This is a genomic window from Streptomyces sp. NPDC005492 (assembly GCF_040605995.1).
In the GTDB taxonomy this organism is placed as follows: Bacteria; Actinomycetota; Actinomycetes; order Streptomycetales; family Streptomycetaceae; genus Streptomyces.
This window is the reverse complement of record NZ_JBEXDX010000056.1, coordinates 1-51,600: the sequence shown is the minus strand read 5'-3', so window position 1 is coordinate 51,600 and position 51,600 is coordinate 1. Positions and strand designations below refer to the sequence as shown.

Here is a 51,600-nt window from a genome sequence, read left to right as displayed (position 1 = left end):
GACGCCTGGTGGAACGGCACCCCGCTCGCTCAGACCAGAACTTCCCGGCTCGCGGCCCTCGAACTCACTGCATGAACCAATTGGACAACAGGGTCCTGGAGATCTTCCACAACCGACCGCGCAGGCACTCCGCACCGGGCATGCTCAGCCCGGTGGAGTACGAACTCCGCACCCCACCAGTAGCTTGAAACCAAGTAACTCGACTCCACCCAACCCGGGACAGTCCGGAGCCTCCATCAGACCCGGAGCGGTTCATTGCCCTGGCGTACCCAGTTGTTCGGCGAGCGAGCCCCTGTTTCACGTCGGCGGTATGCCGCTCACCGGCCCTCGTCACTTCGTTGAGAACGGGATCAAGTGGGACGAAGAACGTGCCTGGTCGTTTTCGGCGCCCGTATCGCGGCCGATGCGCGCGTTGCGGGCGGGTGCTGCTCATCCGCGACGGCGACCCGGCCGTGCCCGGGCGTGGATGGTGTGGCCGGCTAGGTGGGCGAGGACTGCGTGGTTGGCCTCCGGGGCGGCAGCGCGACCGTCAGGTGCCGGAGGGGGTCCTCGTCCGTCGTCCCGATCGGCGCGGTGTAGCCGATTCGGGCGCGGGTGTCGATGACGATGCCGCCGGTGGTCGCCGCCTTATGCCGCGCCTTGGCCCGGATCTGCGGCTGCCAGCGCTTCTTCACCTTGTTCTCCAGGCGGGCGGCGAGGTCCGGGCGCGGCTTTTTGATCTGGCCTTTGACGTACCGTTCGACGGTGCGCTGGGAGATGCGCGGCATCTGGGCGACCGCCTTGGTGTTCTTGAGCTGCTTGACCAGGTAGCGCATCTGCGCAGGCGCACTCTGGGGCGCCGGGCGGGTGAACGCCTTCTGCACCGCGGCGTCCAGGCCGTCCCCGAACGTACTCATCGCCTGCTACTCCCCGGTGTCCTGGTCGGTGACGGTGCCGTCCTTGATGTACCGGGCGAGGTTGAGGTCCGGGGCGTTGAACTGCTCGCGGACACCCTCGCCCGACAGCACGCTCTGGGTACCCTCCCACTTCACCAGGCCCGGGTTCACTCCGAGCTTGAAGCCGCCCGGCAGCGGCTTGCCGTCCCGGTAGGGCAGGAAGTCCAGCGGGGAGGGCCCGTCGGAGGCGTAGACGGCGCAGTCCGAGAGAACCGCGACCGGGTACTGGCCGGTTCGCCACCCTCCAAGGTGCCCGGCCCAACGGGCTCGGCGACGTGACCGGTTCGCTCACCGTCGGCAAGAAGGCCGACCTGTTGGTCGTGCGGGCCGAGGACATCAACAACATGCCGCTCAACGACCCGATCGGGACACTGGTGTTGGGCTCGGACGCCCGCACCATCACCGCCGTGTTCGTCGACGGGCAGCCGCGCAAGTGGGACGGCGAGGTCCTCGACGTGAACCTTCCCGAGCTGCGTGCCGAGGTCAGCGCGTCCTTTGATCACGTGCTCAACACGCCCTCGAGGTAAGGGCAGTCGACGCGGCGGGCGCCCGGGGTTCCGGGGGCGCCCGCCGCATCAGTGCGACTGGCGTAGCCGATCGGTCAGTTGGAGAACCAGGGGTTCCCGCCGCCCAGCGACCACACCGAGACCTTGGTGACGCCGAGGCCCTTGAGGACGGCGAGCTTGCGGTCCATCGCCACGCTGTCGACGTAGTCGTAGAGGACGCCGCCGGAGACCCAGCGGATCTCGCCGGAGGAGGCGTCGCGGCGGCTCTCTGTGGTGGTCGGGTTGCTGGAGAAGCCGGGGCTCTTCTTCATGGCGCTGAACTGGATGTTGCCCGTCACGGAGTTGAGGTCGCACGGATCGGGCGCGCTGTAGCCGTAGGACGGCAGGCCGATGATCAGGCGATTCGGGTCGGTGACCTTGCTCTGCGCGTACTGGGTGACCTTCTTCAGCCAGTCGTAGGGGCTGATGGGCAGGCAGCGGGCGCCGGAGGCGGTGTCGAACTCCTCGTCGTACGCCATGATCACCACGTCGTCGGCGCCGGTGGCGGCCACCGCCGCGTAGTCGTAGAACGAGGCGTCCTCGGTCATCGCGGGGGCGTCGACCTGGAGGCGCTTGCCCTTGGCGTGCAGGGCGGTGGCCAACTGCTTCAGGAACGTCTTGTAGTTGGTGAAGTCGGCGGCGCTCCAGGACCAGTAGTCCTCCAGGTCGACATCGACGCCGCTGAGTCCGGCGTCGCTGACGAGGGAGGTGACCTTGGTGACGGCCGCCGTACGGGTGCTGTTTCTGCTGACCAGGGCGTGGACGTCGGCCGTGGTCATACCTGAGAGGGTCGGGTACTGGTACGCGGAGTGCGCCTTGAGGTCGGCGACGTTGGCCGCGCTGTAGGTGTTGCAGCTGCCGTCGGCGGTGGTCTCCAGGGTCACCGCGCCGTTGCCGCCGACCGACCAGTACTCGGGGTTGAGGGCGCCGTTCTTGACCCTGTTGTCGGCGTACTCGGTCTTGGCGGTGCAGGTGGAGTCGCCGGTCGACCCGGGGTAGAGCCAGGTCTGCAGCTGGACACCCGAGGTGGCGGAGGGGGTGGCGCCGACCGGGACCGAGGCCGTACAGGCGAGCAGGGTGGTGACCGTGGCGGCCACGACGCCGGTCACGGTGAGTGCGTGACGGAACATGAGCGGTCCTTTCTGGTGGGGAGGGGCGTGTCTTCCGGGTGGGGAAGGGCGTGCGGGATCGCCGCGTCGGCCGGCCGACCGGCGCGGTGAACTGGTGGGTGGGGGTGCCTAGTTGGTCCAGTAGGGGTCGAAGACCAGGGTGTCGGCGCCGGGGACGGTGGTGGCCGCCGACCAGGAGCCGTCGACGACGCGTCCGCCGTCGGGCCGGGCGGCCAGGGACAGCTTGGTGAAGATGCGGTAGCGGTCGCCTCGGTAGACGGAGCGGGTGAACTCGACGACCCGGCCGTCCGCGTCCCTGGCCGCCCGTTCGAAGAGCAGGGCGGGGGTGTGGACGGAGACGCCGAGGACCTCGGCCTCCCACTCGTCGACGACCGTCGGTTCGATGCTCTGCGCGGCGTCGGTCAGCAGGATCTCGTAGCGCCGGCCGAGCAGTCGGTAGAAGGAGTCGGTCTCCAGGTCGCGGGCGGTCAGCCCGGGGACCAGTACGTGCGGGACATGGAGGGTCTCCACACACATCGGGTCGCCGTCGACCGTACGCAGCCGGGTGATCCGCAGGATCTGCTCGCTGGGCGCGATGCCCAGCCGGCGGCCGATCCGGGGTCCCGCGGCGACGGTCTTGAAGTCCAGGATGCGGCTCGCCCACGTGCCGTCGACACCGCCGACGCCCAGCCCCTGGGCCTGCCCGGGGGCGGCGCCGCTGAGGTGCTGGGCGACCTTGGCGCGGGCGACGAAGACACCGCGCCCGTGCTCCCGCAGCAGCAGACCGTCGCGGACGAAGTCGTCGACCACCGCGCGCAGAGTGGGGCGGGAGACCCCGAGTTCCTCGCACAGCTGCCGCTCGCCCGGGAGGGGACGCCCGGGGCCGGTCTCCTCGACCAGGTCGAGGAGGTGGGTGCGGATGCGTTCCCGCTTCTCCCAACGGCTCTCACCGCTGACCATTCCTACCAACTTTCTTTACCAGTGGTTCAACTTCGGCCGGTGCAATGTAACGCTTTGATGGCCTATCTCCAGCGACTTCGCCCGATGGACTTGCTTGACACTGACCAAATGGTGCCCCAGCATGTGCCCACTGGTCAATAAGTGGTAAGCGAATTCGCCGGAGGTTCCATGTCCCAGTCCCGTGGCGGGCCCGTCACCCGCACCGCCCGTACCGCCCGCCGCACCCTGGCCGGGTCGCTGATCGCGGTCACGGCGCTACTGGCCGCAGCATGCACCACCGGCGGCGCCACGTCGAAGGCGGACACCGGCGCCGACGACACCACCCCGGTCACCATCACCTTCTGGCACGGTCTCAGCTCCCCGCACGAGATCGCCTCGGTCAACGCGGTGCTGGCCAAGTTCCACAAGAAATACCCGTACATCGCCGTCAAGGCCGTCGCCGCACAGACCGACGACAAGGTCAACCAGGCCATCCGCGGCGGCACCGCCCCGGACGTGGCGTCCTCGTTCAACGCCGCGAACGTCGGCGGCTGGTGTTCCAGCGGGGCCTTCCAGGACCTCACCCCGGACATCAAGGCCGACCACGTCGACATGAGCCAGATCCCGAAGGCCGTCCAGTCGTACACCGCGTTCGACGGCAAGCGCTGCACGATGCCGTGGCTCGCCGACACCTTCGGCCTGTACTACAACAAGAAGCTCTTCGCGAAGGCCGGGATAACCTCCCCGCCCAAGACGATGTCCGAACTGGCGGCGGACGCCAAGAAGTTGACCGCCTTCAACGCCGACGGCTCGATCAAGACCGCAGGGTTCATGCCCTACCTGGGCGCCTACGAGATGCTCACCGAGCACCTGGTCCCCAGCTGGGGCGGCAAGTGGCTCACCGCCGACGGCCAGTCCAACGTCGGCGCCGACCCCGCCTTCGCACAGGCGCTGACCTGGCAGAAGAGCCTCGTCGACTGGTTCGGCGCGAAGAAGCTCGTCACGTTCAAGGCGGGCATGGGCGACGAGTTCTCCGCCCAGAACGCCTTCGAGACCGGCAAGTTGGCCATGATGATCGACGGCGAGTGGCGCAACGCCTTCATCAAGAACGACAAGGCGAAGATCGAGTACGGCACCGCCGCGATACCGGCCGCCGACGGCAAGTCCGAGCTGTACGGCGCCGGTTACGTCGGCGGCAACGTGATCGGCATGCCGCGCGGGGCCAAACACCCGGGTGCCGCCTGGAAGCTGATCAAGTTCCTCACCACTGACACCGACGCGCTGACCACGCTCGCCGACGCGATCGGCAACGTCCCCACCACCACGGCGGCGCTCGACTCGCCCGCGCTCGGCCTCTCCAAGGACCCCGTATTCGCGCCGTTCCTCGAGGTCTACAAGAACCCGCTCACCACGACCACGCCGGCCAGCGGTGACGGCGGCGCCTACCTCACCAACTTCGGCCACTTCGTGGAGAAGTGGCAGAGCGGCGGCGTATCCGACCTGAAGGCCGGACTGGCCGCCGTCGACAAGCAGAACAACGCCGCGCTCAAGCTGGGGCAGTGACGGCATGGCCACCCACCAGCTCACCGAACTCCCGCTCACCACAGCCCCGTTGAAGGCCCGACTGCGCCGCAACCGGCTGCGCGTCCTGCTCTTCCTGGCCCCCGGCCTGGTCGGCTTCGCCGTCTTCCTGATCTACCCGCTGGTGATGACGGTCTGGCTGTCCTTCACCAACTCGAACATGATCTCCCAGGCCCAGTTCGTCGGGCTGCGCAACTACCGCTATCTGCTGGACGGCGACCCGCTGATCTGGCACGCGGTCCGCAACACCGCCTGGCTGGTGGTCATCATGGTCCCGGCGCAGGTGCTGTTCGCCCTCGGCGTGGCCATGGTCACCGCCCGGCTCAAGGCCGGGGCGAGCCTGTTCCGCACCCTGTTCTATCTGCCCGCGCTGGCCCCGCCGGTCGCCGCGACCGTCGCCTTCGTCTGCATGTTCAACCCCAACTCCGGCCCGGTGAACCGGATCCTGGGCCTGCTCGGCATCCACGGACCGCTCTGGTTCAACTCGCCGGACTGGTCCAAACCGGCCCTGACCCTGCTCGCCCTGTGGGGCAGCGGCACGATGATGGTCATCTTCCTCGCGGCCCTGCTGGAAGTCCCCGCCGAGCTGTACGAGGCCGCCGAACTGGACGGCGCCGGCCCCTGGCACCGCTTCCGCTTCGTCACGCTGCCGACGATCTCCCCGGTCGTGCTGTTCGCGACCGTCACCGGCGTCATCGCCGGACTCCAGTACTTCACCCAGGCGATGGTCGCCTCGCAGGTCGCCAACGGCAACATCCAGGCCGCGCCCGGCTATCCCGACGGCTCCACCCTCACCTTCCCCCAGCAGCTCTACATCGCCGGCTTCAACCAGTTCCACGCGGGCTACGCCTGCGCGCTGGCCGTGGTGCTCTTCGTGGTCGCGATGGCCTTCACCGTCGTCCTCCTCCGTCGCGCCTCCGGCTTCGACATCGAGGAGGCACCGCGATGACCCACCGCCTCACCCGTCCGGAAGTCGCCACGCCCGCACGGTACTTGGCCACCGAGGAGCCGCCGCGATGACCACGACCTACGCACCCGCACCCGCCCGGCAGACCCGCGCCGCCTCCCCCCACCGTGCCGCGCGCGGCCGGGCCGGCCGCCGCAGGACGCTGATCTGGATCGCCGAACACGCCATCGCCGTCGGTCTGGCCTGCGCCTTCATCGGCCCGATCGTGTTCATTTTCCTGACCTCGCTGATGACCGACGGCCAGTCCCTCACCACCAGCCTGTGGCCCCACCACTGGCAGTGGTCCAACTACCGCACGGTCTTCAGCACCGCGCCGATCGGCACCTGGCTCGCCAACACCGTGCTCTACGCCGTCGCCGCGACCGCCGCCACTCTGCTGTCCAGCGTCCCCATCGCCTACGCGCTGGCCCGACTCCGCTTCAAGGGCCGCAACGTGGCCTTCCTCTGCGTCATCACCATGATGATGCTGCCGCCCCAAGTCCTCGTCATCCCCATGTACTTGATGTGGGCCAGGTTCCATCTCACCGGCACCATCTGGCCGTTGGTTCTCCCGTCGCTCTTCGGCGACGCCTTCTCGGTGTTCCTGCTCCGCCAGTTCCTGCTCACCGTCCCCGAGGACTACCTCAACGCGGCCCGCATCGACGGCTGTGGCGAACTCCGCGTCCTCACCCGGGTGGTGCTGCCGATGATGCGCCCCGCGCTCGTCGCCGTCGGCCTCTTCTCCTTCTTCAACGCCTGGAACGACTACTACGGCCCGCTCATCTACACCGGCGAGACGCCCGCCCACTGGACCCTTGCCCTGGGCCTGGCGACCTTCAAGACCTCCCACGCGGTGCAGTGGAACCTCACCATGGCGGCGACCCTCATCGCGATGGCGCCGGTGATCATCGTCTTCTTCTTCGCGCAAAAGGCCTTCATCGAAGGTGTCACCCTGACAGGAGTCAAAGGTTGAAGATCACCGTTGTCGGTGGCGGATCCACGTACACCCCCGAACTCATCGACGGATTCGCCCGGTTGGGCCTGCCCGTCACCGAGATCGCCCTGGTCGACCCCGATCCGGACCGGCTCGACGTCATCGCCCCGTTCGCCCGCCGCATCCTGGCCCGCCAGGGCAGTTCCGCGAAGATCACCACCACCGCCGACCCGGACGCCGGCATCGACGGCACCGACGCGGTCCTCTTCCAGCTCCGCATCGGCGGCCAGGCCGCCCGGCACGTCGACGAGACCTTCCCGCACGCGTGCGGCTGCATCGGTCAAGAGACCACCGGCGCAGGCGGGTTGGCCAAGGCCCTGCGCACCGTGCCCGTCGTCCTCGACCTCGCCGAACGGGTCGCCAAGCGCGCCCCGAACGCCTGGATCGTCGACTTCACCAACCCCGTCGGCATCGTCACCCGCGCCCTCCTGGACGCCGGCCACAGGGCAGTCGGCCTCTGCAACGTCGCCATCGGCTTCCAGCGCACCTTCGCCGACTGGCTCGGCGTCGACCACGAACGCGTCACCCTGGACCACGTCGGCCTCAACCACCTCACCTGGGAACGGGCGGTGCGGCTCGACGGCGTCGACGTCCTGCCGCGCATCTTCGACGAACACGGCCAGGCCCTCGCCGGCCGGCTGCGCATGCCCCTGGACGTGGTCCGCCGCCTGGGCGTGGTCCCGTCGTACTACCTGCGCTACTACTACGCCCACGACGAGGTCCTCCGCGAACAGCTCGCCGAACCCTCCCGCGCCCAGCAAGTCGCCGAGATGGAAAGCGACTTGCTCACGATGTACGCCGACCCGGCCCTGACGGAGAAGCCCGCACTCCTCGACAGGCGCGGCGGCGCCTACTACTCCGAAGCCGCCGTGCAGCTGGTGCACGCCCTCACCGCCGACACCGGCGACGTCCGCGTCGCCAATGTCCGCAACAACGGCACGCTGCCCTTCCTCCCCGACGACGCCGTCATCGAGGTCCCGTCCCGCATCGACGCGCAGGGAGCAACTCCCTTGCCCGTCAAGGCCGTAGAGCCGCTCTTCGCCGGACTCGTCGCCCATGTCACGGCCTACGAGGAACTCGCCCTGGAAGCCGCCCTGCACGGCGGTGTCGACCGGGTCGCCACAGCCTTGCTGGCGCATCCGCTCGTCGGGCAGGTCAAGGTGGCCGAGGAGTTGGCGGCGAAGCTCGTCGCCGCCAACCGCGAACACCTGTGGTGGGCCTGATGAAGACGGGCCTGCTGCTCGCCGTCGACGGTGGCAACTCGAAGACCGACTTGGCCGTGCTGCGGACCGACGGCACCATCCTGGGCCGCGCGCGGGGCGGCGGATTCCGTCCGCAGGCGGTCGGCGTCGACGCGGCGATGGACGTGCTCGCCGCGTTGCGCACGGAGGCGATGGCGTCGGCGGGGGTGGAGACCGGCGTCGTGGTGGACGGGATCACGGCGTTCCTCGCCGGGGCCGACCTGCCGTACGAGATCAAGGCGTTGCGCGAAGCGGTCGGTGCCCGGCGGTGGGCGGTCACGCAGCGCGTCGACAACGACTCCTACGCCGTCCTGCGCGCCGGGGCCAGCCGCCCATGGGGTGTCGGCGTGGTCTGCGGCACCGGCATCAACTGCGTCGGCGTCGCCCCCGACGGCCGCACCACCGGCTTCGCCGCGCTGGGCCGGATCTCAGGGGACTGGGGCGGCGGCATCGACGTAGGGACGTCGGCGCTCTGGCACGCGGCGCGCGCGGAGGACGGCCGCGGCCCGCGAACAGCCTTGCGTGCGGCGGTGATTGACCACTTCGGCCTCGCCTCGGTCGCCGACGTCACCGCCGCCATCCACAACGGCGACCTTGCCGCACTCAGCCTCAGCGAACTCTGTCCGGCCGTCTTCGCGGCCCGCGACGAGGGCGACGAGATCGCGGCCCAACTGGTGGAACGGCTCGCGTCGGAGATCGCGAGGATGGCGCTGACCGTCCTGTGCCGCCTTCAACTCGCCACCGCCCCGGACCCCGAAGTCGTCCTGGGTGGAAGCGTGTTGGCTGCCGGCCACAAGGCCCTCCTCGACGGCGTCGAACACCGCCTCCGGACGGCCGTGCCGAACGTCCGCCCGGTGGTGTGCGCCGAACCGCCCTTGCTCGGCGCGGCGTTGGCGGCCCTGGACCTGCGTCCGGGCCGGGACGTCGATGCCGAGGCACGGTTGCGCGCGGGGTTCCGGAGGAGCGGCACCCCGTGATCCGTCACGACCGGGAGCGCGCGCCGAGCCGCATCGTGTACCCCGCGTGGTGCAGCTCCTCGCCCCGGAACTCGCCGAACGCCCAGAAGCCGAGGTCGACCAGGTAGTCGATGCGGTCGCCGTCGATCCAGTAGCGGCCCTCGTAGGCGTGCGGACGGCCGCCGCGGGTCTCGTCGTAGCGGCCGTCCGCGGTCAACTCCTGGTGCAGGACGTCGTTTTCGTCGATCCAGACGCCGACGCGCGGGCCGCCGGTCAGGTCCTGGGCGGCCGGGATGCCCGCCTCGGGGCGATGGCGCGGCCGGGGGCGTCCATTCCATGCCCGACCAGAGCACCGGCCGGCCGCGATCAGGGCGCGGACCTCCTCCGGCCGGGTCAGCAGCGTGGCCTGCGCGGCCGCCACGTCCGGGGCGAGTGCGTCCGGTACGACGAGCACGTCGCCCGTGTTCCCCGGCGTCAACGTCCCTACGTAATCTGGGCGTTGACCGCGTCCGCCGACGAGCGCGATGGTGTCCACCACCGCCGGAACCGCCGTCATGCCGGTGCAGTCGACGACGATGGCGTTGTCGTCCCCGGCCGCCGTGATGATGCCCAGGCCGACGCCCACCATGACCGGCGCCGACGAGCAGGACGTCGGCGCCGGTCATGGTGCCGATCAGCGGGTCCATCGTCAGGACCCGCGCGTTGGTGAACAGGACGGGACGGTCCGCGTCGTTCGCGACGATCTCGTCGAGGGCCGTGTTGTTCCAGGTCACGGTGTCCGTGTGGGTGACGCTCATCGTCTGCTCCTCGGGTGTGGGTGTTGCTGTGCGGCAAGCCTGGCCCGAGCAGCGCGACCAGGCCGCCGTTCACCCAGGTGTCCCGCACCCACACTGCGGCTCAGCCCGCGGCGGCGGTGAGCGCCTCCAGTGCGCCGCGGCCTGCGTCCGCCAGTCGGTCTGGTTCGGGCTGGTGCCCGCCCAGCGTTCACCGAGGGCGTTGAGAGTGGACCGGTCCGAAGCCCACAGGGTGTCGGCCTGTTTCTCAAAGTAGGCCCGGTAGGTGCTGGAACCGGTCGCCTTCGCGAGGTCGGCGAAGTTCCGCATGAAGATGCCCTTGAACTGCTTCTGGTTGTCGTCGCAGGACGCCGGACGGACATCGCAGGACTCGGTGAGCACCCCGCCGGACGTCAGCGTCGGACTGCTGATCGCCGCGTCCGCCAGCGTCCGCGCCGTGGTGAGCAGCGAGCTGTCATCAGTCGTCCTCCACAGTTCGGTGAAGCACCGATGGCCAGGCCCTGGTTGTAACTCCACACGGTGGAACCGTTGTTGGCGCACGACGAGGACAGTCCGTCGTTCACCAGCCCCGAGGAGTTGTTTATCCCGCTGGCCTTGAACCAGGCTCCACCAACGTCCCCGCCATGCACACCAAGTCCGTACTCGACTCCACCTAACCCGGACAGTCCGCAGCCTCCATCGATCCCGAAGCGGTTCAGATCGCTGCTGGTGCGATTGGACAAGCGGGAACGGCAGACCGCCGCGCTGGCCGAAACGACCCGGGAGGCAATAGCGGAGCTGACGGTGCCGGCAGTATTCGCCGCGGCCGACGCCCCGTTGCGGGCACGGGCGGTGTGCGAGGCGATGGACGTGGAGATCGCGCCCAGCAACATCAAGTCGCAGATAACCGACCCGCCAGCCTCACTCAAACCCCATTCGCGAACCAGACATCAGCTCACGCGCCGCCCTCTGAGCAGGTCCTGGTCCGACTTGAACTGGAATTGCAGGGGCGGAGCCAAGTCACCGAAGGACTTGCCGAACGCTTGCGGCGACCGCGCCAGTTCCATGAGCACCTCGTCCGCCGTGTCGTCGTCGGCAAGGCCGGGCGCCAGTGCCGCGCAGGCCCGAACGCCTGCATGCGGGTCAGTCAGCCACGGACGCGTGTCACCGCCGAGGTGGCCAACGGCAATCAAAATCGTCGCCAGGTCGTACGAGGAATCGGCGGCCCGGGCCATATACGTCAACTGTTCCAGCAGCTCCGGACGCTGCGCCGAGGCTGCAGGATGCCGTGCCAGGGACCCAACGGCTGCGGCGGCGCATGTCCTGCGCCTGACACGTTCCGACTCGAGGTACAGCAGTGTTCGCCGCAAGAGCGCGGGAGCCAGGTCGAAGCAGGCGAGCGCCGCCTGATCGAGGACGAGTTCACCCAGTCCCGTGCCGTCCTGCCACATCCGGGCCCGGCCATCCGCATCGGCCGACAGGTACTCGACAGTCCAGGCGCCTAGTTCGGGTGCGCGGTCTATAACCCGAGTACGGATCTCCGTAGCCCGGTCGCCGAGGTCGGCGGCGACGCCGACTCCGTACAGATAGGCGAGCATCGCGTCGGGCAGCGAGGGATCGTCGGAGCCCAGCAGCGGATTGTCCAGGAGCTCGGCGACAAGCAGCGCGGTAGGCGCCGTCGCAGGCCAGGCCTTGCCCTCGCGGCGAAGGGTCGCCGACCACAGGTGCGCGTACCCGTCGACGAAAGCCCCCGCATCGTCGCTGAGGAGAGCTGCCAGATGTCGCGGCGTGTCGCAGGCGCGGCCTGACGCATGGAACAAGCCGGACCAGTCCACGTCCTCCATACGGTCATCCACAACGGCGATGGTGCCACAAGAGTTCGACGGGTCACCTTGAACCGCACCCCGGATCGCGGGACATGGTCACCCAGCCCCCCTGCCCTCTGTCGCGGATACCCGACCCGCCAACCTCACTCGACCCCACTCGCGGACCGGACATCCACTGCGCATCCCCCTCTCAAAGCTGCGGAGCGGACGGCCGCGTCCCCGCGCAGTACCCCGAACCGCCGCTCCCCCGGCATCGCCCGCCTGTGGCTGCCGCCGGACGACGCGGGCGACCGGGGGGTGTTCCCGCTGGTCCGCCGAGGCATCCACGGCCGTGCGCTGGAGGTCCCGTGCGTCACCCTCGACGGACCCGGCCTGCGGGACGTCGGCTTCATCAAGATCGACGTGGACGGCAGCGAACCGGCCGTGCCGCGCGGCGCGGTGCGACGGGCATCCCGTCCCGCGACCGCCCCGCCCTTTCATCGAACCGGAGTCCCGTATCCAGCCGATCGCACCGGTCGTCACCTATCTGGCGATGCTCCGTTACGACGGCGGGGTGCTGCCCGGCGACACCTCGCTGCCGCTCGAGATGTTCCCTGGAGGAACATCGGCGAGCGCCGAACACGTGGTGTCCCAGGGCCTGCTGGGCCGTCTCCTCCCCTTCCGCAACCACCCCCGCTGCATCAACTCCGTCCTCTTCCTCCCGGACGCCCGCCGTCACCGCCGTCACGCCCACGCAAGCACTGCTGTTCCGCTGAGCGGACCGGGGCGTGACCCGCCGTCCGGCCGTGGCCCATGCTCGTCGGAAGAAGGCCCGGGCCGGCGCGGAAGGCGGCTGAGGGCGAGGCCGACGGGGGGAAGCGGCTCCGGACGTGCCCGGCGGAGGCCGGCGCCCGTCGCACCGACCGCGACCGGAGCCGCGGACGGTTCCGGTTCATCGACCGCGTCGCACCACGTAGCACGTGACCACGGGGGAATGCTCAGTGAGCGGGACGCGAGCACCTGAACACACGCTTACCGAACGCGAGTTGGCCGCGCTGCACGCGCGGCATCTCAGCACGGGCCGCGGCAGGCTGGCGGCGATGTTCGGGAACATCGTGGAGGAGTCCGCACAAGGCGCGGAGATCACCTCCACCGACGGCAGGACCTACCTCAACTGCGGTGGCTACGGCGTGTTCTTCGCCGGTGCCGGCCACCCACGGATCGTCTCCGCCGTACAGCGGCAGGCGGGGCGGCTGCCGCTGTCCACCCGGCTCTTCCTGGACCCCGTCTCCGGACTCGCCGCCGAGGCCCTCACCGGTGTCGCGCCGGCCGGCCTGGACCGTGTGCACTTCTCCGGCTCGGGTACCGAGGCCGTGGAGGCCGCCCTCAAGCTGGCCCGCGCGCACGGCAGACGACGGCTGATCTCGATGCGGAACGGCTATCACGGCAAGACCCTCGGCGCACTGTCCCTGACGGCGAACGCGCTCTACCAGGACCCGTTCCGGCCCCTGCTGCCGGACGTCCAGCACGTGCCGTACGGCGACACCGACGCGCTGTCGGCGGCGCTGGGCGACGGCTCGGACGCCTGTGTGGTCGTGGAGCCGGTGCAGAGCGAGGCCGGCGTGATCGTGCCACGGCCGGGGTATCTGCCTGCGGTGGCCGCGCTGTGCCGGGAGCGCCGTGCCTTCCTGGTGGTCGACGAGGTGATGACCGGACTCGGCCGGCTCGGCTCCTGGTGGGGCTGCGCAGCCGAGGGCGTACGACCGGATGTGCTCGTGGCGGGCAAGGGGCTGTCCGGCGGGGTGCTTCCGGTGGCGGCCACGCTCGCCACCCAGGAGGCGTTCGAGCCGTTCGACGCCGACCCCTTCCTGCACACCTCCACCTATTCCGGCGCACCGATCGCCATGGCGGCCGTCAGCGCGACGATCGGGGTGATCCGGGACGAGGGACTGGTCGAACGGGCCGCCTCCATCGGCGCCCGGCTGCTGCCCGCGTTGCGGGCCGTCGCCGCCGAACGGGCGCCCGGCCTCGTCCGCGAGGTCCGCGGTGCCGGGCTGCTGATCGGGATCGAGCTGGTGGACGCGGGGGCGGCCGGCGAGTTCCTGCTGGAGATGGTCGACCACGGGGTGGTGGTCAACCACTCCCTCAACGCCCATCCGGTCGTCCGGCTGACCCCGCCGGCCGTGCTCTCCCCGTCGCAGGAGGCCCGGCTGCTGGAAGCGGTCGAGGGTTCCCTGTCCGCGATGGCGAAGTCCCTGGCGGCCTGACCCCTGACCGGTCTCCCGCCGACCTGAACCCCACTGACCCGAATCCCTGGCCCGACACGGCCGCGAAGGCTCCCGAAAGGCTGACGGCATGCCGGCGAACGGCAAGAATCCCGCGAAGACAACTCACCCGAAGACCGTGCTGGTCACCGGCGGCAGCGGTGTCCTGGGCAGCGCCCTGCTGCCGTATCTGCGCCACCACCGGGTGATCGCGTTGACGCACCACAGGCGGCCGGCTCCGTGCGGCGAGGTCCTGGCCGGCGACGTCACCCGGCCCCGGCTGGGGCTGGACGTCGCCTGCTACCGGCGCCTGTGCGCGCGGACGGACGCGGTGGTTCATGCCGCGGGGATGGTCGCCTTCGGCTCCGGCCGTGCGTCGATGCACGCGCTCAACGTCGAAGGGGCCGGACGGGTCGCCCGGTTCGCGGCCGACGCGGGCGCCCCGATGATCCACGTCAGCACCGCGTACGTGGCCCGCTACCGGGAGATCCTGGCGGCCGGCGGCAACCGTGCCGAGCGGGCCGGGAACAGTCCAGCGGACTACGTTGCCTCCAAGATGGCCGGCGAGGAGGCGGTCGCCGCGGCCGGCGGCAGGGTGACGGTCGTACGCCCGTCGATCATCATCGGCGACTCCGTCACCGGGGCGATCTCCGAACCACAGGGCCTGCACACCTTCGCCCAACAGGTGCTCCGCAACCGCCTGCCCTTCGTACCGAGCGATCCGGCGAGCTACGTGGACTTCGTCCCGCAGGACGTGGTGGCAAGGGCGATCGTGTCACTGCTGGATGAGGGCGCGCGGTCCGGCGAGTACTGGCTCAGCGGTGGCGCCGACGCGCTGACCTGTGACCGGCTGGTCCAGGTGATCGTCGAGGAGGCGGCGGACGCGGGCATCGCGGTCCGTCCGCTGCGGGTGCTGGCCCCCGATGTCGTCGAACGGCTGGTCCGGCCGGCCTTCTTCGACGTGGTACCCGCGTGGGCGCAGACCCGGCTGGACCGGCTGCTGGACATGTCGTCCGTTCTCTTCAACGAGGAGCCGCTGCCCAACTCGCTCGCGGACGCACCCGGTCACCGGGCCGCGGCGGCAGCGCGGGCCAACGAAGACGCCTGGCGGGCGTCGGTACGGCACCTGATCACCAACCGGCTCGGCGCCCGGGCGTCGGCGTGAGCGCCGGCTTCATGGCAGGCCCGCAGACCGAGGAGGAGAGAGCGATGTACTTTCTTGAGCCCGAACGCGCGGTGCTGGACCGGTTCCTTCCGGGGCTGGACGACCGGCTCGCCGCACTGCCGCAACGAGAACGGGAGCGGCCGGGCGGACCCGCCCTGTCCATGTTCAAGGCCGCGGGGGGTCCGGCGCTGCTGGTACCGGCGGAGCACCGGGGCCTCGGCATCGGCGCCGAGGACGCCGTGTCGTTGCAGCGTGCGATCGGTGCGCGCAGCCCGTCGCTGGCGGTGGCCACCACCATGCACCACCTCTCCGTCGCCGGGCTCGTCCAGGCGTACGAGATCGCGCGGGGCATGGAGTGGATGCTGCTGGAGGCCGTGGCCGACCAACGGCTGCTGGTCGCCTCGGGGTTCGCCGAGGGCCGGTCGGGCCAGTCGATCCTGGACTCCTCCATCAAGGCGCACCTGGACGGCGACGACCTGGTGCTCAACGGCGTCAAGAAGCCGTGCAGCCTGTCGGGGTCGATGGACCTGCTGAGCGTGTCGGTGACGCTCGACCCGGAGACGGCCCCGGAACTCGCCGTGGCCGTGGTCCCCGCCGCGAGCTCCGGTATCTCCGTGCATCCGTTCTGGGGCAGCTTCGTCCTGGCCGGAGCGGAGAGCGACGAGGTCCGGCTGCACGACGTCCGGGTGCCGCCGGACCTGGTGATCCGCACCGGCCTCGGGGAGGACCGCACGCTGGACCCCGTCCAGACCGTGGGCTTCGTGTGGTTCGAACTGCTGATGGCCGCCTCGTACGTGGGGATGGCCAGCGCGCTGGCCGAGCGCGTGATGCTGGCGAAGCGGGCGGGCGCCGCCGAACGGGCCGCGATCCTGGTGGAGTTGGAGTCGGCCATGGGCGGCATCCGCGGTGCGGCCGCCGTGGTGGACACGGGTCGGCCGCTCGGCCAGGACGACCTGCTCCGCTCGCTGGTCTGCCGCTTCTCGGCGCAGGACGCCATCGACCGGGTGGTGCCGCGATGCCTGGAGGCGCTGGGCGGCATGGAGTACGTCTCCACCGACGACACCGCGTATCTCGCGGCCTGTTCGGCGGCGTTGAAGTTCCATCCGCCCTCGCGCAGGTGGGCCGCGGAGGGCATGTGCGCCGCCTTCGCGGGCGGCCCGCTGGTACTCGGATGACCACGGCGCACGCCTTGGCACCCCGACAGCCCGGCACCCCGATGAGAGCCCGAAACCGCGATGAAGGAAAAGAGGAGGAGAACGGCATGACCTGCCACGTACGCATTGAGGCGATCGTCCCGGGCGGCGATGCCACCCACGTCTTCGACCGGGTCCAGGACTACGAGCGGTACACCGAGTACACGGACACAGTCCAGTCCGTCACCGTGACACCCGGCCGGGCCGGCACCGTGGACTCCGCCTGGGAGGTGCGCTTCCGCAGCGGTCTGCTGCGGTGGACCGAGCGGGACGTCATGGATCCCGTCGCCCGGCGGATCACCTTCGACCAGCTCACCGGTGACTTCGCGCGTTTCACGGGCACCTGGGACATCGCCCAGGCCGGTCTGGACGCGACCGTGCTGTTCACCTGCGAGTTCGACCTGGGGATCCCCAGCCTGGAGCCGATCATCAACCCGGTCGCGATGAGGGCGCTGGAGGAGAGCATGGGCCTCATCCTGCGGGGGCTGCTGGGCGAGGCGATACGGCTCACCGGAGCCCGGCGCGACACGGCCGCCGCCCTGCCGTGAGCGCCCGCCGGAGCCCTGCGCCCTCCCGCCCGCGTTCTCCGTCCCGCCCCGTCGCCGACAACCCCGAGGAGAGTCCGTGGACACCCACCGGCCCATCGTGCTCGACCCCCACGGCAGGGCCATTCCCGCCGAGGCCGCGCGTCTGCGCGCGCTCGGCGCCCTCGTACGGGTGGAACTGCCCGGCGGCATCCCCGCCTGGGCCGTGACCCGGTACGAACTGCTGAAGTCGCTGATGCTGGACCCCCGTGTCAGCAGAGACGCCCGTCGGCACTGAGCCCTGTGGGACACCGCCGTCAGCACACCGGAGTGGGCGTGGATCTACAGCTGGACGGCCATCGTCAACATGCTCAGCACCTACGGCGAGGACCACACCCGGCTGCGCAAGCTCGTCGCCCCGAGTTTCACCCGCCATCGCACCGAGGCCATGCTGCCGCGAGTGCGGGAGATCACCGCCGGCCTGCTCGACGCGATGGAGGAGATACCGGCCGGCGAAGTCGTCGACCTGCGGGCCGCGTTCGCGCACCCGCTGCCCATGCGGATGATCTGCGAGCTGTTCGGTGTGCCCGCCAGGATGCGTGCCGCCGTGGCACGGCTCATCGAGGCGATCATGGACACCACCGGGACCGCCGAGCATGCGGCGGACGTCCTCGAACAGATCGCTACGGTGCTGCCGGAGCTGATCGCGGAGAAGAGCCGGAACCCCGGCGACGACCTGACCACCGAGCTGATCACGGTCCGCGACCAGGGTGATCGGCTCTCCGAGGGGGAGCTCCTCGACACCCTTCTGCTCGTCATCGGCGCCGGCTTCGAGACGACCGTCAACCTGATCGGCAACGCCGTCCACGCCCTTCTCGGCCACCCCGACCAACTGGAGCGGGTGCTCGCCGGCCGGCTGACCTGGGACCAGGTCGTCCAGGAGACACTGCGCTGGGCCCCGTCCATCGCCAACGACCCGCTGCGCTACGCGGTCACCGACATCACGACCGCGGACGGTACGACGATCCGGGCCGGCGAGGCCATCCTGACGACGATCGCCGCGGCCGGGCACGACCCGGAGCGCTTCGGGCCGGACGCCCACCTGTTCGACGCGGCCAGAAACGCGGACGGGCATCTCGCCCTGGGCATCGGCGTGCACCGCTGCATCGGCGCCCCGCTGGCCCGGATGGAGGCGCTCACCGCACTGCCCGCGCTCTTCGCCCGCTTCCCGGACATCTGCCTTGCGGTCGACGAGGCCGAACTCGAACAGGTCCCCTCGTTCATCGCTCACGGCTGGCGCGAACTTCCCGTCCGGCTCGTCCCCGCGACCGCTGTCAGTGCCGCGCGCGACGATGGGACACATGCCGTCCGCTGAACGCCCGCCAACCCCTTCACGCCCCTCGACTTCCATCTGGTCCTGCTGCGCCGCATGGCCGACCACAACCCGGACCCGGTGGAGAGCGCCCGGCATGAACTGGGCGCCTCCCTCGCGGACATGCGGGAGGCCAAGTTGGTCAGTGGGCTCAGGCGGGCGCGGCTGCTCGTGTCCGGTTCCGCCGCCCTTCCCGTGCACGACCACGAGCGGATCACGGCCGGGACCGAGCGGCAGGTCATCGAGCGGTACGGCATGACAGAGACACTGGTGACAGCAGCGTGCAGGCCGACGGTGAACCCCGCGCCAGCACAGTAGGTGTGGAGCTGCGGCTGGTGGAGGAAGACAGTTCGGCGACCACGTCGTACGACTCCGAGACCGTCGGGGAGATCCAGGTGCGCCGGCGGAATCTGTTCACGGTTACCTCAACCGGCCCGACGCTACCGAGGCCGCCTTCACGGCCGACGGGTGGTAGCGGACCGGTGACATGGCGGTGCTCAATCCCGACGGGTACGTCCGGGTCGTCGGACGAAGGCTGCTGGGGTGTCTGGCCGGCCTTGACGAGCCGTCCGGCGGCGAGGTCCGGGTGGCAGGCGTCCGCATCAGCCACCGGCCGGAGACCGAGCGGGGCCGCCTGCGCGCCCGCCACATCGTCGTGCTGCTCCAGAGCCGCAATCTGCTGCCGCACCTCACCGTCCGCGACAACATCCACCTGGCCCAGCGAGCCGTGCGCGGCCGCCCCGAGGCCACCGCCGAAGCACTGCTGGAACAGGTCGGATCGCACAGCGCGACCACGCCGTGCCAAGGCAATTGTCCGGCGGCGAATGGCACGCGCCGGGCTGCTCGTCGCCCTGGCCAACTCCCCCGCCGTGCTGCTGGCCGACGAGCCGACCGGCGAACTCGACGGCGGCACCGAGCAGTTGATGCTGCGGATGCTGCGGATGGTCCGAGAACGCGCCGCGGACGGCTGCGCGGTGCTGTCACGCACAGCATGGAGCTGGTCCGGGTCGCGACCCAGTGATCGCGCTGGAGACGCGGGAGGTGAGCGATGTCCGGCACTGATGTACTCGTCGTCCGCGAGGAGACGGCGCTGACTTTCGGACGTGGCGCGACGGCAGGCTTGATATGCCTCAAGGGCGGTGGCGTTCGCGTTCCGGGCCTGGTCCGGCGCGCTCCCGTACTCGGCGTTGCACTCACCTTCTCCTGCGGCCTTGGCGGCAGGAACCGATGCGGAACGTGTTCACCACTGAGGAACGGATGGCGAACGGCATCGAGCCTCGTGCCCGGCCTCGCTTCCCGGAAGCGACCGCCCGACTCGGTCCCGTGGTCACCGTCAGCAACCTGGCGGCGACCACGGCTTGTCGGGGCCGGTTCTTCTCCGCCCCCGTCAACGGCCCTCCGCGGCCGCTTCCACGGGTGCCACATTCGAGGGGTCGGACCGGCGGTGTTGTGATGCGACCAGCGCGATGACTCCCGTGAGGAGAATCCCGAGGACGAGGCTGATGGGCCCGGTGCCCAATTGAAGTCCGTCCCCATAAGGGGCAGGTACGGAAAGCCAGTCCGCGACGGAGGCGCCCAGGGGGCGGGTGATGGTGTAGGCGAACCAGAAAGCCAGGACTTCGTTGAGAGCGAACCAGCGATAACCGGCTGCCGGGATCAGAATGATCCCGAGGAAGACGAAGGACGAGGCCAGGGTGCCGAGCCCCAGAGTCACCGCGGCGAAATCGCCCGCGGCTGTTCCCAGAGCGAAGGTGCACAGGACGGTCAGCCAGTAGAACAGCTCCCGCAGACGGTTGTTGATGCTGTGCACGTCCAGGGTGCGCTGCGTCGCGTACCAGGCGGCGAAGACGCCCGTCTGGACGGCCACCAGCATCAGTGTGGAGGCATAGAGCGGCATTCCCAGATCCTTGTTCAGGAAGTCCGCCGACATCGTTCCGAAGATGCTCACCGCCGTCACCGCGAGCCAGTAGACCCAGGGAATGTATTTCGTGGTGCTCATCTGCACGGCCAGGCATACGAGGAGCAGGCCGAGACCCATGAGCATGGCCAGGTGCTGTCCGATGTAGTCGTTGAAGAAGACGTAGTCCGAGAAGGATTCACCGAACCCGGTGGTGCACAGTTTCGCGATCCAGAAAATGAGGGCGACCTCTGGCACTTTCATGGCCATGGTCGCTGGTCGTGTACGCATGCCGCGAGGCTAGGAGCGCCACCGGGACCGGCACATCCGACGATGGTGGCCACTTTCCGGCGGATGTAAGACCTTCGATTGATGCCGCTGGGAGCGCCCTTCCGTAACGTCGGCGAGGTGAAGCATCTCCACCCGGCGCACCGACCGTCCCGAGGCCGCCCGTCCGTGTCCCTCGTACTGCTCCTCGGGCCGCCCGTGCTGTGCGCCGTCGCCGCGTCGCACGAGTTGCTCTACAACCGGTCGGGCGTGCTGAATTGGGTGCTGGCGGTCGCGGTGATCTCTCCCCTCGTGCTGCGTCGCCGGGCTCCGCTCCTCGTGTTCTGGTTCTGCTGGACCGTGGCGATGGTGACCTGGGCACTCGACACGGTCTCGTTCTCCGAGTTCGCGGTGCTCGTCGCGCTCTACAACGTCGCCGCCCACCGCGGTCTACGGCACTCGCTCGGCGCCGCGGCCGCCGTCGAGTTGGGCGTCGGCCTGGTGGCGGTACGGTTCGCCCCGGCCGGAAGCATCAACGACGTCTTCATCATCCTCAGCGGGCTGGTCGCCGCGGCGTTCTTCCTCGGCACCACCGTGCGCGCCCAGAGCCGCTACCTCGCCTCCATCGAGGACCGCGCGCAACGCCTGGAACAGGAACGCGCCCAGCAGGCGCAGCTCGCCGCGGCCGCCGAACGCACCCGCATCGCCCGGGAGATGCACGACATCGTCGCCCACGGCCTGGTCGTCACCGTCGCCCTCTCCGAGGCGGCGGCCGCGACCACGGCGACCGATCCGGAGGGCGCCCGCCAGAAGATGCTCCAGGCCGCGGCGACCGGACGGCAGTCCCTCGCCGGAATGCGCCGGCTCCTCGGCGTCCTGCGCGCCGACGACGACGGCGACCGTGCCCCGCAGCCCGACCTCGCCTCGCTCACCGACCTGGTGGACCAGACCCGAGGCACCGGCCTGGACGTACGGCTCACCGAGACCGGCAGCCGCACGGCCCTGAGCGCGCAGGCGCAGACCACGCTCTACCGCATCCTCCAGGAATCCCTCACGAACGTCGTCAAGCACGCCCACGGCGCCTCGGCAGTGGACGTCGTCCTGCACTGCGGCAGCGACACGGCCGCCTTCAGCGTCACCGACGACGGCAGGCCGGTCCCAGGCACCGGCGCCGACGGAGATGCCGGCAACGGACTGACCGGGATACGCGAACGGGTCGCGATGTTCGACGGTGACCTCAGGGCGGGGCCCACCGCGTCCGGATGGGTCGTGTCCGGCGAGCTGAAGCTGGCGGACCCACGATGACGGTCTCGGTTCTCCTGGCCGACGACCAGGCACTCGTCCGCATGGCCTTCCGCAGCCTCCTCGACACGATGCCGGACATCACCGTCCTGGGCGAAGCCGCCAACGGACAGGAAGCGGTCGACCTCGCCCGGCACACACTGCCGGACGTGGTCCTCATGGACGTCCGCATGCCGGTCCTCGACGGCATCGAGGCGACCCGGCGCATCACCACCGCCACGGCCTCCCGCGTCCTGATCCTCACCACCTTCGACCTCGACGAATACGCCTTCGAAGGCCTCCGTGCAGGAGCCTGCGGATTCCTCCTCAAGGACGTCGTCCCGGCCGTGCTGCGGGCGGCGATCCGCTCCGTGGCCGACGGCGACGCCGTCCTCACCCCACGCATCACCCGCGGTCTCGTCGACCGCTTCGCCCAGATCGCCCCCTGGCCCCGGGCGGACGACGCGGGCGCGCTCTTCGCCCAACTGACGGCCCGCGAAAGGGACGTGTTCCACCTCATCGCCGCCGGCCTGTCGAACGCCGAGATCGCCGAGCGTCTCTTCCTCACCGAGGCCACGATCAAGACCCACATCACCCGCATCCTCACAAAACTGCAGCTCCGCGACCGCGTACAGGTCGTGATCTTCGCCTACGAACACCAACTCCGCCCCCACGGCGACTAGCGGGTGCTAAGCCCGGACAGGGCGGCGCCGTCACCGCCGTCTCCCCGCCACCGCCGGCCACACCGAACCTGGCGTGAGCGGGGCCCCGGCGTCTCGCGGCGCGGCCATGACGGCGGCCTCAAGCCCGTCGACCGGCCGCCTCTCGTAACTCGTGTTGGTCACGGGGGCCCTCACCCCCGCTTTGTCTACAGCTCAGTAGACCGTCTGCACAGCTGCAGTCACTTGACGGGCACGAAAGTTCCAGCGATCCGCTGGCCGCGCGCCGCCCGGCCGGCACGGTCGCCACCGGCGTCGCCGTGTCCTGCTCGCCGCCTGCGCGGCCGCCGCCCAGCCGCGGACCGGGCGCGCGCTGGACAACCCCCGCCTGACAGCCCGATCCGGCATCGCGGTGGGGTTGCTGGTCACCGCCATCGGACTGGCCGGCGCCAATACTGCCCGGGCTGACCGGCATCCTCCTCGGCGCCGCCCTCATCGGCGTCGGCACTGATCCCCCCTCAGCTTCGCCCCTGGCCTCCTCCACCGCGCCCGAACGCCCAGGCCAGACCATGAGCGCCACCGATCTCGGCCGCGAACTCGGCGCCGGGCGGTCATCGCACGGCCCTATCCGATCCCGGGACGGCAAGGTGAACCGAGCCACGCGCCACGTCAGTTGTCATACATGACCGCACATCATGAAGACGTTGACCTCTCGCCCTGACGAAGGGTCAGGTCCCGTGGACCCATCGCCAGCCGGAGTTCTCCTTCTTGGTCATCATCTGATCAGCGCCCGTGATTCATGAGTCCTTCCATCTTGAAGGTGTGGCCGGTCAGGTGGTCCAGTTTGCTGGCCAGACGTTCTCCGAGTGAGGTGAGTGTCCCCTGAATCGGTGCACCAGGGATGTACCGCGCGTCCCACCGGAGAAGCCCTGACCCTGCGCTTCCACCCGCTCTCCGACGCCCCCCGGCCGCCGCATGCCCGGGCCGCCGACTTCAGCGTCCAGGCGTGGAACCTCCCCCGCGGTACCCGTCCCCCGGCACCGCACATCCGATTCCCGCACAAGGAGCGCCATGTCCCCAACCACCCGTCCCGGCCGCAGACTTCTCACGGCCCTGACCGTCCTGTCCGGGCTGGCCCTGTTCGCCGCGGCGCCGGCCGCCGCCGACACCCTCTACCACGAGCAGTACCGCCCGCAGTTCCACTTCACCCCGGCCCAGAACTGGATGAACGACCCCAACGGCCTGATCTGGTACAAGGGCCAGTACCACCTGTTCTTCCAGTACAACCCGTCCGGCAACACCTGGGGCAACATGTCCTGGGGGCACGCCGTCAGCACCGACCTCGTCCACTGGGAGCAACTCCCGCTCGCCATCCCCCAGGACGACAACGAGATGGTCTTCTCCGGCAGCGTGGTCCTCGACACGGACAACACCACCGGCTTCGGGACCCAGGCCAATCCTCCGCTGGTCGCCGTCTACACCAGCCTGGTGAAGTCCACCGGCGTCCAGCGGCAGTCCCTGGCGTACAGCACCGACGGCGGCACCACTTGGACCAAGTACTCCGGCAACCCGGTCCTGGACCTGAACTCCGTCAACTTCCGCGACCCGAAGGTCTTCTGGTATGCCCCCACCAAGAGCTGGCTGATGACGGTCGCCCTCTCCGACCAGCACAAGATCTCCTTCTACAGTTCGGCCGACCTCAAGAACTGGACCCACCTGAGCGACTTCGGCCCGGCCGGGGCGACCGGCGGGGTGTGGGAGTGCCCGGACCTGTTCCCACTGTCCGTGGACGGCGACCCGAGCAAGACCAAGTGGGTCCTGGCCGTCAACCTCAACCCCGGCGCCATCGCAGGCGGCTCCGGCGCCCAGTACTTCGTCGGCGACTTCGACGGCACGAAGTTCACCGCCGACGACAGCGGCACCTACACCCCGCCGAGCGGCACCGTCTTACAGGACTTCGAGTCCGGCTCCTTCGGCGACTGGACGGCCGCCACAAACGCGTTCGGCGGCGCGCCGGCGGCCGGGGCACTGGACGGACAGAGCACGGTCACCGGCTTCGACGGGACGGGTCTGGCCAACAGCTTCCACGGCGGCGACGCCTCCACCGGCACGCTGACCTCACCCGCGTTCACCGTGACCGGCGACTACATCAACTTCAAGGTCGGCGGCGGCAACCACCCCCACCGGGTCGGCTCCGTTCTGGGCGACGAGCCGACACCGACCGGCGAAACACTCGCCGACTTCGAGGGCAGCGCCTACTCCAGCCCCCTCGGCGACTGGACCACCACCGGCGACGCCTTCGGCACCCGGCCGGCCCAGGGCACCCTCCCCGACCAGCAACAGGTCACCGGCTACCTCGGCAACGGATTCGTCAACACCTACCTGAACGGCGACGCCTCTACCGGCACCCTGACCTCGCCGGCCTTCACCATCGACAAGAAGTACCTGGACTTCCTCATCGGCGGCGGCTACCACACAGCGAGTTCCGACACCCCCACGGCCGTCGAACTCGTCGTCGACGGCAAGGTGGTGCGCTCTGCCACCGGCGCCAACGCCGAATCCCTGGACTGGGCCTCCTGGGACCTGTCCGACCTACAGGGCAAGCAGGCCCAGATCAAGGTCGTGGACGCCAACACGGGCAGTTGGGGCCACATCGACCTCGACCAGGCCGTCCTCTCCGACACCCAGGCCCAGCCCCACTCCGACGAAACGGGCGTCAACCTCCTGGTCGACGGCAAGATCGTGCAGAGCGCCACCGGCGCCAACTCCGAAACCCTCGACTGGGCCTCCTTCAACACCACCTCATACAAGGGCAAGCAGGTCCAGCTCCAGATCGTCGACGCCAACACCGGCGGCTGGGGACACGTCCTCGCCGACCAGTTCACCGCCGCCGACAAGCCCGCCCTGTCCGTCACCCAGCGCGCCCACTGGCTCGACCACGGCCAGGACTTCTACGCGGCCAACAGCTTCACCGACGCCCCCGACGGACGCCGCGTCATGATCGCCTGGATGAACAGCTGGAACTACGGCCAGACCATCCCCACCAGCCCCTGGCGCAGCGCCGACACCTTCCCCCGCCAACTCTCGCTGCGGACCGTCGACGGCACGACCCAGTTGATCCAGCAGCCCGTCAGCGAACTGGACACCCTGCGCGGCACCACCACCACCGTGCCGACCACCGCTGTCAGTAACGGCACCGTCCCGCTCGGCGTCGACGGCACCACTCTGGAACTGCGGGCCGAACTCACCCCGGGCACCGCCGACCGCTTCGGCCTCGACGTCCGCACCGGCGCGGGGCAACGCACCCGGATCGGCTACGACACCACCACCGGCGAGGTCTACCTCGACCGCACCGCCTCCGGCGACGTCGACTTCGATCCCACCTTCTCCAGCACCGAACACGCCCCGCTCGCCCTCGACGGCCAGCCGCTGAGCCTGCACGTCCTGGTCGACACCTCCTCCGTAGAGGTCTACGCCGAGAACGCGCTCGGCGAACAGGTCGTCCTCACCGACCAGATCTTCCCCGACCCCTCCAGCACAGGCGTCGACCTCTTCGCCGACAACGGCACCACCGAACTCACCAGCCTGCAGGCATGGCAACTGGCATCCATCTGGAAGTGACCCGCCCACGGGTGTGCTGCCAGAGCACGCCGAAGCCCCGGCAGCACACCCGGCCGGCTCATGAACGCGGCGGGGGTCTTGGGGCGTTCGGTTTCGGCTGAGAAGCCGCACCGGACACCACAAAACCCCCGTCACTCATCACCACACGCACCCACTGACGCAGGCCGGTCCGCCGAGACACCGACGCCACCCGCCCCGACGGTGTCCACCACCGCGACCCTCCGGCCACGGCGACTCTGTCCGCGCGGAAAAGGCGTGAGCACCGCCAGGACCATCAGTGACGACGACCAGCGGAGCACCGAGACCCAGCCGGCCCGCTGCAACCCGCCCGACTGGGGTGCCGGGGTAGAGCCACTCGATGTCCTCGCGGCTCGCCTCGACGACGTGGGCGACGCCGACGCTTCGCTCGACGGCCTGTCTGCCGCGCCCCGGGACGCGAGGAGGGCGGAGCGGACGTTGGGGTCGTAGCTGATCAGTGCCGTACCGTCGGTGCGCAGCCGTTGGACGGCGGCGTGGATGTGCTCGTCGGCCGGCGATGTCCAGGAGGCGACCGAGCCGAAGTGCGGTGCGGCGGTGCCCGGGAGCACCCGGGCACTCTCCCCGTCGGTCCCCCGGCAGTCCGCACTGCCCTCCAGATAGAAGCCGTAGCCCGCGCGGCCCTCCGCGTCCATCTAGACGACGGCCAGCGTGGTGGGTTCGGTGGCGGCCGGGGCGTAGGTCAGGTCGATGCCCTCGGCTGTGGCGTGGGCTCCCAGGATCCGGCCGAAGGCGTTGTCGGCCAGCCGCGCTATGAGGGCGCGGTGGTCGCCGGGCGTACCGGCCAGACCATATCGATGCGGGCTTCGCCGATCACGGTCACGCCCGGGAGCTGTCCCGTCGTCGACGTCGATTCAGTCATGGCCAAGGCCACCGGCCGGGATCTCGCCGGAGCCCCGCTCGATCAGCCGGGTCGGCACGGTGACGGTGCGGGCGGATGACTCGTCGCCGTCCAGTCTGCGGAAGAGCATCTCGGCAGCGGTCTGGCCCATCTGCTCGACGTCCTGGGCGAGGACCGTGATCCCCGGGCTGAGGATGTCGGCCAGGGGGAAGTCGTCGAAGCCCACGTGGGCGACGGTGTGCTGCCGGCCCAGGGCACGCAGTGCGCGAACGGCTCCTATGGTGACGAGGTTCTGGCTGGTGAACAGCGCGGTGGGCGGGTTCGGCAGCGCCAGGAGCTGCTCGGTGGCGGCGATGGCGGCCTCCTCGCTGGATCCCGTGTGCCGGGCGATCTCGTCGTCGTACTCGATGTGCGCGACTTCCAGGGCGTGCCGGTAGCCGTCGAAGCGCTGGGCGGCGGTGGGGATGGTCGCCCGGTCGCCGAGATAGGCGATGCGGCGGTGACCCGTCGTCAGTAGATGGTTGACGGCGGTGACGGCGCCCTGCCGGTTGTCGGAGACGACGGCGTCCGCGTCGAGCAGGCCCGCTTCCCGGTCGACGAAAACCATGCAGGTGCCGGAGTGCTGCTCGCTGATCAGGTAGCTCTGGTCGCGTCCCGCAGGGACGATCACGAGCCCGTCGACCCGCCGGTCGATGAGTGCCCGGGCCAACTCCCGCTCCCTGGCGGGGTCTTCGTCGAGGCTGCCGACGAGCACCAGGACACCGCGCTGCCGGGCCACGTTCTCGACGGTGCGGGTCAGGGCGGCCGAGAAGGGGTTCGCCGCGTCCTCCACCAGCATCCCGATCGTGGCGGTACGACCATCCCCCCGACGCAGACTGCTGGCGGTCAAGTTCGGCCGATACCCCAGTTTGTCCGCTGCCTCGCGGACCCTGGCCACGATCGCCGGATCGACGGTCGGAACGCCGTTGACCACCCGCGAGACCGTCTTGATCGCCACGCCGGCCAGCGCGGCCACCTCACGCATGGTGGGGCGGCTGCGGGTCGACCGGGGCGGCGGCTCGCCCTGAGTCATCGTTGTCTCCAACCGGCTGCGCGTTACCTACTCGTTGCGGACGCATGTCTATCAGCCCCTTGACGTCCCCGTCCATACGGGCCCAGTATCCCGGCAAGTCAACGTTGTCTCAGCGTCGGCCAAGGGACGGCTCCGAAAGGGATCACGCTATGAACACCTCCATCAGCCAGGGGTCGGGCCGCAGCAGTCGGCGTAGTCGGGCGGCGGCGATCGGCATCACCGTGTGCCTCGGCGCCACGCTGGCAGCCTGCGGTTCCTCCAACGGAAGCTCCTCCTCCGCCTCGGGCGGCAGTGGCAAGGTGGGTGTCTCGCTGATCCTGAAGACGCTCACCAACCCGTACTTCGTGAGCATGGAGAAGGACGCCAAGACCCAGGCGGCCAAGGACAACGTGGGCCTCACGGTGGCGGCGGGCACCACCGACGGCGACACCCAGACCCAGATCACGGCCATCGACAACGCCATATCGCGTGGCGACAAGGGCATCCTGATCACCACCAACGGCGACGCGGTGAACGCCGCCCTCGGCCGCGCCAAGCAGGCCGGCCTCTTCGTGATCGCACTGGACACGGCGCCGAACCCGGCGAGCGTCGCGGACATCACCTACGCCACCGACAACGAGCAGGCGGGGAAGCTCGACGGCCAGTACGCCGCGGCCGCCCTGAACGGCAAGCCGGCCGTCATCGCCATGCTCGACCTGTTCAACAACCAGGTGGTCTCCGTCGACATCGACCGCGACCACGGCTTCCTGGAGGGCATGGGCATCGACCCGGGCAGCAAGACCGAGAACGGCAAGGAAGCCAAGAGCGGCAAGTACACCGGCGGCAAGGGTGGCACCTACACCGTCGCCTGCCACCAGCCCACCCAGGGCGCCATCGACGGCGGCCGCACCGCGATGGAGAACTGCCTCTCGGCGAACCCGGACATCAACGTCGTCTACGCGATCAACGAGCCCGCGGGCGAAGGCGCGTACAACGCGCTCAAGGCGGCCGGCAAGGAGAAGAACGTCGCGATCTACGCGATCGACGGCAGTTGCTCCGGCCTGAAGAACGTCACCAGCGGCAAGTTCGCCGCCGACGCCGTGCAGTACCCGGGCAAGATGGCCGCCCTCGGCGTCAGCTCCATCGCCAAGCTGGCCCGCGGCGGCAGCAAGCCCAGCGTGACCAACGGCAAGACCTTCTACGACACCGGCACCGCCCTCGTCGCCGCCAAGTCCCTGGACGGCCAGACCGTGCAGTCCCCGTCCCAGGCCGCCTCCGCCTGCTGGGGAAGCTGACACCGCGCCGGGTGCGACGCCGGAAGCCGTCACGGCACCGGCGTCGCACCCGCACCGCACGAGCCCATGAGCCCGTACCAGGGAAGAGACCGGAAGGACCCCTGTGACCACTCACGTGGACAGTCAAGCCACATCGGCACCGGCGGAGGATTTCCTCAACCGGCCCGCCACCGTAAGCCAGCGCATCCACTCGGTGCTGCACCGTCAGCCGGCGCTCAGCCCGGCCATCGTCCTGGTGCTCGCCGCCGTGGTGTTCTCCCTGGTGAACGAACGCTTCTACGCGTTGCAGAACCTGTCGCTGGTCGCCCAGCAGGTGGCCGTCATCGGTTCGCTCGCCGTCGGGCAGACGGTCATCATCCTCACCGCCGGCATCGACCTGTCGATCGGCGCGGTGATGGTGCTCTCCTCGCTGCTCATGTCGAAGCTCGTCGCGGACAACGGCTGGCCCGGCGTGTTCGCCCTGCTGGCCGGGGCGGTCGTCGCGATAGCCGCCCAGGCCGTCAACGGGTTCCTGGTCACCAAGATCAAGCTGCCGCCGTTCATCGTCACCCTCGGCACCCTCAGCGTCTTCACCGCGATCACCCTCATCTACGCCAAGGGCCAGACCGTCTCCCTCCAGCCGGGCAACATCCTCCTGTGGAGCGGCCAGACCGTCTCCCTCGGGCAGTTGAACCTGACCTACGGCGTCCTCCTCATGATCGCCCTGTACGCGGTGGTCGGCTACGCCCTGCGCTACACCGCCTGGGGACGCCACCTCTACGCGGTCGGCGACGACGCCGAGGCCGCGCGCCTCGCCGGCATCTCCGTCAACCGGGTCCTGCTCAGCGCCTACATGGTGGGCGGTTTCGCCATCGCCGTAGGCGCCTGGATCCTGGTCGGCCGCGTCGGCGGCGGCGACCCCAACAGCGGCCTCAACGCCAACCTGCAGTCCATCACCGCCGTCGTGATCGGCGGCACCAGCCTGTTCGGCGGCCGCGGAGTGGTCTTCGGCTCGCTGATCGGCGCGCTGATCGTCCAGGTCTTCGTCAACGGCCTCGCGCTGGCCGGCATCGACCCCAACTACCAAGTCCTCGCAGTCGGCATCCTGGTGATCGCGGCTGTCTCCGTCGACCAGTGGATCCGGAGTGTGAAGTCGTGACGACCGACACCGCCACCGCCCCCGTCCTCGAAGCCAAGGGCCTGGTCAAGGTCTTCGGCAGGGTCGTCGGCCTGAACGACGTCAGCCTCACCCTGTCCCCCGGCGAGGTCCTCGCCGTCATCGGCGACAACGGTGCCGGCAAGTCCACCCTGATCAAGTGCCTGTCCGGGGCCCTCGTCCCCGACCAGGGCAGCATCCTCGTCGACGGCAAGGAGGTGAACTTCAAGCGCCCCCAGGACGCCCGCGAGGCCGGCATCGAAACCGTCTACCAGACCCTCGCCGTCGCCCCCGCACTGGACATCGCCAGCAACCTCTTCCTCGCCCGCGAGATCCGCCGCAAGGGCATCCTCGGCTCGGTCTTCCGCATGCTGGACACCGGCGAGATGAAGAAGCAGGCCGCCGACCACATGAAGCGGCTCGGCATCGGCACCCTGCAGAACATCAGCCAGGCCGTGGAGACGCTCTCCGGCGGCCAGCGCCAGTCCGTCGCCGTCGCCCGCACCGCGGCCTTCGGCGGCCGCGTGGTGATCCTCGACGAACCCACCGCCGCCCTCGGCGTCCGCGAGACCGGCCAGGTCCTCAAACTCGTCCGAGACCTCCGCGACCAGGGCCTCGGCATCATCCTCATCAGCCACAACATGCCCAACGTGTTCGAGGTCGCCGACCGCATCCACATCCAGCGACTCGGCGGCTGCGCGGGTGTCATCACCCCGCAGTCGCACTCCATGGAGGACGCGGTGGCCATCATGACGGGCGCGAAGAAGCTCGCCCCCGAAGCGAGCTGAAGGGAACGCAAGGGGAATGACCGCCGAGTACCGGATCGCCGAGGACCGTCTCGGCGGCGAACCCACCCTTGTCGTCTCCGCACCGGACGGCTCCGCGCGCGCCGTCCTAGCTCTGCGCGGGGCGACGCTGCTGAGCTGGCAGGTCGGGCTCGCGGAGCTGACGGACGGCTACCGGGACGAAAAGGAGTTGCTGGCGCAGGACGGCGTACGGGCCGGCCTGCTGGCCCCGTTCCCCAACCGCATCGCCGACGGCCATTACACCTGGGACGGACAAGACCACGATCTGCTGCCCGACCGCCACACGGACCGCTTGATCTACCACGGCTTCGCCCGCCAGGCACCGTTCGAACTCGCCGACGCCACCACGGCAGCCGACTCCGCGCGACTGCTGCTCCGCAGCACGAACATCAGACCGGGCCGCTACCCCGGCTACCCCTTCACTGTCGACCTGGAGGTGGAGTACACCGTCAGCGACCGCGAGTTGCGCATCGAGATCCGCGCGACGAACGTAGGCGACACCACCGCCCCCTACGCGGCGGGCTGGCATCCCTACTTCACCCTGTCCCGCCCCATCGACGACCTGACCCTGCACGTCCCCGCCCACACCCTGATCTCCACCGACGCATCCCTCATCCCACTCCGCGGCAAGGACGCCCGCCTACCGCTCGACCGGTGCCCCAGCCTCGACTTCCGCTCACCGAGACAACTGGGCGACACCGTCATCGACGCCTGCTACACGGACCTGACCCCCGGCACCGACGGCCGGACCGAAACCGTACTGAGCGACCCGGCGACCGGCAGCGAACTGCGGGTGTGGCAGTACGGCGGATACATGCACGTCTTCACCGGAGACACCCTGGCCCGCGACCGCCGCGCCTCCATCGCGCTGGAACCCGTCGAGGCGACGACCGACGCCTTCAACCGCCCGGAACACGCCGCCGCCCTGTCTTTGGAACCCGGACGGCAGCGCCGCTTCCGCTTCGGCGTCAGATACTCGTCGCCGGGAATCTGACAACAGTGTCTCGGTCAACGTTCTGGGACACAGCCCGCGGTGGACCGATGGAGATGAGCAGCGGGCCGGACTGGGTTCCGATGCTCTCAGGGTAGGGAGACAAGTCGCCGCTCGCAGATGACGGCGCATCCACGAGTCAGGAAGGCTTCGCGGATGTCGTCGCGGATTTCCCGGGCGGATCCGCAGAGGGCGGAACCAGTACGGGTGAGCGCATGCACCATCTACCGCCCAGCATCGGGTGCCAAGTCCGGGCCGTTCTCGGCGCCACGTCGAGCGATCACCAGCTTCACACCGAGGGTCCGGACGAGGCGGCGGTACTTGTCGTCGTCGTAGCCGCGGTCACCCAGCACAATACGGTCTCCTGGCCGGCGCAACGCCCGCCTGACGGCTGCCGGGCACGGCGGGAACCCACGAATCGCCGCTGCCCGTCTCACTCCCGTAACTCACTTCCTACGACTCACTTCGCGTCGTTCACTTCGCGACGAACCCACCGTCAACCACAGCGTGGTGCCGGTGACCTGCACGGCGTCGCGCCCGGCCAGCCACACCGCGGCACCCGCGACGTCGTCCGGTTCGATCAGCCGGTTCATGGGCTGGGCATTCGGTCTACCAGCCACGGCCGGTGCCCTGTCAATCGACGACCACAGCGCCGCATCGTCCAACTGCCGCCGCGCAGCAGTTGACCGCACCGGCTCGAAGAGCACAGCGACGTACGAAACCACGGAGGGGACGGGGCCCAGAGGATCGCATACGCTGCGACGGTACGACGAACCCCACGGGGTCCGGCGCCGGCCGGGCCCCGAGTTCATCGGAGGCGATGGCCCTGCTGACCCTGGATCTGCACCCCGTCTTCCGCAGCGATCGCGCCATCGACACCGCTCTGCGACAGACCCTCTTCAAGGCCGCCGCCACCGGGGTCGACACCGTCCAGATCATCCCGGGCAAGGGGACGGGCCAGCTGAAGAAGCGGGTGCTGGCGGTCCTGGCGCAAAAGCACCTCAAGAAGCTCTACACCCGTGTGGAGACGGATCCGACCAACGCCGGCCGGATCCTGGTCCACCTCCGTTGAACAGGGTCCGACCCCGTCGGCCCCCGAGCGGCGCCCGACCGATGCTTCGGCACAGCAACCAGGCAACAGGGGAAGGGAATTGGTCTCCCGACACATCCACTGAAGTCGATCTTGTTGACCCCTGAAATGACACCGCCCATCAAGGACTCTTGGGAACGACGACCAGTGGGGCCTGGAATCGCGCGCTTGGGCTGCAGCTGCCCTGTCGAAGGATCAACGCCTCCTCCCAACTGCAGGCCGCGGAGGGCATGCGCCGCTGACAGCGGTCCACGCCTGTGCGGACTCCCCCAACTCCCAACCCCGCCGGGACCTTTGGAACTGAGTTCTTGGATGTTGCCGTCGAGTGTCCGGCTTTGGAGCAGTTCGAGGTCGAAATCGGTCGTGGTCGACACCACCGTTGCAGGCAGGTTGATCACCTGGGTGGCCCATGAGTCACGCCCCAACTCCTCGAAGGCCGGAGCCGTTGCTGACAAATTCGTGACCCGCTCGTCAAGGCGGCGTCCGATGCGTCCTGCTGCGGACGCCGCCCTGTCCTACTCCCACCTCACGAAGGCATCGTTGCCGGTGCCGGACAGGTGTGGTGTCGCCGGATCGGCACAGCCGGGCAGGCGAATCTCCGTCCCTTCGGTCAAGGCGACGAGGAGGTCCTGGAACATGTGCGACAGGCTGTCCCACACCTTCACTGGCCCCTCCGTGTCGCCGGCGTGTAGACCGTAGAGCACGTTTCCGAACCTGTCTCCACCACGGTGATCGAGGATGAGCTTGCCCCCGGTGATGTCCGTGGCGAGCGGGACCCATCGCACATGGAAGGCGTAGCCGTACACCCCGTCGTAGATGTCCCGCAGGCTGGGGTCCTCCGACTCGTTTTCGTCGACCCATTCTGCGATCGCTTCTTCCATCGTTCGTTGACCGGCACGCATTCCCTCGGCGCCACACAGGATGAACCCTCCGGGAAGGATCACGCCGGGCCCGCCATGGCCCTTCGTGACGGTGACCCCGTCGTGATGTCCCAGCCACATCACCAGATCGGGGTGCAGAGGGAACCGGCGGTCGGCGATGGCGTCGATGTCGTCCCGCGCGGCGGGTGGGTTGAGGGCGGCGCGATCCGCGGGCGCGTTGGCCTCCAGCCACGCGTCGAGGCGGGCGAGGACCACATGGAGATCGTCGATCATATGACAACGCTACGAGCTCGTAACAGGATCTTGCTGTGGTGTCTTGGTCGGGCGTGAACCGATGTGATGATTCGGCCGTTCGCGTTGGGTGATGACTCGGCCGTGGATCGTGGACGATGACTTGTGGGGACGGATTGAACCGCTACTGCCGCCCCGGCCCGAGCGGTCGCCAGGGCCGAAACCGGTACCGGACCAGCCGCGTCTGCCGGGCATCCTGTACGTCCTGCACCAAGACCTTGCCTGGCAGCTCCTGCCCCCGGAGCTGGGGTCCGGTTCCGGACACACCTGCTGACGCCACCGGGACCGCCGGCAGAAGGCCGGTGCCTTCGAGCAACTGCACTGCACCCTGCGCTCGGAACTGCACGCGGCTGGCGAACTCGACTGCACCCGCGCGTGCGTGGACGGTTCCCACGTCCGCCCGGAAAAGGGGGAGTTGCGACCGGTCCATCGCCGGTCGACCGGCGGACGACGGGCAGCGACACCACCTGATCTGCGACGCACGCGGTCCCCCGCTCCACGTCATCACGACCGCCGCCAACGTCAACGACATCACCCAGACCCTCGACCTCGTCGACGGCATCCCGCCCGTCACCGGACGGCCCGGCCGACCTCGCCGGCGCCCGACTCTCTCCTGGGTGACAAGACGTACGCCTCCCGGGCCGTGCGCCGTGAGCTGCGGCGTCGCCGGATCATGCCGGTGATCTCCCGCAAGGAAGCCCCGAACACCAAGGGCCTGGGCGAGCTCCGCTACGTCGTGGAGCAGATCTTCGCCCTGCTCCACCAGTTCAGACGCCTGGCCGTGCGCTGGGAACGACGCTCCGAACCCCACGACGCCTTCCTCTCGTTGGCCTGCAGCCTGATCTGCTGGCGGCGACTGAGGAAAGCCACCCTTTGATCACTAAGACCGGGGCGCGCGCGAGCCGAACGCGGGTCCGAACACCACGAGAAGCACCAGGTCCTCGACCACTTCTGTGAATCGATGCTCCTCACCCGCCGGCACGAAGATCACCGCTCCAGGACCAACATCCTCCGTCCGGCCCGGTGCTGCGATCTTGGCGCCCCCGGCGGTGACGACATAGATCTCGTCCTCGGAATGCGGGCTCTGCGGATCACGCCCGCCGGCCGGGATGCAGTACGTCCCTACCGACAAGTCCGACGTCCGCAACTGCTCGACCCAGTCATTGCCCGCTTCGCCGGGGTGCACCCACACACCCGCGCCCTTGATGATCTCCATGGCGGGAGCCCAGCGCTGCGTCCGGGGCTCAACACCGATGATCCTGTTACGAGTTCTACGAGATACAGGGGTGGCACCGCCATGCGCTGATGACGCCTGCGGGCTGACTTCCGCCCCTCAGGGCGACGTTGGAGAGACGACGGCGAGGTTGACCAGGCTCCGTTTGACGTGCGCCCATACCCCCTCGACTGGGTTTGTGATCAGGGACCATCCACCGTGTTCAGTTTCCCGGCCGCGGCCGGCTTCTCACGATGCTGCAGCCCGGCGGCAGACCCAGCTGAGCCTGTAGTCGCCGACCTCCTCTCCGCTCCCGCTCGGCACGGACCTGACCACGCTCGGCCCCACCGACCTCAGGCTGCCGACGAACCGTGACGTGATCGCCGTGGACCAGGACGCCGTCAACGCCTCCCGGGGGACCCCGGCGGTCACCTATGCCGTACGGGCGAGGGTGCCGGCGATGAGGGTGGCCACCATCTCCTGCAGCGAGGAGGTGAAGTCCATGCGCAGGACGGCGAGGGACGGGTCCCCCTCGTAGGCGGCGAGCATGCCCGGGGAGGGCCGGGCGTGGGTCCACACGGCGCCCGCCGCCATGTAGACCTGGCCGCCGAGCTGCCCGGCCCCCTCGCCCAGCTCCGGCAGGTACTGGCGCGCCAGCTCGGCCAGCGCGGCGGTGTTGGCGAGGGCCGCCTTCTTGTACCGGGCGGCGACCTGCGCGGACACGTTGTGCTCCAGGACACCCGCCTGCGCACTGAGCAGGTCGCACAGCACCCGGTGCTCGGCGAGGGAGTGGGCGAACACGGCCGCGAACGCGTCGCCGCGCCGGCCCGCCGGGTCAGCGGGGTCGATACCGGCGGCGAGCCGGTCGGGCAGGTCGGCCGTCCACTGCTTCCAGGCACTGTCCAGCAGTTCCAGCAGGATCGCCTCGCGGGACTCGAAATAGCGCAGCACGTTCGACTTGGCCAGCCCGACCCGCCGGCTCAGCTCGTTGAGACTCACCTCGGCCACCGGCATCTCGTCGAGCATCGCGGCCGCCGTCTCCAGGATCGCCCGCCGCCGGATCTCCCGCTGCTCATCACTGCGGGCACGTTGAAAGGTTGCCATCACCCCATTCTACAGACCACTGGTCTGTTGACATCAGACCGGCGGTATCTTACGTTCATTGCAAGAGACCGCCGGTCCGTTAAGGGGCCGAGGCGGTACATCCATCAACGGATTCCTCAAGGAGACCCCCCATCATGAGCAGCAACATCAGTGACAAGAAGGTCGCGGTCATCACCGGCGGAGCGACGGGCATCGGCAGGGAAACCGCCCGGCTCCTGGTCGCCGACGGCGTACACGTCGTCCTGAGCGGACGCCGCGCGGACGTCGGCGCGCAGGCCGTCGAGGAGCTGACCGAGGACGGCGGAAGCGCCTCGTTCACGGTCGCGGACATGGACTCGCCCGGAAGCATCAAGGCCCTGTTCGACTCGGTCCTGGCCGACCACGGCCGCCTCGACCTCGCGGTCAACAACGCCGGCCTGGCCCACGAGACGGCCGCCATCGCCGACGCCGACCCGGTGAAGTTCCAGGAGATGCTCTCCACCAACGTCATGGGCCTGTTCCTGTGCCTGCAGCGCGAGATCCAGGAAATGCTCGTCGGCGGCAACGGCGGCTCCATCGTCAACCTGGCCTCCATCGCCGGCCTCAACGGCATCCCCTGGAGCGGCCCCTACGCGGCCACCAAGCACGCGGTCGTCGGCCTCACCAAGACCGCGGGACTGGAGTACTCCTCCCAGGGCGTACGCGTGAACGCCGTCGCTCCCGGCGCGATCAAGACCGACATCATCGCCAAGGCCATCGCGCTCGGCCAGTACGACGAGGACACCATCACCGCCATGCATCCCATCGGTCGCATGGGCCGCCCCCAGGAAATCGCCGCCGGCATCCACTGGCTCCTGTCCGAGGAATCCTCCTTCGTCGCCGGCGCGATCCTCAACATCGACGGCGGCTTCCAGGCCAAGTAACCCCCGCACACATGCGCCACCCGCACGCCAACCACCCCAACCACGCGGTTCCTGCCGCTAAACGGCCGGTCGAGGGAGGGCCCGGGAGCACGTACCTCCAGGAGACGATGCCGGCTCCCCTCGTCGGTACGCTCACCCGTACGGCACCCCCGACCGCCGCCCCACCCCACTAGGAGCACCTGTGCGCGTGGCCATCTTCGGAGCGTCCGGAATGGTGGGACAGGGCGTGCTGCGCGCCTGTCTCCAGGACCAGAGCATCGACGAGATCCTGCTCGTCGTACGCACATCCCTGAACACCGGCCATCCGAAAGTCCGGGAGATCGTGCACACGGACTTCAGCGACTTCACCGCGGTCCAGGGCGAACTGGAGGGGCTGGACGCCTGCTTCTTCTGCCTGGGAATCTCCTCCTCCGGCCACGACGAGGAGACCTACACCCGCGTCACCCACGACTGCACACTGGCCGCCGCCCGCGCCGTCAGCGCCGGCAACCCCACGCTGACCTTCACCTACGTGTCCGGGGAAGGGACCGACAGCACCGAGTCTGGCCGTTCCATGTGGGCACGGGTCAAAGGCCGCACGGAGAACGAGCTATTGGCGATGCCTATCCACGCCTACATGTTCCGGCCCGCCTACATCCAACCCCGTCACGGCGCCACCTCCAGGACGGCCTCCTATCGCCTCGCCTACCAGCTCACCTCGTGGCTCTACCCCCTGCTGCACCGACTCGCCCCCGGGCACACGACCACCACCGAACACCTCGGACGCGCGATGATCGCCGTCGTGGGTCTCCACGGCACCGGTCCGTCGGTCCTGCACAGCCCGGAGATCAACCGTCTCGGGGCCCCGTGACACAGAAGGCGTGAGCGCCGATGCGCCATGATCCGCGCACAACCCGAGCGACGCCAGGCAGTACGCGGATCACCGGGGCGACCGATGGCGATGACGGGGCAGCAACACCTGTCAGTGAGTTTCAGGCTCTGGCACGGATCTTGAGCAAGGTGAGTGTGTGTTCTCTCCCGCTGTTTCCACCATGGCCGAACTCCTCCTCGTCCAGGCCGCGTTGGTGGCCTGGAGCGGGCGAGCGCCGGTCCACGCCCGACCGGCCCCGTTCAGCGTCACCGGTCACGGGGACAGCCCCCCGCCCACCACCCACGCGAACGTGAGTACGCGCACTCATGCCCGCTACCACCCACTCACGCGACGATACGGACCGGAACACAGACCGGGCCGCACCCGCCAGACCAGGGAGCCAGCAGCGCACGTGCTCACCACCCTCGCCCGCACCGTCGTCCCCCTCCTCGGCCGCCTCACCGTGACCACCGCGATGACCCGCACCATCGCGCCCGGCAGCATCGTCGCGCCCAACCACACCGCCCTGGCCGACCCCGCACTCGTCCTGGCCGCACTGCACCAGCTGGGCACCGAACCCGTCGTCCTCGCCACCGCCGGCCTGTGGAAGATGCCATTCCTCGGCCGCCGCCTCACCCGCGAGGGCCACATACCGGTCCACCGGGGCAGCCACAGCGCGGCGGCGGCACTGGATCTGGCGGCCCAGGCACTCGCCGCCGACCGGGTCGTGGTGATCTACCCCGAAGGCCGACTCCCCCGCCGCAAGGACTCGGCGGACCGTGCACCCGGCACCTTCCGCACCGGCCTGGCCCGCCTCGCCCTCGCCACCGGCGCACCCGTCGTCCCGCTCGGACACGCCGGAGCCCGCCGGATCGTCTCCGGCAGCCGGCTCAAACAACTCGCCGGCGTCGCCAGCGCGCCCCTGCGCCGCCCCGACCTCCACGTCCACCTCGGCGAACCCCTCCACCTCACCGGAGACATCACCGAAGCCACGGCACACGCCCGCACAGCCGTGCGGGCCGCGTGGCAGCAGGCCGTCGACCAACTGCCGCGATCCGCCTGCACATCGATACGACCCGCGTGAGCGGCACCGGGTGCCGCATACCCGCGGCCCAGGGGCCGTTCACTTTGCCGACGATCGCCTACTGGCTCAATACCACCGCGTCTCAACGGAGATCAGGCCGACACCGAGGCCATGCGCTCCGTCGGCGCCGGACAGACAAGGTCACCATCCGGTCGACATCAGCCGCAACCCGTCACGGCGCCGTGAAGAGCGCCGGGAAGCGCGGGCCCAGCCACGGTCTGCGCCCCCACACGACCACCTTCGCGCGGGCCATGACGGTGGGGGCGGTCCAGCGGCCCAGGGCGAGGAGGAGGAAGGCGACGGGTTCGATGGCGATCGTGCAATCGGGCCGCCTGGGCGGGGTGTCGGTGACCGCGGGCACGCCGTCCGCGAAGGTGACGGCGAAGCGCTCACGGCCGGTCCGCACCGCATAACACGCATCGTGGCTGACCGCGTTGGCGTTCACGACACGCGGCATGGCCAGCCGCAGGAACGGCAGCGTGAACGCGACCACGTCCCGCTCGACCATGTGGCGGCCGCCCAGCGCGACCGCGATGTCGTAGCCGTGCCCGAGCAGATGCGTGAGCAGGTACGAACTCAGGGTCGCCACATCCATCGGTCCCATCGGCGTCAGCACAGCCTCCCGCGCACTGCGGCCGGCCGCGGCCGCGACAAAGGCCCGGGCCCGATCCGCGATCTCAGCACCGAGAACCGCCGGATCCCGCTCGGCGAAGGCGGCCAGGGACACGCTGTTGGCCGCCGCGAGACCGCCCGGCGTCCCGTCGCCGTAGGGACGCTCCTCACCCGCCCCGATGTCCGCCATCAACCGCCCCGCCAGCGCGAGATGCGCCGCCGCCTCCCCCACCGTCCACTCCGCGCCCCGCAACGGCGTCTGCGGGTCGGCCCCCGCCCCCAGCAACGCCGCGATCCGGTCGGCAGTGACAACGATCGCATCCTCGGGTGTCATGAACGTGATCGTCCACGCGCCAGGACTCCCTGTCCAGAGCCCTGCCCGGGACGCCCAGCACAACGCCCCCGAACTCCTGGGTACGGGTGGGGTGATGTGAGCCGCTGCGGCCGGCCTGTGATCGAAGCAGACACCCCGTGCCCTCTGCGGACGCCCTCCTGTCGGTCGGGCACCCACCCGTGCGCGCGGTTTCACGCGGGTGCGCGCCGTGCGCGAGGTCGGAACCGACTGCTCGCACCCCCACCCCGCACACGCTTCCTTCTGCCCGGACTGCTCGGCTCAACTGCCCTACCACAGCGGAAGAACGCACGCATCACACAGTCGACAGGGCAGGAGCGCAGGGGGAACCCGCCGTGCAAGATCCTTTCTTAAACGCTGAAGTCTTGTCCGCGTAGAGGACCGGGGCGTTGCCGTGCCCGGGAGACGGTCTGCCGACCGGCCGGCGGATGGTGCTGGAGCCGATCCTGCCGGGCAAGCGGCCCGGCCAGTGCCCGGACGCTGTCGGGCCGGCCCAGACCTACGCGCCACGGCCCAGGGATGGTCAGCACCTGTCGTCCAGTCAGGACACCGGGCGGGGCAGCAGACGTGGCGCAGAGCGCACCATCTGCTGAATGTGCGCTCTGCGGGCGCACTTGCCCCGCCGCTTCCGGGGCCTACGACGGAAGTTCTGCCTGTCCCCGACACGTCTCATGCGCGCGGTCGTGACTTCAGCCGCTGCGCAGACCGCGACAGGGCACGGACCCACCCGACCACGGCTTCAGAGTCTCCTCGGAGCGCCCCCTACTCCTGCACGGGAGGCAGCCATGCCGCGCACCCCCAACACGCGGCTGCAAGTCCTATTCGAGGCGGCCGGCTCGGGCCCGACCCAGCTCGCCGCCGCGCTGAGGGGCGTCGCCGCCGAAAACGGCCCACGTCTGACCATCCATCACACCACCGTGAGGCGCTGGTTGGCGGGCACCCGGCTGAGGCCGCCTGCTCCCGCCCTTCTGCTGGATTGCCTCTCCCGCCGCCTGGACAGGCCCATCACCGCGCACGAGGCCGGCCTCACCCAAGCCCCCGCCGTCGTAGTGGACCCTGCCTGGCAGGCCGACCCCATGCCCAAACTCACCCACCTCACCCGCACCGCACTCGATCCCCCACACCGCACCCTGCTCGGCGACGGCCTGTTCCCCCTCACCGCCATGGCCGCCGTGCCCGACCAAGGAGAGCGCCCGGCCCCAGCGGCCCGGCCGAAGCCACACCGCGGGCCGAACACCGCGCCCAACCACGCGACCTGGAAGGCGCTGGTGGCGAACACCGCGGTCATGGTGCGCAGTTGTGACCGCCAAGGCGGCCACCATGTCCGCGCCGCTCTGGCGGCGTACCTGGCCCACGAGGTCATCCCCCTCCTGCACCGTCCGGCCCGCGCGGACGTCAGCCGGGGCCTGCGGTCGGCCACCTCCCTACTCGCTCTACTGCTGGGCTCGATGTGCGCCGACAGCAACCACCACGCCGCGGCACAGCACTCCCACCAGATCGCAGCCCGCCTCGCCGCCGACATCGGCGATCGGGGCACCCTCGTCATCGCCCTGCGCACCATGGCCACCCACGCCCACGACCCCGGCCACCACACCCCCCGCAGTCCTCAACCTCGCCGAACAGGCTGACCAACGCGCCCGGCACGCCTCCCCTGCCGTCCGCGCCTACACCCATGTCCATCTCGCCGTCGTAACCGCCCACCACGACCGCAACGTCGCTGTCGCCGCCCTCGCCCGCGCCGAACGGTTCCACGACCGGGACCACCACCGAACCGGGACTCAGCAACTACCCGGCCGCAGCCCTGCATTACCAGCGCGCCCAGGCCCTCGCCACCCTCGGTGACCGCAACACGGGCCTTGCCGCACTCACGACCGCCCTGCGCCTGCGGGTACCCGCCGAGCGGCTCCCCGCAGCCCTCACCCGCGCCCGCCTCGCCGAAACCCACCTACGCCTCGGCCACCTCGAACCCGCGCTCCCCCACTGGCACGCCCTCCTCGACGCCTACCCGACCCTCCACTCCGCCCGCGCCGACAAGAGTCGGACCTCCGCCGTGCACCGCCTTCGGCCCCACCAACGCCGCGCCGAATTCACCCAACTCCTCGACCGGATCACGGAGTTCACCAGCCCGTCCCTGTGACGGCTCGCGTGGGTCCTCATGAAGCGGGTCGGCGCGGACTGGATGGACCAGGGCGTAATCGCATGGATCCTGCATGATCGAAATCATGGACGGCTCAGCTCCGCGGCAGGCTTGCCACCCCGCGAGGGCGGCTGCACACCACTCCGACGGTCGCACCGCGGATTCCGAACCCGGCTGGAGGGAGGGGGAGCATCGGGAGCACCTGTCCGCAGTTGTTCTCAGCCCACCAAGGAAGCCTTCTGCCCACCAAGTCGGCGAGTCTTCTCGTGCCGACGCCGTTCCGGGTCGTACGCATCTCATGCAGCCGCGGATGTCCTCGTAGGCGACCACGCAGTCGTGGCGGTCCGGGAGGCCGCGCTCGCCCGCAGGCGCCGACCGTCAGACGGGTGGCCAGTTCCGCAGCGCCGCATCGGCCACCTGCTGGAGTTCGGAGCGGGTGGCGCCGCCTGCGGCCTGGACGGCGATGCCGGTGGACACCGTCATGACGTATCGGGCGAGCAGTTCCGGGTCCGCGTCCGGGGGCAGATCACCCTCGTCGGCAGCCCGCCGAAACCGGTCGCGGAGCCGGGCGCGGCCCTCGTCGCGCCAGGCGATCAGGGTGTCCTGCGCGACCCGCCCGGCCTCGCCGGCGGCCAGTGAGCCCTGCACGCCCAGGCACCCGGCGGGGCCGCCGGGCCGGGTCGTCGTCCTGACCGAGCCGGCGAGGAAGGCCGTCGCCACCTCCCGCGCGCTCGGCTGCTCCAGCGCGCGGTCCGCGTAGGAGGCGGGGCCTTCGGTGTAGCGCTCCAGGGCCTTGCGGAACAGCTCCTCCTTGTTACCGAAGGCCGCGTACATGCTCTTGCGGGTGATGCCCATCGCGGCGGTCAGATCGGCCAGGCTGGCGCCTTCGTATCCCTGTCTCCAGAAGACCAGCATCGCCCGCTCCAGGGCGTCGTCGGCATCAAAGCCTCTCGGCCGGCCGATCGGCGCTTTCCCGGTGATCTCCACAGTCCCACCCTACGCCCTCGATACCGATCGGTGCAGAAGTGCTACGGTCTACTTCTGCACCGATCGGTATCTAATTTTCGGGAGTGCACGCGATGGGACAACTGGAAGGCAAGACCGCCCTCGTCACCGGCGGCGGCACCGGAATCGGCCTGGCCACCGCCGCGCGGCTGGCGTCCGATGGCGCGCATGTGTTCATCACCGGCCGACGCAAGGACGCACTCGACAGCGCCGTCGAGTCGATCGGTTCCGCGGTCACCGCGGTGCCGGGCGACATAGCGGAACCGGCCGACCTGGACCGGCTGTACGACGCGATCCGGGACCGCGGCCGGGGCCTGGACGTGCTGTTCGCCAACGCGGGCGTGGCCACGTTCGCACCGCTGGCGCAGGCCACCGAGGAAGAGTTCGATCAGATCTTCGGCGTCAACGTCCGGGGCACGCTGCTCACCCTGCAGAAGGCGCTGCCGCTGCTCAACGACGGCGCCTCGGTGATCGTGAACGACTCCGTCCGCGCCGACGACGGCTGGGAGACCTTCGGCCTGTACTCGGCGTCGAAGGCCGCGGTCCGGTCCCTCGCGCGGACACTGGCCAACGAGCTGAAGGGCAGGGGCATCCGGGTCAACACCGTCGCGCCGGGCGCGGTCGACACTCCGGGAATCGACGCCGCCGTCGGCGCGGAGAACGCGGCCGCCGCCAAGGCGGACCTCGCGACCGGGGTACCGATCGGTCGGATGGGACGCCCGGAAGAGGTCGCCGCAGCCGTGGCCTTCCTCGCCTCCGCGGACAGCAGCTTCATGTTCGGCACCACCCTCTACGTCGACGGCGGTGAGAAACAGTTCTGACCCCGCCCCACGGACACGGCAGCGTGCAGATCGTGTCCGTTGACGTGTCCGTGCAGGTCGGGAGTGACGCGTGCAGCAGCGCGGCAGGAGGGCGCGATCCCCTCGCCGTGTCCCGTGGGCTCACCAGGGGACGCTCTGCCCCGAGCGGTCCAGATACGCCAGACCGGGCGTGCCCAGCCTGGACAGCAGGACGTCCACCAGCAGCGGGACGCTCTCCTCGATGGTGAACGGCGCCTCCGGCCCTCCGAGTGCGGTGCGGATCCAGCCCGGCGCCAGGAGGACGAAGGCGCGCTGCGTCCCGGCCTGCCGCACCGCGAAACTGCGCATGAACATGTTCAAGGCCGCTTTGCTTCCCCGGTAGACCTCGCGGCCCGCGGTCGTGTTGTTCGCGATGCTGCCCTGCCCGGGCGGCATCGCTCCGATGAGTCCGGTGGGGGACACCAGGTCTTCGAGCGCTTCCATGACGCGCCGGGGACGGAGAGCGTTGGTGATCATCACCTCGACGAAATCGGCCGTCGGTACCGCGCCGATCGGTGTCCGCTCATGCGCGAGACGCTCGTGCAGGAGAGCCAGGTCGTCGGGCTTGTCGATGTCGAGATGCTCGACGGTGACCCGCCCGTCGACTCGGGTGGCGAGATCGTGCAAGGGCGTTCGGGCAACGGTGTCGCGGACCGTGCCGATGACGTCCCAGCCCCTTTCGAGGAATTAGGCCGCCATCGCGTGACCGAGGCCCCGACGATGCGCAGCAACCCGAGATCGCGTTCGCCGCAGCCGTGTCCGGCCCCTGCAACTTCCATGCCGTCGCACACTGCCGAGACCTCGACGAACTCTTCGAATTCACCACGGACCGCATGGGATCCCTGGCCGGCCTGCAAAGTATGGAGGTCTCACCCGTCCTCCAACACGTCACGCAGACCGGCACGCTGCTGCCGGTGATCGCCTCGTCGACACACCGCACATGCGAGCCTGACCGGGAGCGTCTGCCCAACAGCCGATGCGCCGGGCTGCCGCAGCAGAAGCCGCAAGCCGACGCGCCGGGCCGATGAGTTTGCGCGTCGCTTGCAGTCTTCCTTGTGACCTCCCGCCCCGTCAGGGGAGGAGGAAATGCCCGAATTCCGTTGTCACGGAGGAGAGTTGGAGGCCACGATGAACAATCCGATCCGGCTGTACATGTCGATGTCGCTCGACGGTTATATCGCCGGCCCGGACGACCGCCCGGGGCAGGAGCTCGGGCGCGACGGTGGACGGCTCTTCAACTGGCTCGACGACCGGGAGTCCGACGGTCCCAGCGGCCAGGTCTACCGCGAGGCGCTGGCGACCGGCGCGGTGATCTCCGGCCGCCGGACCTTCGAACTCGCCGGGCGCTGGCAGGGCGATCACCACGACGGCGTACCGATCTTCGTACTCACTCACCGGGTGGATGACGGGGACGTTCCTCCTGGGCACGCGCGTTTCGTCACCGCCGCCGAGGACTGCGCCCGTCAGGCTCGGGCAGCCGCAGGGGACCGTCCGGTCATGGTCCACGGAGCGGGAGCGGCCCAAGCACTTCTGCGAGCCGGGCAGGTGGACGAGATGGAGATCCACCTGGTTCCGGTCCTCCTCGGGGACGGCCGACGGCTGTTCGACCACCTGGGCAGCGATCACATCGAACTCGAACTCGTCCGACGGCTGGAGGACCGGGACGTCACGCACCTCCGCTACCGGGTGCTCCGAGCCGAGGAGGTCGCGTGAAGACCCTCTTCGTCTCCTACCGGGTCACCGAGCTGGACCGCTCGCTCGGTTTCTACACTGCCCTGGGCTACGCCGAACTGGGCAGGGTCGACGCCGGCGACGGGGCTCGCCTCGTGATCCTCAAGTTCCCCGAGGAACAGGCGGCCTCACTCGAACTGGTCCACCGCCCCGGCGCCGAACCGGTCGACGTGGGCAGCGGTTTCGACCACCTCGCGATCCAGGTGGAGAAGCTCGCCCCCGCCCTGCAGACGCTGGCCGAAGCCGGCCTGAGGCCAGAACCCCTTCAGTACCCGGGTGGCCCTCACGGCCCCAAGACCTCATGGCTCACTGACCCGGACGGCTACCGCATCGAGCTGGTGGAATGGCCGTCCGGCCATCCCGACGGCATCACCGCAGCAGACTTCGCCTGAGACGACGCCGGCCCACGGACCTTGGTTGTTCTGCGGGAGGCGGCTCGGAGGTTTCTCACTCAGGTCATCCGGCGAAGAAGTCCGCCAAGGAGGATGCGAGCGCCTGTGGAGCCTCTTCGGCCATGTGATGGCCGGAGTCGATGCCGTGGCCGCGCACGTCCGGTGCCCAATGCCGCCAGATCTTCACCGGGTCCCCGTACAGGTCCTCCAGGTCGTCCCGGAGCGACCAGAGGATCAGCGCCGGGCACCGGATCCGTACTCCGGCCGCGCGGTCGTCCTCCTCGTGCCGCCGGTCGACGGTGAGGCCCGCCCGGTAGTCCTCCAGCATCGCCCGCACCACGTCGGGGTTTCTCGTGGCCGCGCGCCACTCGTCGTGGTTCTCCTGCCCCATGCTCTGGGGATCACCGTGGTACCAGCCATCCGGGTCGGCGTTGATGACCCGTTCGGGAATATCCGGTTGGGCGAAGAAGAACCAGTGCCACCACTGCGTGGCGAACTCGGTCGTGATGCGGGACAGGTGCTCGGTGAGGGGCAGGCAGTCGATCAGCGCCACCCGCGAGACCACCTCGGGATGATCGAGCGCAAGACGCAGCGCGACACTGCCCCCACGGTCGTGCCCGGCGAGTGCGAACCGGGCATGGCCGAGGGAGCGCATCACCTCGACCACGTCACCGGCGACGGCCCGCTTGGAGTATCCCGCGTGGTCCGCGGTAGGCGCGGGACCGGTGGACCGGCCGTACCCGCGGAGATCGGGACAGACCACGGTGAAACCGTGTCGGACGAGGAGCGGGGCGACGCGATGCCAGGTCGCGGATGTCCGGGGGTGGCCGTGCAGCAGCACCAGCGGCGGCCCTTCCCCGCCGTAGCGGACGAGAATCGATGCTTCACCGACCTGAACCCGCCTGGTCTCAAAGCCCTCGAACAAGGCCCGAACCTCCCGTCCTGGTCGACACACCGCCCAGCTTTCCTCGTGCCCCTGCAGCTCCCGTCGACACAACCGCCTGATTCGCCGACCGGGTCTTTCGAATGCCAGGTGCAAGGCTTTGCCATGGATGACGACCCGAGCCGGACGGTGTCCACGACAGTTCCAGCCGGAGTCGGCATGCTGGTAGTCGTACGTGTGGGTTCGGGCCGGGAGGCGCTGATGCGGTGGTGGGCCGGGTGGGGCGTGGTCGCCGGGGTGGCTGTGCTGGCCGCGTGCGGCTCGTCGGGGGACGGGGGCGGGGTAGGCGCGTCCGGGAGTCGCTCGTCCGAGCCGTCGGCCGGTACGTCCGCAAGCGCGTCCGCGGGCTCGTCGGGCGCCGCGTCTGGGAGTGCGACCGGGGGCGGTCCGTCGTCGTCCCCCACCGCCTCCGCGTCACCCGCGGGCTGCGCCGCGGGCCACACCGACGTCACCGTCTCCCCCGGTGACGCGGTCGAGCGGCATCTGTGCGTGCGGCCCGGGACAGTGGTCTCCCTGGTTCTACGGCCCCGCGTAGACGACAAGCGGTGGGCGGCCGCGCACAGTTCGGCGCCCGCTTTCGTGCTGCTCTCCGGTTGGCGCGTGGACTCGGACGGCACCGCCCACACCACCCTGCGGTGCGCGACCGTACGGCCGGGTGCGGCCGATGTGAGTGTGACGGCGAAGACGCCGGACGTGGCGGGAGCGGCGCGCCCGGCGTTCACCCTGCACGTGAGCGTGGTCCCGTACCCGACGCAGGGGTGACCCGGCCGGGGCCACCCCTGCGTCGGCGCTGCCTCAGTGGCAGTCGCGCACCCTGATCGTGTAGATACCGCGGCCGTGCGTGGCCGCGTACAGCGTGCTGCCGTCCGGGCTCAGTTTGAGCTGGAGCACGGCGACCGCCGGGAGGTTCCCGACGCGCTCCCAGGTCGTACGGCCCGGCGCGCGGTAGACGACGCCGAGGTCGGTGGCGACGGCGAGGCCGCCGTTCGGCGTGACGACCGCGGAGTTCGTCGGCACGTCGGGGAGGTTCTTCGAGATGTCCTTCCAGGTGGTGCCGCCGTCGGTGGACTCGAAGACGTGGCCGACGCCGGCGCCGGGGCCCTCGGTCCAGTGCCGGGAGAAGCCGTTGACCGCGAGGTAGACGTGGTCGGCGTTCCTGGGGTCGACGGCGAAGCCCGCGAGGTAGCGGTTGGGTACGGTGCCGTCCGCGCCGGTGGCCGGGAGGGTGATGTCGTGCCAGCCGGTGCCGTCCGCGTTGCCGACGGAGATGCCGCGGGCGAAGCCCTGGTTGTTGCAGGGGCCGCACCAGGCCGCGTACACCTTGCCGCCCGAGGCAGCGACGGCGGTCGCGGTGCGGCCGGCACCGAGGTCGTAGACGCTGGTCCACTCCGAACCGCTGCGGATGGCGTAGCCGTGGGTCTGCACCCAGATGTGGCGGCCGCCGGCGATCCAGGTCGAGCTGTTCTTCGCGTCGGTCGCGAGCGGGGCGATGAAGCGGGCCTCGCCGGTGGCGTTGTCGGCGGGGGCGACGTTGTACGACGTGGCCTTGCTCGGGTCGGTGATCCAACTGCCGTCGTTCACAGCGCAGTTCTGGGTCACCTGGATCGCGAGGTAGACGTACTCCTCGGCGATGTTGCAGCCGTTGGCGGGGTCGGTGAGGGTGTCGCCGCCGTCGCCGCCGAAGTTGGAGCCCATGACCTTGTCGTTGCTGCGCAGGATGGACTGGCCGTTGTCCTGGAGGCCGCCGGTGACGGAGACGCCACCGTAGGTCAGGTCCTTGCCGACGCCCACCGAGTAGTACTGGAGGGTGTCGATGGTGCCGTCGTTGAGGGAGGCCCAGTCGGTGGCGTGGCCGGAGGAGTCCTGGGCGCCGTTGAGCGGGCGCTTGTAGACGCCGCCGTCGTTGCCGACGTAGACGAAGCTCTTGCCGTGGTAGCTGCCGATCGCGACGCCGTGCTGGTCGGAGTGGGTGGTCGGGCTGCAGTCGCCGGTCTGCTTGGCCGGGTCGATGTTCCAGCAGGGGAAGGAGAAGTTCCAGTACGGGCCTACGGTCGACCAGGTGCTGCCGCCGTCCTTGGTCTCGTAGACCTCCTCGAGTCCGGCGTAGACGTGCTCGGCGTTGGCCGGGTCGACGGTCAGGAACTGGTTGTACCAAGCCTGCACGCCGGGCATGTAGCCGCTGGAGGTGAGCGCCGAACCGTCCGCGGCCAGCCCCTGGTAGTCGGCGATCTTCGTCCAAGGCCCGGTCGGGGAACCGGACTTGGAGACGTAGATGCCCTCGAGGCCGCTGTCCGGGTTGGTGTTGAGCTGTTCCGGGGACTGGTCGATGGCGTAGTAGCGCGAACCGTCGGCGGAGCGGGCGAAGGTGACGTTGCCGACGTTGTCCGGGTCGGCGGGCAGGTCGCCCAGGCCGCTGGTGATCCGCGTCCAGGTGCCGTCCGCGCCCTTGGTGTAGAAGCCGTTGTAGTCGTCACCGCTGCGCCAGCCGACCGCGAGCACGACCTTGCTCGGGTCCTTGGGGTCGATCGCGATGTCGTTGGCGATGTTCTTGTACGCGGCCGAGTCGTCGTTCGCGAGTGAACCGCCCGGCAGATAGTCGGGGTTGGGCGCGAACTCCAGCTTCCACGCGCCCTTGAGCGTCTTCGTGGAGTGGCTCCACACACCCTCGCTGGTCGCCGCCCACACCTTGCCGCCGCCGAAGCGGAGCTCGTGGATGGTGGTGGACTCCAGCTCGTCGCCGCCGACCCGGCTGCGGGCGGAGAACGTGCCGTGGTGCGGGTCGGACAGGACGTAGACGCCGCTGCCGAGGTAGGCGTCCGCGTTGGTCGTCGCCTCGCCGGTGCCCAGCCACAGTCGGCCGCCGCCGTCCAGCGCCAGCGCGCCGGTGGACTGGGAGGGGAGCTTGTCGCTGATGGGCTGCCAGTGCCCGCCGCCGGCCCTGGACCGCCACACGCCGCCGCCCGCGCTCCCCGCGTACACGTACCCGTCGCCATCGGCGGCCATCGCGGCCATCCGGCCGGTGACATTGCCCGAGCCGCCGCTGGAGTTGGAGTCGATGTCGCGGTAACGCGGGTCGTCGGAGTTGTACGGCAGGTTGGTGACGTTCTTCCAACTACCGCCGGTGGAAGGCAGTTTGGTGAGACTGGTCCAGGCGGCGCCGTATGCGCCGGGTGCGACGATGCCGGGCGAGGTGCGGGCCTCGGCGTACTGGTCCGCGCCCTCGGCTATCTCGTCGGCCTCGTTGCCGTCGTCACCGTCTTCTCCTGCGGCCTTGGGGCTGAGCGCACCCACCGACTGCTCGCGTTCCTGGGCGACTTGTGTGAGCGCGCGGGCCCCGAAGGGGCTGCCGCTGCGTCCGGACGCGGCTCCCGCGGGTATCGCGACGAGAGCGGCGGACGTGGTGATGGCGCAGATCGTGAGCCATCGTCTCTTACGGGTTGGTGCTGACACGGAGTCCTCCCACGGGGGCAGTTCATACAGCCGTTGCAGGTGACCCGACCACGGGCGAGTACGGGTGTCCCGTGGCTTGAAGAAGTCTTTGTCAAGCACCTGTCACCTGGGGTCCTGGTTCATGTCTGTGTTCTCGCTGTGACGGTCCGATGCGCGGGAGAACGGTTCGGTGCGGGAGGGTCGGTGCGGGAGGTTCGGTGCGGCAAGCTCGCCATGGCCGCGCTGTCGCCGTGCCGCGGGAGAGTGCGGTCGGTCAACTCGGCGAGGTCCACACGAAGTTCGCCGAGTTGACCGGCGGGGTCCCGCCCGCACGGGGTCGCGGCCGTCGAGCCCGGCCGCGACAGGTCTGGCGTCCGCGCCGAGAGTGCGTGAGCCCCATCCCGTTCGTCGACCTTGCGGGATCGCTCGCTTAGACGTCGTTTCTTTTGGCGAGGAGAGTCGTTGTGTTGGTATGACGAGTCTTGCTGAGCATCTGGTCTCGGATGAGTTGTGGGAGCTGTTT

The 51,600-nt window shown here is 69.7% G+C and carries 44 protein-coding genes and 9 pseudogenes; 33 read left to right on the top strand and 20 right to left on the bottom strand.

All coding sequences use genetic code 11. From position 1 onward, the window contains the following. Positions 1-509: 509 nt before the first annotated feature. Positions 510-896 (bottom strand): annotated as a pseudogene (locus ABZT04_RS40815) (XRE family transcriptional regulator); the annotation flags it as partial. Positions 897-902: 6 nt separating this feature from the next. After that, positions 903-1,169 (bottom strand): annotated as a pseudogene (locus ABZT04_RS40810) (transcriptional regulator); the annotation flags it as partial. On the opposite strand from ABZT04_RS40810, the pseudogene ABZT04_RS40805 reads away from it, so the two are divergent. Then, a pseudogene (locus ABZT04_RS40805) lies at positions 1,169-1,462 on the top strand (amidohydrolase family protein); the annotation flags it as partial. The pseudogenes ABZT04_RS40810 and ABZT04_RS40805 sit on opposite strands and share 1 nt — an antisense overlap. Before the next feature lie 74 nt (positions 1,463-1,536). On the opposite strand, the gene ABZT04_RS40800 reads toward ABZT04_RS40805, so the two are convergent. Both ABZT04_RS40800 and ABZT04_RS40795 read right to left on the bottom strand, forming a co-directional pair. After that, positions 1,537-2,610, bottom strand: coding sequence for a glycosyl hydrolase family 18 protein (locus tag ABZT04_RS40800; protein WP_356064301.1), 1,074 nt, complete (start codon positions 2,608-2,610; stop codon positions 1,537-1,539). A gap of 108 nt (positions 2,611-2,718) precedes the next feature. After that, positions 2,719-3,549: a GntR family transcriptional regulator gene (locus ABZT04_RS40795; protein WP_356064298.1), complete on the bottom strand. Its 831-nt coding sequence runs from the start codon at positions 3,547-3,549 to the stop codon at positions 2,719-2,721. A 168-nt stretch (positions 3,550-3,717) separates the two neighbouring features. Here ABZT04_RS40795 and ABZT04_RS40790 point away from each other — a divergent pair, with 168 nt between their 5' ends. The 5 genes from ABZT04_RS40790 (at position 3,718) to ABZT04_RS40770 (ending at position 9,267) form a co-directional block, all read left to right on the top strand. Next, complete coding sequence (locus ABZT04_RS40790) at positions 3,718-5,091, top strand: ABC transporter substrate-binding protein (RefSeq protein ID WP_356064295.1); 1,374 nt, start codon at positions 3,718-3,720, stop codon at positions 5,089-5,091. Positions 5,092-5,095: 4 nt separating this feature from the next. After that, positions 5,096-6,058 (top strand): sugar ABC transporter permease, encoded by a 963-nt coding sequence (locus ABZT04_RS40785; protein ID WP_356064292.1) that lies wholly within the window; start codon positions 5,096-5,098, stop codon positions 6,056-6,058. A 67-nt stretch (positions 6,059-6,125) separates the two neighbouring features. Continuing rightward, a complete protein-coding gene (locus ABZT04_RS40780; protein WP_356064289.1) occupies positions 6,126-7,028 on the top strand; it encodes a carbohydrate ABC transporter permease in 903 nt (300 codons plus the stop codon). After that, complete coding sequence (locus ABZT04_RS40775) at positions 7,025-8,272, top strand: 6-phospho-beta-glucosidase (protein ID WP_356064286.1); 1,248 nt, start codon at positions 7,025-7,027, stop codon at positions 8,270-8,272. The genes ABZT04_RS40780 and ABZT04_RS40775 overlap by 4 nt, the downstream gene beginning before the upstream one ends. Further along, complete coding sequence (locus tag ABZT04_RS40770) at positions 8,272-9,267, top strand: BadF/BadG/BcrA/BcrD ATPase family protein (protein ID WP_356064283.1); 996 nt, start codon at positions 8,272-8,274, stop codon at positions 9,265-9,267. The genes ABZT04_RS40775 and ABZT04_RS40770 overlap by 1 nt, the downstream gene beginning before the upstream one ends. Positions 9,268-9,271: 4 nt before the next feature. Here ABZT04_RS40770 and ABZT04_RS40765 read toward each other — a convergent pair whose 3' ends face one another. The 3 genes from ABZT04_RS40765 to ABZT04_RS40755 form a co-directional block, all read right to left on the bottom strand. Further along, the gene (locus tag ABZT04_RS40765) at positions 9,272-9,874 is read right to left on the bottom strand and encodes an Atu4866 domain-containing protein (RefSeq protein ID WP_356064280.1); all 603 of its coding nucleotides are present in this window, start codon (positions 9,872-9,874) and stop codon (positions 9,272-9,274) included. Between the two features lie 238 nt (positions 9,875-10,112). Continuing rightward, positions 10,113-10,556, bottom strand: coding sequence for a glycoside hydrolase family 76 protein (locus ABZT04_RS40760; RefSeq protein WP_356064278.1), 444 nt, complete (start codon positions 10,554-10,556; stop codon positions 10,113-10,115). Positions 10,557-10,969: 413 nt separating this feature from the next. Beyond that, positions 10,970-11,863 carry a hypothetical protein gene (locus ABZT04_RS40755; protein ID WP_356064275.1) on the bottom strand — a complete coding sequence of 298 codons (894 nt, stop codon included), beginning with the start codon at positions 11,861-11,863 and terminating at the stop codon, positions 10,970-10,972. Positions 11,864-12,091: 228 nt separating this feature from the next. On the opposite strand from ABZT04_RS40755, the pseudogene ABZT04_RS40750 reads away from it, so the two are divergent. The 9 genes and pseudogenes from ABZT04_RS40750 to ABZT04_RS40710 all read left to right on the top strand — a co-directional run. After that, a pseudogene (locus ABZT04_RS40750) lies at positions 12,092-12,560 on the top strand (FkbM family methyltransferase); the annotation flags it as partial. Positions 12,561-12,825: 265 nt separating this feature from the next. Next, positions 12,826-14,091, top strand: a complete 1,266-nt coding sequence (locus ABZT04_RS40745) for an aminotransferase class III-fold pyridoxal phosphate-dependent enzyme (protein WP_356064273.1) — start codon at positions 12,826-12,828, stop codon at positions 14,089-14,091. 88 nt (positions 14,092-14,179) lie between these two features. Then, positions 14,180-15,253 (top strand): SDR family oxidoreductase, encoded by a 1,074-nt coding sequence (locus ABZT04_RS40740; protein WP_356064271.1) that lies wholly within the window; start codon positions 14,180-14,182, stop codon positions 15,251-15,253. A gap of 44 nt (positions 15,254-15,297) precedes the next feature. After that, entirely contained in the window at positions 15,298-16,428 is a 1,131-nt protein-coding gene (locus tag ABZT04_RS40735; protein WP_356064268.1) for an acyl-CoA dehydrogenase family protein, read from the top strand. Between the two features lie 86 nt (positions 16,429-16,514). After that, on the top strand, positions 16,515-16,994 hold the full coding sequence (locus tag ABZT04_RS40730) for an SRPBCC family protein (RefSeq protein ID WP_356064266.1): 480 nt from the start codon (positions 16,515-16,517) through the stop codon (positions 16,992-16,994). Positions 16,995-17,070: 76 nt separating this feature from the next. Then, positions 17,071-18,345 (top strand): annotated as a pseudogene (locus ABZT04_RS40725) (cytochrome P450). A gap of 156 nt (positions 18,346-18,501) precedes the next feature. Beyond that, positions 18,502-18,877, top strand: a pseudogene (locus ABZT04_RS40720) (AMP-binding protein); the annotation flags it as partial. 51 nt (positions 18,878-18,928) lie between these two features. Next, positions 18,929-19,075: pseudogene (locus ABZT04_RS40715) on the top strand (ABC transporter ATP-binding protein); the annotation flags it as partial. Between the two features lie 91 nt (positions 19,076-19,166). Then, positions 19,167-19,436, top strand: coding sequence for a hypothetical protein (locus ABZT04_RS40710; RefSeq protein ID WP_356064306.1), 270 nt, complete (start codon positions 19,167-19,169; stop codon positions 19,434-19,436). Between the two features lie 293 nt (positions 19,437-19,729). Here ABZT04_RS40710 and ABZT04_RS40705 read toward each other — a convergent pair whose 3' ends face one another. Next, complete coding sequence (locus ABZT04_RS40705; RefSeq protein ID WP_356064263.1) at positions 19,730-20,530, bottom strand: hypothetical protein; 801 nt, start codon at positions 20,528-20,530, stop codon at positions 19,730-19,732. 117 nt (positions 20,531-20,647) lie between these two features. Here ABZT04_RS40705 and ABZT04_RS40700 point away from each other — a divergent pair, with 117 nt between their 5' ends. The 3 genes from ABZT04_RS40700 to ABZT04_RS40690 all read left to right on the top strand — a co-directional run bounded on the left by ABZT04_RS40700 (position 20,648) and on the right by ABZT04_RS40690 (position 26,067). Further along, positions 20,648-21,811 (top strand): histidine kinase, encoded by a 1,164-nt coding sequence (locus tag ABZT04_RS40700; RefSeq protein WP_356064260.1) that lies wholly within the window; start codon positions 20,648-20,650, stop codon positions 21,809-21,811. Then, positions 21,808-22,470, top strand: coding sequence for a response regulator transcription factor (locus ABZT04_RS40695; protein WP_356064257.1), 663 nt, complete (start codon positions 21,808-21,810; stop codon positions 22,468-22,470). The genes ABZT04_RS40700 and ABZT04_RS40695 overlap by 4 nt, the downstream gene beginning before the upstream one ends. Positions 22,471-23,517: 1,047 nt before the next feature. Next, entirely contained in the window at positions 23,518-26,067 is a 2,550-nt protein-coding gene (locus ABZT04_RS40690; RefSeq protein ID WP_356064254.1) for a GH32 C-terminal domain-containing protein, read from the top strand. A 131-nt stretch (positions 26,068-26,198) separates the two neighbouring features. Here ABZT04_RS40690 and ABZT04_RS40685 read toward each other — a convergent pair whose 3' ends face one another. Continuing rightward, complete coding sequence (locus ABZT04_RS40685) at positions 26,199-26,738, bottom strand: hypothetical protein (RefSeq protein WP_356064251.1); 540 nt, start codon at positions 26,736-26,738, stop codon at positions 26,199-26,201. A gap of 219 nt (positions 26,739-26,957) precedes the next feature. Then, positions 26,958-28,016, bottom strand: a complete 1,059-nt coding sequence (locus tag ABZT04_RS40680) for a LacI family DNA-binding transcriptional regulator (RefSeq protein WP_356064248.1) — start codon at positions 28,014-28,016, stop codon at positions 26,958-26,960. 149 nt (positions 28,017-28,165) lie between these two features. Between ABZT04_RS40680 and ABZT04_RS40675 the strand changes: the two genes are divergently transcribed. The 4 genes from ABZT04_RS40675 to ABZT04_RS40660 all read left to right on the top strand — a co-directional run bounded on the left by ABZT04_RS40675 (position 28,166) and on the right by ABZT04_RS40660 (position 32,225). Beyond that, on the top strand, positions 28,166-29,290 hold the full coding sequence (locus ABZT04_RS40675; protein WP_356064245.1) for a substrate-binding domain-containing protein: 1,125 nt from the start codon (positions 28,166-28,168) through the stop codon (positions 29,288-29,290). A gap of 103 nt (positions 29,291-29,393) precedes the next feature. Beyond that, positions 29,394-30,428 carry an ABC transporter permease gene (locus ABZT04_RS40670; RefSeq protein WP_356064242.1) on the top strand — a complete coding sequence of 345 codons (1,035 nt, stop codon included), beginning with the start codon at positions 29,394-29,396 and terminating at the stop codon, positions 30,426-30,428. Continuing rightward, positions 30,425-31,213, top strand: a complete 789-nt coding sequence (locus ABZT04_RS40665; RefSeq protein WP_356064239.1) for an ATP-binding cassette domain-containing protein — start codon at positions 30,425-30,427, stop codon at positions 31,211-31,213. Before ABZT04_RS40670 ends, ABZT04_RS40665 begins: the two co-directional genes overlap by 4 nt. A 16-nt stretch (positions 31,214-31,229) precedes the next feature. Beyond that, positions 31,230-32,225: an aldose 1-epimerase gene (locus ABZT04_RS40660; RefSeq protein ID WP_356064236.1), complete on the top strand. Its 996-nt coding sequence runs from the start codon at positions 31,230-31,232 to the stop codon at positions 32,223-32,225. A 221-nt stretch (positions 32,226-32,446) separates the two neighbouring features. Here the strand turns inward: ABZT04_RS40660 and ABZT04_RS40655 are convergent, their stop codons facing one another. Both ABZT04_RS40655 and ABZT04_RS40650 read right to left on the bottom strand, forming a co-directional pair. Continuing rightward, the gene (locus ABZT04_RS40655; RefSeq protein WP_356064234.1) at positions 32,447-32,575 is read right to left on the bottom strand and encodes a hypothetical protein; all 129 of its coding nucleotides are present in this window, start codon (positions 32,573-32,575) and stop codon (positions 32,447-32,449) included. Between the two features lie 121 nt (positions 32,576-32,696). Beyond that, positions 32,697-32,824, bottom strand: a pseudogene (locus ABZT04_RS40650) (SDR family oxidoreductase); the annotation flags it as partial. A 218-nt stretch (positions 32,825-33,042) separates the two neighbouring features. Between ABZT04_RS40650 and ABZT04_RS40645 the strand changes: the two are divergent. Next, complete coding sequence (locus ABZT04_RS40645) at positions 33,043-33,294, top strand: Smr/MutS family protein (RefSeq protein WP_355924021.1); 252 nt, start codon at positions 33,043-33,045, stop codon at positions 33,292-33,294. A 533-nt stretch (positions 33,295-33,827) separates the two neighbouring features. On the opposite strand, the gene ABZT04_RS40640 is transcribed toward ABZT04_RS40645, so the two are convergent. Continuing rightward, positions 33,828-34,466 (bottom strand): SMI1/KNR4 family protein, encoded by a 639-nt coding sequence (locus ABZT04_RS40640; RefSeq protein ID WP_356064232.1) that lies wholly within the window; start codon positions 34,464-34,466, stop codon positions 33,828-33,830. Between the two features lie 91 nt (positions 34,467-34,557). Between ABZT04_RS40640 and ABZT04_RS40635 the strand changes: the two are divergent. Then, positions 34,558-35,361, top strand: a pseudogene (locus ABZT04_RS40635) (IS5 family transposase). Positions 35,362-35,364: 3 nt separating this feature from the next. Here the strand turns inward: ABZT04_RS40635 and ABZT04_RS40630 are convergent. Next, on the bottom strand, positions 35,365-35,700 hold the full coding sequence (locus tag ABZT04_RS40630; RefSeq protein WP_356064230.1) for a cupin domain-containing protein: 336 nt from the start codon (positions 35,698-35,700) through the stop codon (positions 35,365-35,367). A gap of 429 nt (positions 35,701-36,129) precedes the next feature. Further along, positions 36,130-36,801 carry a TetR/AcrR family transcriptional regulator gene (locus ABZT04_RS40625; protein WP_356064228.1) on the bottom strand — a complete coding sequence of 224 codons (672 nt, stop codon included), beginning with the start codon at positions 36,799-36,801 and terminating at the stop codon, positions 36,130-36,132. Positions 36,802-36,935: 134 nt separating this feature from the next. Between ABZT04_RS40625 and ABZT04_RS40620 the strand changes: the two genes are divergently transcribed. From ABZT04_RS40620 to ABZT04_RS40610, 3 genes are all read left to right on the top strand, one after another. After that, a complete protein-coding gene (locus tag ABZT04_RS40620) occupies positions 36,936-37,703 on the top strand; it encodes an SDR family oxidoreductase (RefSeq protein WP_356064226.1) in 768 nt (255 codons plus the stop codon). A gap of 187 nt (positions 37,704-37,890) precedes the next feature. Beyond that, positions 37,891-38,553, top strand: coding sequence for an epimerase (locus tag ABZT04_RS40615; RefSeq protein ID WP_356064224.1), 663 nt, complete (start codon positions 37,891-37,893; stop codon positions 38,551-38,553). 412 nt (positions 38,554-38,965) lie between these two features. Further along, complete coding sequence (locus ABZT04_RS40610; RefSeq protein ID WP_356064222.1) at positions 38,966-39,637, top strand: lysophospholipid acyltransferase family protein; 672 nt, start codon at positions 38,966-38,968, stop codon at positions 39,635-39,637. A gap of 172 nt (positions 39,638-39,809) precedes the next feature. On the opposite strand, the gene ABZT04_RS40605 is transcribed toward ABZT04_RS40610, so the two are convergent. Next, entirely contained in the window at positions 39,810-40,583 is a 774-nt protein-coding gene (locus ABZT04_RS40605) for a maleylpyruvate isomerase family mycothiol-dependent enzyme (protein WP_356064219.1), read from the bottom strand. An 803-nt stretch (positions 40,584-41,386) separates the two neighbouring features. Here ABZT04_RS40605 and ABZT04_RS40600 point away from each other — a divergent pair. Next, positions 41,387-42,229: a hypothetical protein gene (locus tag ABZT04_RS40600; protein ID WP_356064217.1), complete on the top strand. Its 843-nt coding sequence runs from the start codon at positions 41,387-41,389 to the stop codon at positions 42,227-42,229. An 887-nt stretch (positions 42,230-43,116) separates the two neighbouring features. Here the strand turns inward: ABZT04_RS40600 and ABZT04_RS40595 are convergent. Then, positions 43,117-43,725 (bottom strand): TetR/AcrR family transcriptional regulator, encoded by a 609-nt coding sequence (locus ABZT04_RS40595; RefSeq protein ID WP_356064214.1) that lies wholly within the window; start codon positions 43,723-43,725, stop codon positions 43,117-43,119. Between the two features lie 92 nt (positions 43,726-43,817). Between ABZT04_RS40595 and ABZT04_RS40590 the strand changes: the two genes are divergently transcribed. After that, positions 43,818-44,564: an SDR family oxidoreductase gene (locus ABZT04_RS40590; protein WP_356064211.1), complete on the top strand. Its 747-nt coding sequence runs from the start codon at positions 43,818-43,820 to the stop codon at positions 44,562-44,564. 120 nt (positions 44,565-44,684) lie between these two features. On the opposite strand, the gene ABZT04_RS40585 is transcribed toward ABZT04_RS40590, so the two are convergent. Then, positions 44,685-45,245 (bottom strand): 3-oxoacyl-ACP reductase, encoded by a 561-nt coding sequence (locus ABZT04_RS40585; RefSeq protein WP_356064304.1) that lies wholly within the window; start codon positions 45,243-45,245, stop codon positions 44,685-44,687. Between the two features lie 92 nt (positions 45,246-45,337). Between ABZT04_RS40585 and ABZT04_RS40580 the strand changes: the two genes are divergently transcribed. The 3 genes from ABZT04_RS40580 (at position 45,338) to ABZT04_RS40570 (ending at position 46,705) form a co-directional block, all read left to right on the top strand. Further along, entirely contained in the window at positions 45,338-45,610 is a 273-nt protein-coding gene (locus ABZT04_RS40580; protein ID WP_356064209.1) for a hypothetical protein, read from the top strand. 100 nt (positions 45,611-45,710) lie between these two features. Beyond that, positions 45,711-46,295 (top strand): dihydrofolate reductase family protein, encoded by a 585-nt coding sequence (locus ABZT04_RS40575; RefSeq protein WP_356064207.1) that lies wholly within the window; start codon positions 45,711-45,713, stop codon positions 46,293-46,295. Then, positions 46,292-46,705: a VOC family protein gene (locus tag ABZT04_RS40570; RefSeq protein ID WP_356064204.1), complete on the top strand. Its 414-nt coding sequence runs from the start codon at positions 46,292-46,294 to the stop codon at positions 46,703-46,705. Before ABZT04_RS40575 ends, ABZT04_RS40570 begins: the two co-directional genes overlap by 4 nt. A 64-nt stretch (positions 46,706-46,769) precedes the next feature. On the opposite strand, the gene ABZT04_RS40565 is transcribed toward ABZT04_RS40570, so the two are convergent. Beyond that, positions 46,770-47,630, bottom strand: coding sequence for an alpha/beta hydrolase (locus ABZT04_RS40565; RefSeq protein ID WP_356064202.1), 861 nt, complete (start codon positions 47,628-47,630; stop codon positions 46,770-46,772). A 177-nt stretch (positions 47,631-47,807) separates the two neighbouring features. Between ABZT04_RS40565 and ABZT04_RS40560 the strand changes: the two genes are divergently transcribed. Then, positions 47,808-48,410 carry a hypothetical protein gene (locus tag ABZT04_RS40560; protein WP_356064200.1) on the top strand — a complete coding sequence of 201 codons (603 nt, stop codon included), beginning with the start codon at positions 47,808-47,810 and terminating at the stop codon, positions 48,408-48,410. Positions 48,411-48,443: 33 nt separating this feature from the next. On the opposite strand, the gene ABZT04_RS40555 is transcribed toward ABZT04_RS40560, so the two are convergent. Then, entirely contained in the window at positions 48,444-51,098 is a 2,655-nt protein-coding gene (locus ABZT04_RS40555; protein WP_356064199.1) for a glycosyl hydrolase, read from the bottom strand. Positions 51,099-51,600 lie beyond the last annotated feature (502 nt).

Bases quoted from the DNA above. Each gene is read 5' to 3' on its own strand.
- ABZT04_RS40800 (WP_356064301.1), bottom strand. From the start codon at position 2,610: ATGTTCCGTCACGCACTCACCGTGACCGGCGTCGTGGCCGCCACGGTC.
- ABZT04_RS40795 (WP_356064298.1), bottom strand. From the start codon at position 3,549: ATGGTCAGCGGTGAGAGCCGTTGGGAGAAGCGGGAACGCATCCGCACC.
- ABZT04_RS40790 (WP_356064295.1), top strand. From the start codon at position 3,718: ATGTCCCAGTCCCGTGGCGGGCCCGTCACCCGCACCGCCCGTACCGCC.
- ABZT04_RS40785 (WP_356064292.1), top strand. From the start codon at position 5,096: ATGGCCACCCACCAGCTCACCGAACTCCCGCTCACCACAGCCCCGTTG.
- ABZT04_RS40780 (WP_356064289.1), top strand. From the start codon at position 6,126: ATGACCACGACCTACGCACCCGCACCCGCCCGGCAGACCCGCGCCGCC.
- ABZT04_RS40770 (WP_356064283.1), top strand. From the start codon at position 8,272: ATGAAGACGGGCCTGCTGCTCGCCGTCGACGGTGGCAACTCGAAGACC.
- ABZT04_RS40765 (WP_356064280.1), bottom strand. From the start codon at position 9,874: ATGGTGGGCGTCGGCCTGGGCATCATCACGGCGGCCGGGGACGACAAC.
- ABZT04_RS40755 (WP_356064275.1), bottom strand. From the start codon at position 11,863: ATGGAGGACGTGGACTGGTCCGGCTTGTTCCATGCGTCAGGCCGCGCC.
- ABZT04_RS40740 (WP_356064271.1), top strand. From the start codon at position 14,180: ATGCCGGCGAACGGCAAGAATCCCGCGAAGACAACTCACCCGAAGACC.
- ABZT04_RS40735 (WP_356064268.1), top strand. From the start codon at position 15,298: ATGTACTTTCTTGAGCCCGAACGCGCGGTGCTGGACCGGTTCCTTCCG.
- ABZT04_RS40730 (WP_356064266.1), top strand. From the start codon at position 16,515: ATGACCTGCCACGTACGCATTGAGGCGATCGTCCCGGGCGGCGATGCC.
- ABZT04_RS40710 (WP_356064306.1), top strand. From the start codon at position 19,167: ATGGCACGCGCCGGGCTGCTCGTCGCCCTGGCCAACTCCCCCGCCGTG.
- ABZT04_RS40705 (WP_356064263.1), bottom strand. From the start codon at position 20,530: ATGCGTACACGACCAGCGACCATGGCCATGAAAGTGCCAGAGGTCGCC.
- ABZT04_RS40695 (WP_356064257.1), top strand. From the start codon at position 21,808: ATGACGGTCTCGGTTCTCCTGGCCGACGACCAGGCACTCGTCCGCATG.
- ABZT04_RS40690 (WP_356064254.1), top strand. From the start codon at position 23,518: ATGTCCCCAACCACCCGTCCCGGCCGCAGACTTCTCACGGCCCTGACC.
- ABZT04_RS40685 (WP_356064251.1), bottom strand. From the start codon at position 26,738: ATGGACGCGGAGGGCCGCGCGGGCTACGGCTTCTATCTGGAGGGCAGT.
- ABZT04_RS40680 (WP_356064248.1), bottom strand. From the start codon at position 28,016: ATGACTCAGGGCGAGCCGCCGCCCCGGTCGACCCGCAGCCGCCCCACC.
- ABZT04_RS40675 (WP_356064245.1), top strand. From the start codon at position 28,166: ATGAACACCTCCATCAGCCAGGGGTCGGGCCGCAGCAGTCGGCGTAGT.
- ABZT04_RS40660 (WP_356064236.1), top strand. From the start codon at position 31,230: ATGACCGCCGAGTACCGGATCGCCGAGGACCGTCTCGGCGGCGAACCC.
- ABZT04_RS40645 (WP_355924021.1), top strand. From the start codon at position 33,043: ATGGCCCTGCTGACCCTGGATCTGCACCCCGTCTTCCGCAGCGATCGC.
- ABZT04_RS40640 (WP_356064232.1), bottom strand. From the start codon at position 34,466: ATGATCGACGATCTCCATGTGGTCCTCGCCCGCCTCGACGCGTGGCTG.
- ABZT04_RS40630 (WP_356064230.1), bottom strand. From the start codon at position 35,700: ATGGAGATCATCAAGGGCGCGGGTGTGTGGGTGCACCCCGGCGAAGCG.
- ABZT04_RS40625 (WP_356064228.1), bottom strand. From the start codon at position 36,801: ATGGCAACCTTTCAACGTGCCCGCAGTGATGAGCAGCGGGAGATCCGG.
- ABZT04_RS40620 (WP_356064226.1), top strand. From the start codon at position 36,936: ATGAGCAGCAACATCAGTGACAAGAAGGTCGCGGTCATCACCGGCGGA.
- ABZT04_RS40605 (WP_356064219.1), bottom strand. From the start codon at position 40,583: ATGACACCCGAGGATGCGATCGTTGTCACTGCCGACCGGATCGCGGCG.
- ABZT04_RS40600 (WP_356064217.1), top strand. From the start codon at position 41,387: ATGCCGCGCACCCCCAACACGCGGCTGCAAGTCCTATTCGAGGCGGCC.
- ABZT04_RS40590 (WP_356064211.1), top strand. From the start codon at position 43,818: ATGGGACAACTGGAAGGCAAGACCGCCCTCGTCACCGGCGGCGGCACC.
- ABZT04_RS40575 (WP_356064207.1), top strand. From the start codon at position 45,711: ATGAACAATCCGATCCGGCTGTACATGTCGATGTCGCTCGACGGTTAT.
- ABZT04_RS40560 (WP_356064200.1), top strand. From the start codon at position 47,808: ATGCTGGTAGTCGTACGTGTGGGTTCGGGCCGGGAGGCGCTGATGCGG.